Raw genomic sequence first — 56,929 nt, 5'->3', positions numbered from 1 at the left:
TCTCCGATGCCGACGATGCCGTTGCCTGGGCAAACGACAGCGATTACGGCCTCGCCTCCTCCATCTGGACGAGGGATATCGGCCGCGGCATGAAGACCGCCGCCCGCCTGCAATATGGCTGCACCTGGATCAACACCCATTTCATGCTGGTCAACGAGATGCCGCATGGCGGCCTCAAACAGTCGGGCTACGGCAAGGACATGTCGGTCTACGCGCTGGAGGACTACACCGCCGTGCGCCACGTGATGATCAATCACGGCTGATCGGGAGAAGGCAAGGATACGAAATTCGACGTTACACCCATCAGCAGCACCGGGAGGGGCAGGCCGAAGATCAGAGCCATTCCATTCCGACGATCTGGAACATTTTCCCGGTTGCTGCGTCTTCCCAGGCAAAACGCAAAGGATGACGCCATGCTGAAATGGGCTCTGATATTTTTCGTGATTTCGATCGTCGCCGGCTTCTTCGGTTTCTCCGGCGTATCGGCAGCAACCGCGACGATCGCCCGCGTTCTTTTCGGCATCGCGCTGGTGATCTTCCTGATTTTCCTCGTCCTTGCGCTGATGGCCGGCCAGGCGATCTTGTGAGCGGAAACGCAGCGGCAATGAGCGTGGACGTAGAACATGTCCACGCTCATTGACCCATCCGGCTATTTCAACTCCGCAAGGAGCGCGTCGGCGCCTTTCCGGACGCCGACCATCGAGGCATCCATCGCCGTGAAGCTTGCACCGATATTCATCGCATTCGGATATTGCTTGGTGACATAGGAAGACAGGAGACGATTGCTCGCAGCATCATAGATCTCCACGGCATAGTTCACCGAACCGGTCATCGAGCCTTCTCGGCCGCGCGCCGCCTGGACGGTGTTGTACAATCCGCCGGCGACGTCGATGCGCGTGACCGTTCCGAGCACCGCAGTTGTTGCCTTCGCGCCCGTCAGCGTCAGATGCAATCTGAGCGTTGCCGGAGCAGGGGTGCTGACGACGGCAAAGCGTGTCTTCAATTTTTCCGTGAATTGCTGCTGCATGTAACTGGCGAGGAAAATCCTGTCCTTTTCAGAAACCTTGCCGAACTGATTGTCAGGGCCGTTATAGACCGTAACGGGATCTACGATGATCCTGTTGTACTGGCTCCAGATGACATTCGTCTGATAGCGATATGGCACGCGGCCGGTCTTATCCTCAATGTTCGGTCGAAGCTGTGATGCCGAAGCAAGTCCGGAATACACCGTCGGGTCAGGGGTCGTGCATGCGGCAACGCTCAAGCAGGCGAGCATCAGTGCGGCGCCGATTTTCAAATTTTTTATCAATGGCTTGGCTCCAGCTTTGGAAATGCCGAACGGCATCTGCTGGCACCGGTTTTATGGAATTCGGATGTTGCTGTGTTTGTTATGATATGCGGAAATGTTCGCAAACCCTCTTTGCGACCAAGCAGCGCGACGCGACGCATGACCACGCCGTCGGTCGGCCGGCAGTCAGTGTGATGAAGGGATCGACGGCGAGCCTTCGGGCTGGATCACCTGACGAGCGGGCAGATCGATCACGACGACCAGGCCGCGTGGTTTCCCGTCCAACAACGTCAATTGTCCGTTATGCGCTTTGGTGACGATCCCTTGGGCGATCGGAAGACCAAGCCCAAGCCCGGAACCGCCTGCGGCGGCGATCTGCCGCGATTTGTCCCCCTTGAAGAATGGCTCCAGAACCTTCGCCTTGAGCTCGTCCGTCAGACCGGGACCATTGTCCCTCACCTCTATCCGGATCCCGCCATCGTCACGGCCTTGCAACTCGATGTCGACCTGCGTTGCATAACGGGACGCGTTTTCGACCAGATTGGTCATCGCGCGGGTCAGCGCCTGAGGTTTGCAGACAAACGCCAATCGCCGCGGACCGATGAACCGCACATCGACGCCGGTGTCGGAGAAATCGGTCGCAATCGTCTGCAGCAGGCTTGAGATATCGACCTTTCGATCGACCGCCCTCACCGAGGGATCTTTGAAATAGGCCAGACACTCGTCGATCATGAAATTCAAAGTGGCGATATCGGCGAGCATCAGGCTGCGAAGTTCCGGCTCTGCGGAACGCTCGGCACGCATCCGCAATCGCGTCAGCGGTGTCCTGAGATCATGGCCCACGCCGCTCAGCACTCTTGTTCGATCCTCCGCCATGCTCTGGATCCGGTCGCTCATGACGTTGAGCGATTCCGCCAGGCTTCGGATCTCGGCTGCACCATCCGGTTCGAAAGGCTTTTCCAGGCTGCCTTCCATGCTCGCGCGTTTGGCAGCGGCGGCAAAGCGCCTCAGAGGTTCGGTAATGAGCCGGCTGCTGAAATATGCGAGCAGCACCAACGGAATGACGATTTTCAAAAATCCGCTTGCAGCTGCCGGAACGAACCACAGATAGCTGGGAAAAACCGGCAGTTGAAAGATGAGAGCACGCCTGTCGTCAATTCCGACAGTCAGCACGTCTGGATGCGATGGACCCATGACGAAACGATGAAATGCCGCGAAAATATTGTCGGCGAGCAGCGCGTCGATGCGCGCCACGATCTCGCTTGCAGCTATCATCGGCTGTTTGCCGGCAAGCGGCTGATCCAGGGACAATTTTTCGACCTCAACGCCGAGTGCCGCTGCTCTCTTGAGAACCGCGGCTTCGTCCTCGACTGACCTTGCCTGTGCAAATTGCTCGGCGACCATCGCCGCCCTGCCGGCAAACAGGCCGTTTTGAAAGCCGCGATCATGACGGCCGTAGATATAGGGCTCCATCGCGGTCGCCACGACGGAAACCAGCACGACAAGAAAGGTCGCCAATATGAGGATCTGGCTCTGGATCGAAGCGCGCCGGAAATTTCTCACGAGAGACGCTCTACCTTGGATGCGAAAAGATAGCCCCCCAAGCGCACAGTCTTGATGAACGTCGGGTCTTTCAGATTTGGCTCTATTTTTTGCCTGACCCGGCTGATGTGGGCGTCGATGCTGCGTTCCACCGGCCCTGCCGACCCTGCATGTGTCATCGACAAAAGCTGTTCGCGCGTCAGAACCTTATTGGGATTGCAGCAGAAGGCCAGGAGGATATCGAACTCCGCGGTTGTCAGGGAAACCTGCGCGCCGTCCGCGTCGAGAAGTTGACGGCTTTTCGGATCGATGCGCCATCCCGAAAACGTCATAGGCCCAAGCGTTTCCTCGTGATGGTGCGCATATGATGATCTGCGGAGAATGCTCTTGATCCGGGCCAGCAGCTCGCGTGAGTTGAATGGTTTCGTGACATAGTCGTCAGCACCGAGCTCCAGGCCGAGAATGCGGTCGATATCCTCCTGGAGCGCCGTCAGCATCAGGATCGGCACCGAGCGCGAAGCGCGAAGCCGCCTGCAGATGCTGAAGCCGTCCTCCCCCGGCAACATCGCATCGAGGACGATGAGATCGAATTGCTGTCGCGCCATCATTCGGTCCATGGCCGCGCCGCTCTCCACCGACAAGGCTTCGAAGCCGCTGGTCCGGACGAGGTCCACCAGCATATCGGCGATCGCGGAATCGTCTTCGACGATGAGGATATGAGCCTGATTGGGAACTGCCATTTCATATGCCATCGTCATTTGCTCTCTTGCCAGGAGTCCTGTCGGCGCGAAATTATCACGTTTCCGCCTTTATCAATCAGGCGGCCTCATCCGCCATCGATCACGGTGGTTAAAATCTCCAATGTCGTGTCGCCAGGCATTTTTCTCCGTACGATATCAGCTGCCACACCGATACGGCTCCGCCTTATCAGGTCTCGTGCAATGCTATGTTCGATAATGTTGCGAAATGTTGCGAACAGGGATGCCAACGTCGCCGACACGGCGCCCGGTATCAAAACTGCCTTTCGGGATCGCCACTGACTTTCACATGGTCATCTCGGATTGTGCTGTCGATGATAACCGTGGCGACGAAACAGACGCGGATGACCAGCAGACAAAAGAATAACAGCGAGAGGCTCGCCGTCGCATAGTGCTTCAACGCGGAACGCTTGGGGAGCCGGGCGGTGAGTTTGTGAAGGGCGTTTCTGGCGAGACGACCGATCGCCACGAGCAGAAACAGTGCCGTAATGATGTACCCGCTTGCCGAGGCCGCCCCCAATAGCTGGAACATCAAAAGACACCCGCACCAAGTGAAGACTTCGCGTTTTGGAATGACGCCTTCAAACCGACGAAACCCGATGGAACGACGCCGATGAGATCCGTCCGCAAGGCGCGTGATCGGTCGGCAAGGCGGGGCCGGATGGTCCGGATCCAGGCCCAGCGAAGTCCGGTTCTGCGACGGGAATTCGGCCACCGCTAGTCGGCTCGCTCTGCGCGGGGCGAGGCGCGGCGACTTAGAAGCAGAGATGTGGCGGCACGCCACCGGGATGCCTTCGCCGCGGCTGCAATCACCGTCTCATTGAGAGTTGGCGTTCTTTGGACCGCAGCAATCCTGGCTGTCTTTGACTCCGTGAGCGCCGCGATCCTTCTCAGAAAGGCATCGCTGTCGAATTCTTTCGAGGAAGGAACCGACTTTGCTGTCGGCTTGATGGCATGGAAAAACACCTCCAGATTGATGACTGGTATCGGCTTGATGTTTCGCACCAGGTCGATATCCGCCCGCATCGTTACCGCCAGACAATATCGGTCCGAGCGCAAAGCGTCGAAGAGCTCCGGTATGGAAGACACAGCCGTCGCGGCATATCCGTTCTCATTCAGCTTCGAGACGATACCGCAGGCAGCGCCTTTGCCGAGAAAGACGAGAATTGGCTTTTGCTGGTTGCTTTGCACTGATGACATCACTGGCATACTCCTGACCTGTCGCCAGAAGTTTAGCCCGCATCGGCGCTGCTGTTTGTTCGGTTTTATTCGGTTTTATTGCGCCGCGAAGCGCCCGCGAAGTTCAGGCAAGCGCGGCGGACCTCGCTATTTACGACAACGCTGCCCTGAGCCAGGGATGCATCGAGGCCCTCTTTCTGAGCAGCCTGTCGATCGATATCGATCCCGCGCCGGAAGCCGAAAGCACAAACATGCCGCCGGCAATCGCCAGGTCCTTCTCGAAATGCAGCAACTCGTTCTGGCTTGCGAAATTCGTATGGAAGAGCAAGGCGGTCGCCAGGCAGAAGAGCGCCAGCGCCAGTGCGCCAAGCCGGGTGAGGAAACCTGCCGCGACGGAAAGGCCGGCGCCGATCTGAAGGGCGATGGTAGCAAGTGCCATCGGCGTCGACAGCCCCAGTTTTGCGAAAGTGTCGATGGTCGCAGTGAGATCTGCCGCAAGGGACCAGCCCTCATGCAGAAAGATCAGCGCCAGCAGAAACCTGCCGAGGAGCAGAACGAAATCGGCCGGTCGGGACCGGCTTGAGGCGCTTTCCATCATACCCTCCGGTTTGAAGAGCAGGCGGCGCGGCCCGCTCATGCCTTCGGCTCCTCAGATCCTCGCAGCCGCTCTGGCAAGATGCATTATAGCAGGCTTGCCCCGACATTGATCGCCAGCGCCAGGATCGTCGTATTGAAGAGGAACGACAGCACGGCATGCAACAGCGTCAGCTTGCGCATGCTGGTCGAACTGACCGCGACATCCGCCGTCTGTGCGGCAACGCCGATGGTGAAGGAGAAATAGAGGAAATCCCAGTAGCCGGGCTCTTCGATCCCATCGGGAAATTTGAGCCCGCCCTCCTCGTCCGCCCCGCCGTAGAAATAATGGGCATAGTGGATGGTGAAGAGCGTATGCAGGAAGAACCAGGAGATCAGGATCGTCAAAATCGCCGCACTTGCCCGTGCCAGCGCGACGTCAGGTGCCGCCTCCTTGATCGAATGAAGCTCGATGCCGATGCCGGCGATGCTGGCAAGTGCGGCACCGATCGAAAGCGCCAAGAGCACGGTATCGGAGAAATCAAGATCCGCGGAGCGTTTTCGGATGCTGTCAACCGTCGCCCGCAGCATCTTGCGCCAGCTCAGCGCGACAAAAACGCCGGCGCTGACATTCCAGCCGAACAGGATATTGCCGGCGCTGACCTCGCGCGAGGTCACAGCCAGGAAGACCGCCAGTCCAGCAAGAGTGGCGATGATGAAGCTCGCATGCTTGTAGACAAATGCCGCAAGCGAATTCGTCCTTTCCTCATCCGCCATATCGGTCTCCGACAGCATATGCCCTTGATAACAGCACGAAAAAGGCGCGCCTGCCAGCCGGCAGCCGCGCCTCCGATTGCATGCCGTGCCGATCAGGCGGCGGCGAGCTGCAGTTCCTTCTGCACCATGGTCCGCAACGTCCCCAGATCCTTGGCGAAGGCGCGAATGCCTTCGGCGAGTTTTTCCGTCGCCATCGCATCTTCGTTCATCAGCCAGCGGAAGGTCTTCTCGTCGACGGTGATCTTCGCAGCCGGCTTGATGATCTCGGGCGAAAGCTTGCGCTCGAGCTTGCCTTCGTCCTTGGAGAGTTCGTCGAGCAGGTTCGGAGCGATCGTCAGGCGGTCGCAACCGGCCAGCGCTTCGATTTCGCCAGCGCTGCGGAACGAAGCACCCATGACGATCGTCTTGATGTCGTTGGCCTTGTAATAATTGTAAATGTCGCGAACCGAAATGACGCCCGGGTCTTCCTCAGGCGTGTAATCCTTGCCCGTCGACTTCTTGTACCAGTCGAGGATACGGCCGACGAAGGGCGAGATCAGGAATACCTTGGCGTCGGCGCAGGCAACGGCCTGTGCCTTCGAGAAGAGAAGCGTCAGATTGCAATCGATGCCTTCCTTCTGCAGCACTTCGGCAGCGCGTATGCCTTCCCAGGTGGAGGCGAGCTTGATCAGGATGCGATCCTTCTCGATGCCGCGTTCCTTGTACCCGGCGATGATGCTGTGAGCCTTGTCGATCGAAGCTTGTGTATCGAAAGAAAGGTCGGCATCGACTTCGGTCGATACGCGTCCCGGAACAAGCTTGGAAAGCGCAGCGCCGACGGAGATGGCGAGGCGATCAGCGACGGCGGATGAAACGGCTTCGGGATTGCCGCCTTGCTTCTTGCCCCAGGCGACGGCTTCCTTGATGGCGTCGGCGAACATGGGCGTGCCGAGTGCCTTCAGCACGATGCTCGGGTTCGTCGTGCAATCAACCGGCTTCAGGCGGGCGACGGCCTCGATGTCGCCGGTATCGGCGACGACGGTGGTAATCTCGCGAAGTTGGTCAAGCTTGGATGTCATGGTCAATAATCCTTGTTGAACTTGGGCTGCGACCGGCGCGAGTTCCGCCCGGCAAAGGTGATCTACCGGCAGGTTGTTTGCATGCTGCAGGCGAAAATGCGCGCATCCGTCACGGATGATTTATAAACGTGAAGGACAGTCGCCGTGTTCCAGCCGCCAACGAACGACGGCTCGAACGCAAGCGATGCCGCCTGCGGCTGGAAGGCCGGTCGTGACTTTCGGCATGCCCGCACTATGTCCTCCTCGACGGACAAGAACGACTTGTGTCACCCGGACTATCGCCACTCACCCAAGGAAAAGTCAAGGACATTTGTGCATTTCAATTGACATAAGTGTCACACCCGTCATTATCCCCCAACAAAAGCGTCGTTACGGCCCTTCATCCCATGGGGGATTGAGGGCGGGCATCCTGCGGAGGAGATGTGGTCAAGCTCAAACGCGGCACGCACACGGCCTATTCCGAAGCATCCTCGCTGCGGCTGAGGGCGGCATGGCTCTATTATAACGAGGGCCTCACCCAGAAAGACGTGGCCGAACAGCTCGGCATCAGCCGCACCACCGTGATCCGCCTGCTCGACGAGGCGATGAAACGCAGCGAAGTCCAGATCTGGATCAACGATTCGATCGGCGATTGCGTTGAACTTTCGGTGAAGCTGGAGCGCGCCTACGGCCTCGACGAGGCGATCGTCGTACCCGCACCGATCAGCTGTGATGTGAATTCGCTGGCGAAAAATGTCGGCCTGGCGCTTGGCCAGTTCCTCTCCGAAGCCATTCCCGACGACTATACGATCGGCGTCGGCTGGGGCCGCACCATGACCGCCTCGCTGTCAAGCTTCCGGCCGCCGCGCCGCACCAATTGCAAGGTCGTGTCGCTGCTTGGCGGCATCGTCGCCGTGCACCAGACCAACCCGATCGACTACACATGGCGGCTGGCAAATCAGCTCGGCGCCGAATGCTACATGTTCCTGGCGCCGCTTCTCGTCGATTCCATCGAGACCAAGCGCAATCTGATCGAAAAATGCGGGCTGGACACGATCTATCGTCTCGCCGAGAACCTCGATCTGGCGATCGTCAGCTGCGGCGATATCGGCCCGCATTCGACCTCACTGTCGGAGGGCTGGATCTCCAAGGCCGAGTTGCAGGAACTGATCGATGCTGGCTGCGTCTGCGACACCATGTTCAACTTCCTCGACAAGGACGGCAATTCGGTCGACCACTCGATCAATCGGCGCGTCATGTCCGTCGATCTCGACACGCTGAAGGAGGCCAAACATATCGTGCTCTCTTCCGGCGGCGCTCATCGGGCCGTGGCGATCCGCGCCACGATCAAGCGCATTGGCTGCAATACGCTGATCACCGACGAAAGGGCTGCACGGGCATTGCTGGAACTGGCGGAGACATCGCCGTCCGCGCCTTCTCCCCAGTGGGGAGAAGCGCAGGAGCGATAGCGAGCGGAGCAAGACGAACGGGTCGGGGGTTGAACGGCCCGCCGCTCCGCCCGGGAAGCCATCAGGCGTGCGCCGATTCCCAGCCGAGCATCGCCCGTTTGCGGGTGAGGCCCCAATGGTAGCCCGTCAATGCGCCGTTCTTGCCGAGCGCCCGATGGCATGGCACCACGAAGGAGATCGGGTTAGCCCCCACCGCCGCACCGACGGCGCGCTGCGCCGTCGGCCGGCCGATATCGTTGGCGATATCGGAATAGGTCACGGCCTTGCCGAACGGGATCTTCAGCAGGCTCTGCCAGACGCGCACCTGGAAGTCCGTGCCGATCAGCACGACGCGCAGCGGCTGCTCCGAGGACCATTTGCCGGGTTCGAAGATGCGGGCCGCATAGGGAACCGTCGCCTGCAGGTCTTCGACATAAGAGGCGTTCGGCCAGCGGCAGGTCATATCCTCGAGGCAGGCCTTCTCGTCGCCGGAATCGCTGAAGGCAAGGCCGGCAAGGCCGCGGTCGGTCACCATGATCAGCGCGACACCGAAGGGGCAGATGTGGAAGCCGTAGCGGATGGTGAGGCCGCCACCCTTGGCCTTCCATTCGCCGGGCGACATCGCCTCATGGGTGACGAAAAGGTCGTGCAGGCGGCTCGGCCCGGAGAGGCCGACCTCGATCGACGTCTCGAGCAACGGCATGTCTTCGCTACGCAGCAGCCGCTTGGCATGGTCGAGCGTCACCGCCTGCAGGAAGCCCTTGGGCGACAGGCCGGCCCAGCGGGTGAAGGTCTTTTGCAGCTGGGTCGGCGACTGGTTGAGCCGCGCCGCGATCGCCTCCAGCGAAGGCTGATCGCGGTAATCCTCGGTGATGAGTTCGATTACCCGACGGACAATGTCATAATCAGGGCCGTCAGGCGTGATGTCTGTCTGAAGGTTGGCAATCATATTCATCGTCTTTCTCCTTGTCACAAGGAGATAGTCAATAGGGGGTGAGCAAACCACCCGATTCTTGCGCATCCGCCGGATAGTCTCAGATCCGCTGCTTGACCGTCGCGAGTGCGCCCTTGAAGGCCTTGGCGAAGCTTTCCCGATCGTCGGGATTGAGGAAGGATCCGATATCCGTGCGCCGCCCCTCGCCGAAGATATGCATGGAGAGGATGCCGATCTCCTGGTGCCGGCGAACGAGGAAACGCGCCCAGAACGGATTGAAATGATGCTCCACCATCCGTCCCGATGGTGCAAACTTGCGCACCGACACGTCCATGCGCGACACCGTCACCTGTTCGCGCGCTTTCCCGGAGCGGTAATTCAGCCAGAAGGCGCCGTACAAAAGCACGAAATCCAGTCCGAAGAAGAAGCCGATCGGCCAGGCGCCTGTCACGACGAAGAACATGCCGTAGAGGAAGCAGACGGCGCCGGACAAAGCAAGCAGCACCTTGAAGCCCCGACGGCCAAGTGACCGGTGGGGAAAGAGCTCGGCGGCGAAAACAGGCTGCTCGTTGGAGCTGTCGGCGTTGCTTTCCATCATGGCTGCTGAGTATAGAGTTTCCATGGCAAATCCGAAACTCAAATCCGTTACCAAGATGCCTCAGGGTGCGAATGTGATCGCCCGCCGCAAACCGGCGGCAGCGGTGCGCACGGTCTATTCACTGGCCGAGCGCGAGGAGATCTTCCGCCGCTTCTCCGTTCAGCGGCCGGAACCGAGAGGCGAGCTCGAACACACCAACGCCTTCACACTCGTCGTCGCCGTGGCACTTTCGGCGCAGGCGACCGATGTCGGCGTCAACAAGGCGACACGCGCGCTCTTCAGGATTGCCGATACGCCGGAAAAGATGCTCGATCTCGGCGAGGAACGGCTGCGCGACTATATCAGGACGATCGGCCTCTATCGCAACAAGGCGAAAAACGTCATCGCGCTCTCACAGATGCTGGTTGAGCAATTCGGCGGCAAGGTGCCTGAGACGCGCGAGGAGTTGGTCAGATTGCCGGGCGTCGGCCGCAAGACCGCCAATGTCGTGCTTTCCATGGCCTTCGGCCAGGCGACGATGGCCGTCGATACGCACATCTTCCGCATCGCCAACCGCATCAGGCTCGCCCCCGGCAAGACGCCCGATGAGGTCGAGGCACGGCTGATGAAGGTGATCCCGAAACATTACCTCTATCACGCCCATCACTGGCTGATCTTGCATGGCCGCTACACCTGCAAGGCGCGCCGCCCCGAATGCGAACGCTGTATCATCGCCGATCTCTGTAAGTCGCCGGAGAAGAGTTCGGATATACCGGCGGCGCTGGTCACGCTACCGCCGCAGGTGATCGGCGAGGCCGTCGAGTAGAACAGCGATCGCCTGCTCGTATTCCCGCCTTTCCCCGCCCGCCTCGATCGCGATCGCCGCGCGGTCAAAGGCTGCCGATAGCAGCAAGGTCAGCGGTGCGAGCATAGCACCGGCTTGCGGAAGCATGGCTGCAAGCCCTGCCCGCAGCGTCGCTTCCGCATTTTCTGCGTCGATCGTCGCGGTCGCCGGCAGGCCGAGAACGGCAGGCGCCTCGATCAGCAGCAGCCGTGTGCGCCCTTCTGCCATCATCGCGTCGAAATAGGCCGAGGCACCGGCGATCAGCGCGGCACGCGGCGCGTCGTGCGACGCCGAATGCGCCTCGATCGTCCCGGCCACTGCGCGCGCCTCGCATTCGATCACCGCGCGAAAAAGCGCCTTCTTGTCTTCAAAATGATGATAGAGCGCGCCTCGCGTCACACCCGCCGCCGCCACGATCTCCGGCGTCGCGGTCTCGGCATAACCCTTCTCGACGAAAAGACGCCGACCGGCATCGATCAGCGCCTGCCTCGTCTGTTCCGTTCTCTCGCGATTGCTGCGGCTCATGCGTTTTCTTTACATACAAACAGAATGTATGCTAATGGAAAAACATACAGAATGCATGTAAATGGAAAGATGGAGGAAAAAGATGAAATCGACGAGCTATTATCCTGTCATCATGACTGGCGATGTCGCCGGCACTGCCAGCTTCTATTGCAGGCATTTCGGCTTCAAGGCGCTGTTCGAAAGCGACTGGTACGTTCACTTGCAATCGATAGCGAAAGAGCATATCGCGCTTGCCATCCTTGACGGCAGCCACGAAACCATCCCGGCCATGGCCCGCGGCAGGGTGTCCGGCCTGCTCCTCAATTTCGAGGTCGCCGACGTCGATCCGATCTATGCCGCCTGCCGGAGCGCCGGCCTGCCTATACTGAGAGAGATCCGTGACGAGGATTTCGGCCAGCGGCATTTCATCACCGCAGATCCGAACGGCGTCCTGATCGACATCATCAAGCCGATCCCGCCGAGCGCCGAATTCGCGGCGATGTACGACACCGCCGCCCTGCCCGGCTGAGCCTCAGGGGTGGTGCAACGCGACATCCCTGGCGGAAACCAGCTTGTGCAGATGCACCATCATGCCGGCGGCAAAGAGCGGCGTCAGAAGATTAACGAAGGGGATCGCCAGGAAAAGGGCGATCACCAGCCCGCCGAGAAAGACGGTGGAAGCATGCTTGGCGCGGAAGAGCCGTGCCTCCTCAGGCGAACGGAATCGCATGGCGGCGAATTCGAAGAATTCCCGTCCGAGCAGATAGCCGTTCACCAGAAAGAACGCGACCAGATTGACCCCGGGGATGAACAGCAGCAGCAAGGCGACGATATTGCCGAGGATCACCACGCCGAGGAACTTGATCGAGCTTGCCATCGCCGGACCGAGCGGCATGGCGGTGCCCGGCGCATCCCCGGGATAGTCGCGTTTTTCGATGACGTCGGCGACATCGTCGAGAAACAGGCCGGCGATCAGCGCCGTGACCGGCGAAAGCAACAGCGCCAGCATCAGGGCGAGGCCGATACCGGCAAGGATCGCGAAGACGAAAGCGAACCACCCCGCCCAATCCGGCACATCGGGAAAGAAGCTCGTGAGCCATGGAAAGAGAAAGGCCATGAAGGCCCCGCGCAGAGCAAACCAGAGGCCGACGAGCACGAGAATCGTCAGGCCGAGCACCTTCCAGAAGACCGAGCGCGTTTCCGCCGCGAAGAGATTGGTGAGCGATAGTCGAGCGGCGTCAAGAATCATGTCTCAGGCGTCTCCGGTTGCGCGCAAGATGTAGGAAAGGTGGGGGTCGCCGACAAGAGAATAAAATTACATGCAGTAATAGAAAACTTGTCGAAAACTAAATACTAATATAATATTGTGACGTATATGAAATACGCACGGGCCTGAGAAGCAGCTTCCGAAATAGTTGCAAAGACAAGGGGTCGCAACAGCGCATCCACGGAACGCCTCTGAGGGAAGACGGGGAGGCCGATGTGGAAGACTTTGTGCAAAAACTCAGGCAATACGCAAAAAACGGCACACCAGCCGAACGCCGTATCGCGAAATATTTCACCGAACACCTGAATGACCTGCCGTTCGAGACAGCTGCATCCGTCGCTGACAGGCTGGATCTCTCGCCGATGACCGTCGGCCGGTTCCTGCGCGCGCTCGGCTATCAAGGGTTGGACAGCGTCAAGGTCGAGATTCGCGAGACCGTGACCACATCGCCGGCGCAATTGCAGAGCGCCATGAGCGAGCTGCATCAGGACGCCGCGGAGGGCAAACCGCTCGCCGTGCTGGTTGCCGAACAGATCCAGGCGCTCCATCATATCTATCATCTGACGGCGCAGCCGCATTGGTCAGAAGCCGTCGGCTTGATCAGCACGGCCCGAGAAGTATCAATCGCCACGCATGCGCGGCTCGCGAGCCTCGCCAATCATTTCTGCCAGCGGCTGACACAGGCCCGCGACGGCGTGCGCACGCTCGACGCCGCCGACAACCGTTTTGCCGAGCTCTTCGCCCGGCTGGCGGTCGATGACGCGCTGCTTGTCATTATCGACTGTCGCCGCTTCGCCAAGGCGCGACTGCTGGCCAGGACGGCGCGGCGCTACGGCTATAAGGTCGTGCTCATTTCGCCGCAACAGGCGGACTGGATGGCGGACCAGTCGAACGTCATGCTGCCCTTGCCGCCAGCGCGCGCGCCCGATCTCGACAACCTTCCGCCGCTGATCGCGCTGCTCGATTGCCTGTCGGAATCCGTTATCCTCGAAGTCGGAGAAGAAGCGGCCCTTCGCCGTCGCCGCATGATGGAATTCGCGACCGTGCTCGGCGAGGCCGCAAACCACTGAGGTCCTTAGCGCGTCTCAAAAGACGAGCGGCGCGCTATAGCATCGTTTCCAGTTCGGCGCGGTGGCGGTGCATGGCGAGAAGACGGCGGTAGTCGCGGTCGTAGAGCGCCTGTTTCGCCTTGTCGGGAAGCCGTTCGTCGCCACCTGGATACATCGCCTCGCCGGCCGCCGCCAGATCCTTGTACAAACCGCAGGCGACGGATGCGGCGACCGCCGTGCCGAGCAGCACCGCCTCGTTCATTTTCGGCACCACGACCTTGCAGCCGGTCGCATCGCTGTAAAGCTCCATCAGCACCGGGTTCTTCACATGCCCGCCGGCAATATGCAGCGTATCGGGCATGTAGCCATATTCCTTCATCATTTCCAGGATATGGCGGATGCCGAGGGCAATCCCCACCGCAGACCGCCAATAGAGCGCGCAGAGCCCGTCGAAGGACGTATCGAGCGTCAGCCCGCTGACGACGCCGACGGCATGCGGATCGGCGAGCGGCGAGCGGTTGCCATGGAAATCCGGCAGCACGAAAATCCGCGCACCGAAGGCATCGCCCTCCTCGGCCCTCAATTCGGCGATGCGCGCGACGATCCTCTGATGCAGCGCCGCCGTCGGCTCGCCGCCGGCCGCATGCATACGCACGATGTGGTCGAGCAGCGCGCCGGTCGCCGATTGCCCGGCCTCCACCAGCCAGGATTGCGGGAAGACCGCCTCGTAATAGGGTCCCCACATGCCATGGCTCGGCTTGCGTTCCCGGGAGAAGGTAACGATGCAGCTCGACGTTCCGGCAATCAGCGCCAGCTGGTGCTCGCGTTTTACAGGATCGGCGGCATAGCCGCCGAGCGCGCCCAGTGCACCCGCATAAGCGTCGATCATCCCGGCAGCGACATGGCAATCCGTCGTCAGCCCCAGCGCTTCCGCCGCTTCCGGTGTCAACTGCCCGACACTGTCTCCTACAGGCGTGGTCTCGTCCGGCAGATGGCCGCGCTCATGAAGGTCCTCGAGGCCGATCCGCTCCAGGAAATCCTGCTGCCAGCCCTTTTCGAGATGGGCGAGATAATTCCATTTCGCCGTCAGCGTGCAGCGTGAACGGGCAGGCGAACCGGTCGATTTCCACGTCATGAAATCGGCGAGATCGAAGAAGTAGCCGGACTTTTCCCAGGTGGCCGGCAGCTTCTTCTTCAACCACATCAGCTTCGGCATTTCCATCTCGGGCGACATCACATGCCCGGAATGTTCGAGCACCCTGTGCTCCGTCGCCGTGCAGAAATCGGCTTCCTTCAGCGCCCGGTGATCGAGCCAGACGATCGTGTCGAAACGCCGCTCGCCGCCGGTGGAAACGCTGAGCTGACGTCCCTCGACGTCGCGGACGACCAGCGAACAGGTGGCGTCGAAGCCGATCGCTCCAACCGAGGCGGCGGCGATGCCGGATTGCTCCATCGCCCTGCGCACTGCCGTGCAGGCGGCCGACCAGATATCTTCGGAATCGTGCTCGGCATGGTTTTCACGCGGCCGGTTCATCACGATCGGATGTTCGGATTTGGCGAGCAGGCGGCCGCGTGCGTCGAAGACGCCGGCGCGCGCGCTGCCCGTGCCGATATCCACCGCAACCACATGATCACGCATCAAATCTTGGTCCCGTCCAGCTTATGGTTGCGGACAAGGTGTATCAAATCCGGCATGGCGTCAAACACCACCTCAGGCGAAAGACGATCGAGTTCGGCGCGGTATCCGGCGAAATTGGCGTGGGACCCACCGGTGAAGGCGAAGACCGTCATGCCCGCCGCCTTGGCGGCAGCAATACCGGCCGGGCTGTCCTCGACGACAAGGCAATGTGCCGGCTCGACCCGCATTTCACGCGCCGCATGCAGGAAAAGATCGGGCGCCGGTTTGCCGCGCTTGACCATCGTCGCGCTGAAGATGTCGGGCAGCTTGCCCAGAAGTCCGGTCACCGACAGCGACAGGCGGATTCGCTCCATCTGGCTGGACGAGGCAACGCAACAGGGCACGCCAAGTCCGTCGATCGTCGCGGCGACACCCTCTATCGGCTTCAACTCGGTGCGGAAACGGGCATAGAGATCGGTGCGGATGCGCTCGAGGAATTCCTCGCCGGCATGGACGTTGAATTCGGTTTCGAGCGTATCGATGAGGGTCGACAGGCTACGGCCGAGAAACCGCTCATAGGCCTGGTCCTCGGTAATCGAGACGCCGAGATCGTTCATGGCGCCGACGAGCACGCTGATCGAAATCGGCTCGCTGTCGACAAGCACGCCATCGCAATCGAAGATGACCAGCCGTGTTTCAGCATCAGCCATGGAAGACCCAACCTGAGTTCAATTCGGACGCATGACCGTCCCGCTTTGCTCGCAAGGCCGGATGGATGGTGACAACAGCGTGCCGCCATCCCATTCCCTTACACTGCGAGCTTGCCGTCGAGATAGAGTTGCAGCGTCTCCCGCGTGCCCTTTTCCCACAGGGTTTTGAGTGCGTGGGCGAAACGCTTGCGGAAAAGTTCGGATTTTGCCACTTCGCCAAAAATATCGTCGAAGGCGAGGAAGGCTGACGGATCGTCCTTGGCTTTCAGCGCCGCCGCATGCAGGCGATCGGCACTGGCGTCGTTGAAGACGATATCCTTGCCACTGTCGGTCTTGCCGGCGAAATAACGGCACCAGAGTGCTGAAACCAGCGCCAGGCCGACGACGTCCCTGCCCTGATGCAGATTGTCGAGCGTCGACGGCAGGATGAATTTCGGCTGGCGGTTCGAGCCGTCCTGCGCCAGTCGCGGAATGGTGTCGGCAATCTTCGGATTGAGCAGGCGGTGCTCGATCAGGGCGAAATAATCCGTCAGCGACGTGTTCGGCACCGGCGGGACGATCGGGATGATCTCATCTTTTTCGAGCTTGGCGAGGAAGGCGCGGATCAGCGGCTCTTCCATGGAATCGTGAACGAAATGAATATCCATCAGCGCCGCCGGATAAGCGATCGCGGCATGCCCGCCGTTGAGGATGCGGATCTTCATATGCTCGTAGGGCGTGACATCGAGAACGAAGGTCACCCCGACCTTTTCCAGCGCCGGCCGGCCGGCAGTGAACTTATCCTCCAGCACCCATTGCTTGAATTCCTCGCAATAAACCGGCCAATTGTCCTCGATCCCAAAATTGTCGCGGAGGAAATCGACCTCACGCTGGCTGGTCGCCGGCGTGATGCGATCGACCATGGCGTTCGGGAAGGCGACATTCGCCCTGATCCAGTCGGCAAGGGCAGGGTCTGAAAGTGCGGCCGTGCCGACGACGGCATTGGCGGTGACAACGCCGTTGTGGGGAATGTTGTCGCAGGACATGACGGTGAACGGTCCGATGCCCCTGGCCTTGCGCGCCTTCAGGCCGGCGACGATCAGGCCGAACACCGTCTTCGGCGCATCGGGATTCTGTCCGTCGGCAGCGATCGCCGGATGAGCCGGATTGAACCTGCCCGATGCGTCGATGAAATAGCCGCCCTCGGTGATCGTCAGCGAGACGATCCGGATCTCGGGATCGGCGAGCCTGGCGATGATGGCGCTCGCATCGCCGACCGGCAGGATGTCGATCATCGGCGCAGTAACGCGCGCCGCCGTCTTGTTGTTGTCCTGCTCGACCACCGTCGTCAGGAAATCCTGCGCCGCAAGTTTTTCGCGCATGGCGGCATCCGACGGCAGCACGCCGGCGCCGACGATCGCCCAATCGTGATCCGTGCCTGCATTGAAGAGATCGTCGAGATAGATCGCCTGGTGGGCGCGGTGGAAATTACCGACGCCGAAGTGCACGATGCCGGCTTTCAGCGATGCCCTGTCATATCCAGGGATAGCCGCCGTGCGGGCCACATCCGAAAGCGTTGCCAGCGATAATTTGCACGTCATGTTTCAGTCCTCTTGAAGGTCTTGCCGAGACGGCCGGGCGTCATCGTCCGGCTCGCATGCCTGCCCCCCGGCCGCCTGCTCAGATGGCAAGGCCGCCCTCGTTGAATTTATGGATGCGTGAACGGTCCGGCGTCAGATAGACCGTATCGCCCGCCTTGGCCGCGAAATCGCCGCTGCCGCGCGCCGTCACCATGCCGATGCCCTCGGCATCGATATGCAGGAAAGTGTCGGAGCCGAGATGTTCGGCGACCACGACCCTGCCCTTCCAGTCGCCGCTCTCCATCGACAGCAGCACATGCTCGGGACGGATACCGATCGTATGGGCTCCGAGCTGGGCCGCATTCTGGCCCTTGATGAAATTCATCTTCGGCGAGCCGATGAAGCCGGCGACGAACAGGTTGCGCGGGCGGCTATAGAGCTCGAGCGGCGAGCCGACCTGCTCGATATTGCCCCTGTTCAACACGACGATCTTGTCGGCCATGGTCATCGCCTCGACCTGGTCGTGGGTGACGTAGACCATCGTCGTCTTCAGCTGCTGGTGCAACTCGCTGATTTCGAGGCGCATGTTGACGCGCAGTGCCGCATCGAGGTTCGACAGCGGTTCGTCGAACAGGAAGGCCGAAGGCTGGCGCACGATGGCGCGGCCGATCGCCACGCGCTGGCGCTGGCCGCCGGACAGCTGGCGCGGCTTGCGTTCGAGATAGTCGGTCAGGTTCAGCACCCGGGCGGCATCCGTCACCTTGCGGTCGATCTCCGCCTTGTCGACGCCCGCCATCTTCAGTGGGAAGGCGATGTTGTTGCGCACGCTCATATGCGGATAGAGCGCATAGGATTGGAACACCATGGCCAGGCCGCGCTCCGAGGGCGCCTTTTCGGTGGCGTCCCTGCCGTCGATGACGATCTTGCCGCCGGAGACGTCCTCGAGCCCGGCAATCAGCCTAAGCAAGGTGGACTTGCCGCAGCCCGACGGGCCGACGAAGACGACGAACTCGCCGTCCTTGATGTCGAGATCGATCGACGGGATGACCTTGGCTTCGCCGAAGACCTTCGAAACCTTCTGAAGGGTAATGCTGCCCATGTTTCTCTCCCTTTATCTTATTTCACAGCGCCGAAGGTCAGGCCGCGGACGAGTTGTTTCTGGCTGAACCAGCCAAGGATCAGGATCGGCGCGATCGCCATCGTCGATGCCGCCGACAGCTTGGCATAGAACAAGCCCTCGGGGCTGGAATAGGAGGCGATGAAGGCCGTCAGCGGCGCCGCCTTCGAAGCGGTGAGGTTGAGCGTCCAGAACGCCTCGTTCCAGGCCAGGATGATGTTCAAAAGCAGCGTCGAGGCAATGCCGGGCACCGCCATCGGCGTCAGCACGTAGACGATCTCCTTCATCAGCGATGCCCCGTCCATGCGCGCCGCTTCGAGGATCTCGCCGGGGATTTCCTTGAAATAGGTGTAGAGCATCCAGACAATGATCGGCAGGTTGATCAGCGTCAGCACGATCACCAGGCCGGTGCGCGTGTCAAGCAGACCTGAATTGCGGAACATCAGATAGATCGGGATCAGTGCGCCGACCGGCGGCATCATCTTGGTCGACAGCATCCACATCAGCACGTCCTTGGTCCGCTTGGTCGGCGAAAACGCCATGGCCCAGGCGGCCGGAATGGCGATGATCAGGCCGATCAGAGTCGAGCCGAAGGAGATGATCACCGAGTTCATGAAGTGGCTGAGATAGTTCGACCGGCTCTGCACCTCGGCATAGTTTTCCGTCGTCCAATGGAAAAACAGGAACTGCGGCGGCGAGGCGATGGCGTCGGCTTCCGACTTGAAGCTGGTGAGAAAGGTCCACAGAATCGGGAAGAAGATCAGGATGCCGAGCGTCCAGGCGATTGCGGTGACGATGAGCTTGCGCTTCGTTGTGACTTTTCTGGCCATCTCAAGCCTCCAGATTCTTGCCGACGAGGCGCACGAGGAAGATCGCAACGATATTGGCGAGGATAACCGCCACGATGCCGCCGGCCGATGCGCCACCGATATCGAACTGCAGCAGCGCCTGGGCATAGACGAGATAGGTGAGGTTGGTGCTGTCGGTGCCCGGCCCGCCATTGGTGGTGACGAGGATTTCGGCGAAGACCGAAAGCAGGAAGATCGTCTGGATCAGGATCACCACGGTGATGGCGCGCGCCATGTGCGGCAGGATGATGTAGATGAATTTCGAGATCGGCCCGGCGCCGTCCATCTCTGCCGCCTCCTTCTGCTCCTCGTCGAGCGACTGCAGCGCCGTCAGCATGATGAGGGTGGCAAAGGGCAGCCATTGCCAGGCGACGATGAGAATGACGGAAAACAGCGGCACATTGGCCAGCCAGTCGATCGGCTGCAGGCCGAGCGCCTTGGCGAGATGGGCAAACAACCCGTTGACCGGGTTCATGAACATGTTCTTCCAGACCAGGGCTGCCACCGTCGGCATGACGAAGAACGGCGCGATCACCAGGATGCGCACGATGCCCTGGCCGTACATCGGCTGGTCGAGCAGCAGTGCAAAGGCGATGCCGCCAATGACGGTGATCAACAGCACGCCGGCGACGAGCAGCAGCGTGTTGATCAGCGCCGCAATAAAGGCCGGGTCGGACAGGAAATATTCGTAGTTCAGAAAACCGACGAAGCTTTCCATGCCGGGGCTGAGCAGATTGTAGTTCAGCAGCGAGAAATAGATCGTCATCGCCAGCGGGACGATCATCCACGCAAAGAGCAGCAGCACGGAGGGCGCAATCATCAGGCGCGCAGCGGAGCGGGTATGTAAGGTCGCCATGGCAATCACCGATCTGGACTGAAGCGGGGAGCGGCCGCAAGGCAGCTTTGTCTGAAAAAAGAGGCCGCCGATGCAGTTCGGGCAATCGGCGGCCCAGAGAGGCGGATTGTCAAGGATCCGCCTCTTGCTCGGGAGGCTTTTATTTAATGTAGCCGGCCTTGGTCATTTCGCGGGTGGCGAGCTGCTGTGCGCTCTGCAGGGCCTGGTCGACCGAAATCTGGCCGGCAAGGGCTGCCGAGAACTGCTGACCGATCGCCGTGCCGATGCCCTGGAATTCCGGGATCGCCACGAACTGGACGCCGACATAGGGGACCGGCTTGACAGTCGGCTTGCTTGGGTCGGCCGAGTTGATCGAGTCGAGCGTCGTCTTGGCGAAGGGGGCCGCCTTCTGATACTCCGCATTCGCATAGAGCGAGCTGCGGGTGCCAGGAGGTGCATTCAGCCAGCCTTCCTTTTCGGCAACGAGGTTGGTGTAATCCTTGCTCGTGGCCCAGGCGACGAACTTCTCGGCCGCTTCGGCCTTCTGCGAACCTGCCGGGATGGCGAGGCTCCAGGCCCACAGCCAGTTGCCGCGCTTGCCGAGGCCCTTATCCGGAGCGAGCGCGAAGCCGACCTTGTCGGCGACGGTCGATTCCTTCGGGTTGCTGACGAAGGATGCAGCAACGGTCGCATCGATCCACATGCCGCACTTGCCGGTCTGGAACAGCGCCAGGTTCTCGTTGAAGCCGTTGGAGGAGGCGCCCGGAGGGCCGGCATCCTTCATCAGCTTGACATAGAAGTCGAGCGTGTCCTTCCACTCGGGCTGATCGAACTGCGGCTTCCAGCTTTCATCGAACCAACGAGCGCCGAAGGAGTTGGACATGGCCGTCAGGAAGGCCATGTTCTCGCCCCAGCCGGCCTTGCCGCGAAGGCAGATGCCGTAGACTTCCTTGTCCTTGTTGGTGATCTTGCGGGCAGCGTCGGCAATGAAGTCCCAGGTCGGGGCGTCGGGCATCTTCAGGCCGGCGGCGTCGAACAGGTCCTTGCGGTACATGACCATCGAGCTTTCGCCGTAGAACGGCGCCGCATAGAGCTTGCCGTCCAGGGTCAAGCCGCTGCGGATGGCCGGCAGCAGGTCGTCGACGTCATAGTTGGCGCCGAGATTGTCGAGCGGCACCAGCCAGCCCTGCTTTGCCCAGATCGGAACTTCATAGGTGCCGATCGTCAAGACGTCGTACTGGCCGCCCTTGGTCGCGATGTCGGTCGTGACCTTCTGGCGCAGCACGTTTTCTTCGAGGGTTACCCATTCAAGGTCGATGCCGGGATTCTTCGCCTTGAAATCATCCGTCAGCTTCTGCATCCGGATCATGTCGCCGTTGTTCACGGTCGCGATTGTCAGCGTCTCGGCCGAAGCCATGCCGGCAAACGCCAGTGCTGAGCAGGCGCCCAGCAGAAAAGTTCTCAATGTCATATCTTCCTCCCAGAAGATGGAGTGTGAGCATTCGCTTTGCTCATGGGCAATTACTCAACAATCAACAAAGAATGTCAATCGGCAATCGTTGCTGCGATGCCGAAGGCGATAGTCATCTCATTGATTTAACTAGAATATTTTTTGCTCAATTCCTGAGCAAAAACTCAGCAGTTTCTTCATCGGTGATCAGAGCATTGATTTGATGGCCGACAATGGCAGCCCTGATCGCCTTGAATTTGCGCTTGCCCTTGGCCAGTCCAATGACGATCGACGCGTCGCGGGACGGGATCGGCGCCGACGCGACGCGCTCGTTGATCGGGTTGTCGAGCAACCTGCCGTCGACATCGAAGATCCAGCCGCAGATCTCGCCGACCGCGCCGCCGCGCATCAGCTCCATCATCTCGTCCTTCTCGAGAAAACCGTCGACGCAGAGCGGCCCGTCGATGCCGAGTTCGCCGATGCCGACGAAGGTAACATCGGCTTGCGCACTCATGTCGAGCGTCGAACGCACCAGTTGCTGGCCGTGCAGCAGCTCCCGTTCCTCCGCCGAGGTGACGAGCACCGGCAACGGCATCGGATAGTGCCGCGCCTTCACCGCATCGGCCATGCTGAAGATGACGTTGTAATAGGCCGCCGACCCGTCCGGGGCGATATTGCCGGTCAGCGAAACGATGCGGTGATTCGGACATTCGATCGCCGGCAGTTGGTCGACGGCCGCTTTCAGCGTGCGGCCGGTGCCGATGGCGAGGACGATTGGCTCCGGCCGTTTCAGCCACCGCTCGATCTCGGCGGCCGCCGCCTCGGCGATACCGACCGTCGTCGATGACGACGCGGGATCACTCGGCACCACCTCAACATGTTTCAGCCCGAATTTCCGGCGCAACTGACTGCCGAGTTCCAGGCAGGCGGCGATCGGATGATCGAGCCGCACCTTGATCAGGCGCTCGGCGACCGCCAGCGACACCAGCCGCTGCGCCGATTGCCGCGAGATGCCCATCGCAGCGGCGATTTCATCCTGCGTGCGCCCGGCGACGTAATAGAGCCAGCCAGCCCGAGCCGCATCGTCGAGCCGTGCAGGGGTCTCTGATCTTTTTGCCATTTAATGCCTACCGCGCAAAGTGAGCCGGCGTGCCGCCGCCGAACATGATTTGAATTTGTATCGCGCCAGATCAAAACAAAATTCCGGCAAATGTCGAGCCTGTTGCAAAGAGCCCCGCCAAATAACCGCTATCCCCGATGCAAACTCCGCTCATGCAACCCCGCTTAGGCAACCCGCACTTAGCCAAACCTCACTCAGGCGAACCATTGCACGACGAGATAGATCGCCGCCTTCACCAGCCCGTAGATCACCCCGCCGGCGATGACGAGCGACACGGCCGTCATCACGAAGCCGATGAGCGCGAAGAGACCGTCACGGCCCAATATGCCGAAAGCGAAGACCGAGATCGTGATCGCCGGCAGGATGTTGCCGAGCGGGACCGGCAGCAGCAGCACGATCGACAGCAGCAGGCATGCGGCCCCGGCGAGATATTCCGCCGGCGGCTCGGCAAAGATCGCAAGCCTCGGCTTCAGCATGCGCTCGGCCCAGGCGAGCCAGCGGTGAATGCGGCCGACGATATTCTCGAAATCCTCCCGCCGCATCGAACGGTCGGCAATCACCCTCGGCAGCCAGGGTTTCAGCCCGAAGGTCAATTGCGCGGCCAGGAAGACCAATGGCGCGCCGAGCACGGCCGAAGTGCCGGGCGGCGTGGGAAAGGCGTTCGGCAGCGCGAAGATCAGCATCAACGCGCTGATCGCCCTGTCGCCCATCGTGTCGAATAGATCACCGATCGAGATCCGCTCACGGCTCTGGTCGGCGGCCATCTGCCGTAAAATGGATGAGAGGCGGCGGCCTTTGGGACGTGGTCTTCGGATGGTACTGTTTTCTCTCGTATCGATGATCGTGGATCCGGCGGTTGATGAAAGTGTAGGGCCGGATTCTGGCGATGCAATATGCCAATTGAATGACTTGCGGGTTAGAAATTGTAGCTGCGATCGGAGCCGATCCCGGCTATCCAATCGCCCCACCCGTGGGCGAGATATCCGACAGAACAGCGGGGTGCCACACGGCACGCCCCTGAAGCAGCCAACACCGCCGCCGAATGAGCGCTTGAAATTCCCCGCCAACAATGCAAGCAGACGCGGAGACCAGAGAAACGGCAGAGTGCAATGATCATTTCATTCGACATCGGCGGCACCGCCATCAAAGGGGGCATCGCCCGCTCCGAGACAGACATCGTTCCCCTCGGCCGCCGCCCGACGCCGAAGGATGATTTCGCCGCTTTCGTCGAGACCCTGCGCGACATTATCGCTGAAACCGGCGAACGGCCGAGCCGCATCGCGCTTTCCATCGCCGGCGTCGTCGATCCCGATACCCAGCGCCTGATCTGCGCCAACATTCCCTGCATTCACGGCCGCACGCTCGCGGCCGACCTCGAAACCGAGCTCGGCCTGCCGGTGCTGATTGCCAACGACGCCGACTGTTTCGCCATGGCCGAAGCCGGCCTCGGCGCCGGCCGCGGCCACCGCATCGTCTTCGGCGCCATCCTCGGCACCGGCGTCGGCGGCGGCCTGGTTGCCGACGGACGCCTCGTCAATGAGGCCGGCGGTTTTGCCGGCGAATGGGGTCACGGGCCGATCATCGCATCCGCAGCCGGCAATCCACCCGTCGCCATTCCCGCCTATGCCTGCGGCTGCGGCCAGAAGGGCTGCGTCGACACCGTCGGCGGCGCTCGCGGCCTGGAGCGGCTGCATCAGACGCTGCACAATCTCGACCTTTCCAGTGAGGAGATCATCGCCCAGTGGCAGCATGGCGAGGAGAAGGCGACACGCACGATCGACGTCTATGTCGATCTCGTCGCCTCGCCCTTGGCGCTGACGATCAACATCACCGGCGCGACCATCGTCCCGGTCGGCGGCGGGCTTTCCAATGTCGAGCCGCTGCTGGCTGAACTCGACCACGCCGTGCGCGCCCGCATCCTGCGCAAGTTCGAGCGCCCGCTGGTGGTGCGCAGCGAATGCCGCATCGAGCCCGGCCTGATCGGCGCAGCCCTGCTGGGGTTGAAGGCCGAGGCGGCCTAAATCCAGAGGACTCCCTAAAGCACCGGCCACATCCGCACGATCGCTGCGAACCGATCCCAGTCCTTGCGCGCCAAAGGCGTCCAGGCAGCCTCGGCAACGGCCGGAAGGCGCGGAAAAGCCAGCCGGTTGAAATAGGCGCGGGACAGGAAGTTCTCGGTCCAGATGCAGGCCTGGATGCCGCGCATCTTCTGCTGCAGCGCCTCCGGCAGCTCGCCCTCGGCCTCATAAGCATAGGTGTGTTCCGGCGGGCTGAACCCCGCCCAGCCCGCGCCGGGTTCGGCCCAGGCTTCGGCCTGCGCCATGTCGAGATAATAGGCCTGGCCCGGCGTCATCACCACGTCGTAGCCTTCCTGTGCCAGCTCGATGCCGACGGCAGGCTTTTCCCAGGCCATCAGCAGCGTGCCGTCGCGCTCGACGCCGCCGCCATGCGAGACCTCGTTCCAGCCGGCGAGCTTCCTGCCACGCTCCGACAGCATGGCTTTGATACGTTTCAGGAAATAGGATTGCAGCTCGGCGGTGCCGGCAAGTTTCTCCCGCTCCATCAATGCCTTGCAGAGCGGCGAGGAAAGCCAGGAACCCTGCGCCACTTCGTCGCCGCCGATATGAAGATATTCGCTGGGAAACAGCGCCACCATCTCGTCGAACACCTTGCCGAGGAATTCATAAGTGAATTCGACAGCCGGATTGAGGGCATTGTTGGGATAACCCTGCACCGAGCGGTAGCTGTCCGGCGCCTCCTGCCCGTCGACAAGCGCAGGTAGCGACAGCAGCGTCGCGCTGCTGTGGCCGGGAATATCGATTTCCGGCACCACCTCGATGTGCAGAGAGGCCGCATGCGCAACGATCCGCCTGACATCGTCCTGGGTGTAATGGCCGGAGCGCGGTTCCGCCCCGTCGCCGAGCTGGGGCATGAGCACTTCATCCGGCCCGCGCCGCGCGCCGATCTCCGTCAGTGTGGGATAGGCCTTGATCTCCAGCCGCCAGGCTTCGTCGTCGGTCAGATGCCAGTGGAAGATGTTGAGCTTGTTCCAGGCGAGAATATCGATCAGCCTCATGATATCGGCCACCGGATAAAACTGCCTGGACACGTCGAGATGACAACCGCGCCAGTCATAACGCGGCTGGTCGGCGATCGTGCCGAAATTGGGGAATTTGAAGCTCTCACGATCGGCGCGGCCGCCATGCAGCAGCTGCGCCAGGCTGATCAGCCCGTATTGCCGCCCAGCGGCATCGGCACTCGACAGAACGATCTCATGCGCGGTGAAACGCAATTCATAGGCAAAGGCGGCGATCGAGGATTCGGTGACGAAACGAATGGCCCGTCCGCCTTTGACGGCACTGAGGGAGAACGGCACGCTGTCGGCCGGATAGAGCCGCTGGTAGAGTTCCAGAACCAGGGAGAGCGCCTTGACCGCATCGGGCCGCGTCCGCTCGGCCGGATAAAGGACGACGGGCAGCTCTCCCGCCTTCAGCCCGAGAGCCAGCGGCCAGGGCAGCAGCGCATAGGGCTCCTCGGCCCGACCCGGCGGCAGAAGCGGCGGCGCCACGCCGCCTTCCCGGCCTTCGAGCATGAGATCGCCGAAACCGACGGGAACATGGCGCCCGTCGCCAAGTGTCAGATAGGCCGATTTGATACCTGATGTCGCATGTTTCGGCTCTCTGGTCAGGCCCTCGACGGTGAACCGCCAGCGCCCCCCGGGCGCCACGCTCAGGCCGTCGCTCGGTAGGAATTCGTGGAAATGCGCGAGCTGCTGTTTGAGGCTGCCGCCATCGCAGACATGTTTGTCGGCAACGCGCGTTTCCGAGGTGTAGGCCAGCGAGAAGCCGGAGAGCGGCTCGGCCGAAAGATTGAACAGCGTGAAGGTCAAGCGCCCAAAGCTGCCCTCGATCGGGCTCCAGCTTGCTTCCAGATGGTAATCGGCCATGGTCGTGCCCTGCCCCGTCGATGAGTGACCGGGATCGCGACTGGACTCCCGGCGTGCTTTCGCAGCTTAGCTTTTTCGAGGCGGCAATGGAATCGGCGCGCAGGTTCAGGGCGGGCTGCAGCATGAAAACCGTTCAAAGCCTTCCAACCAGGCCCTACGGGTTCAACAGCGGTGCATCTTGGTCGGGATCTGCGGGCCTGCAAGGAAAACGGCGCGGCTTTCGCCGCGCCGTCCTCACTCTGCTGCCAACGCCGGCGGATGTCTGTCATCCGCCTCTTCCTGGATGGCGTCGGCATGCTGGCCTGGCTCGTCCTTCGCCTTCGGCTCCCGGCCGAAGAAAAGGGCGTAACCGGCGGGCAGAACCAGAATGGTGAGCACTGTGGCAACCAGGATGCCGCCCATCATCGCGTAGGCGAGCGGACCCCAGAAGACGCCGCGCGAGATCGGGATCAGCGCCAGCACGGCGGTCAGCGCCGTCAGCATGATCGGCCGGAAACGCCGCACGGCCGCGCCGACGATCGCCTCCTGCCGGTGCATGCCGGCCTTGATATCCTGGTCGATCTGGTCGACCAGGATGATCGAGTTGCGCATGATGATGCCGAGCAGCGCGATGACCCCGAGGATCGCCACGAAGCCGAAGGGCGCGCCGCTGATCAGCAGTGCCGCCGCCGCACCGATAATGCCGAGCGGCCCGGTGGCGAGCACCAGCATCGCCTTGCCGAAATGCTGCAGCTGTATCATCAGCAGCACGATGATGACGGCGAGCATGATCGGCGCCTTGGCGGCGATCGACATCTGGCTTTCCGCCGCATCCTCGGCGCCGCCCTGGATCTCGACTTTATAGCCGGCCGGCAGGCTGTCGCGCAGGTCCTTCATGTCGGCATACATCTTCATCACCACATCGTTCGGCTGCACATCGTCGGGCAGCGTCGCACGCACGGTGATCGTCGGCAGGCGGTCGCGCCGCCATTCGATGCCCTGCTCCATGACCGGCACGACCTTGGCGACCTGCGAGACCGGCACGAAGCCGCCGAAGTCCGTCGGCACATAGACAGAGTTGACCGCCGACAGCAGCGAACGGCTGGCATCCGGCTCGCGGGCGACGATCGAGACCGTCTCCTCGCCGTCGCGGAAATCATCGAGCGCCGCACCCGACATGGCAGTCTGCAACATCTGGCGAACGCGCTGCGAAGTGACGCCGAGTGCCCGGGCGCGATCCTGGTCGATCACCAACTTCATCGCCGGCACCTGCTCCAGCCAATCGTCATGGATGGCGCCGAGCATCGGATTGGCCTGGAAACGCGCCTTCACCTGATCGGCGATCGCCCTGACTTCCCCGCGGTCCGGCCCCATGACGCGCATTTGCACGGGCCAGCCAGTCGGTGGGCCGAGGAAGAGGCGGTCGACCTTGCCGCGAATGTCGGGGAAGTCTTCCGCCAGGATCGTCCGCAGCTTGGTGATCAGCCGCTCGCGCGCCGGTTCGTCATTGGCCATGACGAGCAACTGGGCGAAGTTCGGATTGCGCAGCTGCTGGTCGAGCGGCAGGAAGAAACGCGGCGCGCCTTCGCCGATATAGGTGGCGATGAACTTCTTGTCGGGGTCGTCCATCATCTTGGCTTCGAGCGCCTTTGCCTGCACCTCGACTTCCTTGATGCTGGTGCCCTCGGGCAGCCAGAGATCGACGAGGATTTCCGGCCGCGAGGACTGCGGGAAGAAATTCTGCGGGATGAACTGGAAGGCCCAGAGGCTGGTGACGAAGGTGCCGAGCGTCAGAAGCAGCACGATGACCCGGTGGCGCACCGCCCAGCCGACCGTGCCGCGCAGCCGGCGATAGAAGCCGGTGTCGAAGGCATCGTGATGCTCGCCGGCGTGATGGCGCTGCTTGAGGATCATATAGCCGAGCCACGGCGTGAAGTAGACCGCGACGAACCACGAGGTCACCAGCGCGATACCGACCACATAGAACAGCGACCGCACATATTCGCCGGCCGTCGATGCGGCAAAGCCGACGGGGATGAAGCCGGCCGTGGTGATCAGCGTACCCGTCAGCATCGGGAAGGCGGTCGAGGAATAGGCGAAGCTCGCCGCTTCGATCTTGACGAGCCCCTCCTCCAGCTTTCGCTCCATCATCTCGACGACGATCATCGCATCGTCGACGAGCAGGCCGAGCGCGATGATCAGCGCGCCGAGCGAGATGCGCTGCAGGTCGATGCCGAGTTCGTACATCAGCGCGAAGGTGGCTGCGAGCACCAGAGGAATGGCGATGGCGATGACGAGGCCCGAACGCCAGCCGATCGACAGGAACGAGACAACCAGCACGATGACGAGGGCTTCGCCGAGCGCATGCATGAATTCGCTGATCGCGTCCGTCACCACGTCGGGCTGGTTGGCGATCTGATCGACCGAGACGCCATAAGGCAGCGCCTCCTCGAAGCGCTGATAGGTCGCCTCCACATCCTTGCCGACATCGGTGACGTTGAAGCCCTTGGCCATGACGACGCCGACCTGAACGCTCTCGTGGCCGTTGAAACGGTACTTGCGCTGATAGGGATCTTCGAGCCCGGAACTGACGGTGGCGATATCGCCAAGCCGCGTCACCTGGCCGCCGGCGCGAAGGCGCAACTCGCGAATATCGGTCGCCTTCTTCACGTCGCCTTCGACGGATATGCGCACCGAGCGCAAGCCGGTATCGACGGAGCCGGCCGGATCGACATTGTTCTGGCCCTTGATGGCATTCTGCAGATCGAGGATCGTCAGGCCGCGCTCGGCGAGCGCCTTGGACGAGACGTCGATATAGATCTTCTCAGGCTGGTCGCCGATGATCACGGCCTTCTCGACGCCCGGCGTCGTCAGCAGCATGTCGCGCGCCTGGATCGCGAATTTCTTCAGTTCCGGATAGGAATAGCCGTCGCCGCTGATCGAATGCAGTGTGATGAACGTGTCGCCGAACTCGTCGTTGAAATAGGGGCCGAGCAGGCCCTGCGGCAGCTCGCTGGAGATGTCGCCGACCTTCTTGCGCACCTGGTAGAAAGCGTCCGCCACATCCTTCGAATTCGTATCGCCCTTGACCTGCAGGGTGATGATCGCACTGCCCGCCCGCGTATAGGACTTGACCCAGTCGATATGCGGAGTTTCCTGCAGCTTGCGCTCGATCTTGTTGACGACCTGATCTTCCATCTCCTGTATGGAAGCGCCCGGCCAGATCGCCTGAACGACCATGACGCGGAAGGTGAATTCGGGATCCTCGCGCTGGCCCATGCGCATCAGCCCGAGCACGCCGGTGATGATGATCAGCCCGAAGAGGAAGCGGGCGATGCTCGGATGTCCGATTGCCCAGCGCGACAGGTTGAAGGGCCGCTTCTCGGTGGTGGTGGCGTCCATGGTCTTATTCCCTATCCTATGGCCCGATCAGCGGACGGTCTGGTCCGTGGCGGCCAGGGCCGACTGCTGGTCCGGCACCTTCACCTTCAGGTTTTCGCTCATGAACTGCGTGCCGGCCGCAACGACGAGATCGCCGCTGTCGAGGCCCTCGATCACATGCACGCCGTCGCCGGTGAAATCGGCGACCTTGATGTCGCGGCCATGCACAGTCGACGTATCGCGATCGACGGTCCAGACCATCTTCTTGCCGTCCTTCTCGGCGAGCGCGCTGAGCGGGATCGAGACATAGCTGTTGCCATTGCTGACATTGGCCTCGATCGTCGCCGTCATGCCGAGTAGCACCTGCGGATCGTTCGGCAAGCTCACGCGAACCGCAAAGGTGCGCGATTGCTGGTCGGCGCTACCGGAAACCTCCCGCACCTTGCCGTCGAGCACCAGCCTGTCGTCGGCCCAGAAACTGGCCTTGACTGTCTTGCCCGGCTTGAATTCGGCAATGTCGTTTTCCGGAACCGCGATCTGCACTTCCTTCTCGCCGTCGACGGCAACGGTGACGACGGCGGTGCCGGAGCCGACGACCTGGCCGGTATCGGCATTGATCGCGGTGACGATGCCGTTCTGACCGGCCTTGAGCTCGGTGTAGCTCACCTGGTTTTTCGCCTGGTCGAGCGCCGAAAGGGCGGCATCGCGCTGCGAGATCGCCTGGTCATGGCTGAGTGAGGCCTGTTCAACCTGCGACTTCGGGGCGACACTCTTGTCGAAAAGCTGCTCGGCGCGTTTGTTGACGAGATCGGTGGTTTCGACACCCCTTTCGGCCGCGGCGAGATTGGCTTCGGCCGTCCTGACCGCCAGCTGGTAATCCGTGGCGTCGACGCGGGCAAGAACATCGCCCGGTGTCACCCGGTCGCCGATATCGACGAGGCGTTCGGTGATCTTGCCGGCGACGCGGAAACCGAGGTTCATCTCCGTGCGCGCCTTGACCGAGCCGGAATAATCGAGCTTGCGCGTGTCGCCGGCCTTGGCGATCTCGACGACCTTCACCGGCCGGACGACTTGCTTGACCTCAGCCTTCTCTTCCGAGCACGCGGAAACGCCGATGCCGATCGCGCCGACGAGCGCGAGACTGGTGACGGACGGCATGCGGTAGCTGAGGGTCTTGAGCGAAAACATCTTCCGCACTCCTGGATCGTTTCGGGGGTCTCGACGGCGGCTGCCGTCCATTATTTCTTCAGCGCCCTGATCACGTAGTCGATCAGTTCGTCGACGCTTGCGCGGTTGGTTTTGGCAAGGCATTGGGCCACCATTTGCGGATGGCAGAGATTGATCGTCGCCGCGCCGAAGCAGCGCGAGGCAACGACCGGGTCCTGCTCGACGAACTCGCCGGCGGCAATGCCTTCGGCAATGATTTCGGCAATGAGATCATGGACGCGGTCGATATGTTTTTCGATGACGTGCCAGTCGCGCTCAATCGCGACGATGATCATCTCATGCACCTTCATCTCATCGAGCATCAGATCCAGCGTCAATTGATGCTGGGTCTCGACATAGCGGCGCAACCGCTCACTGGCGCTGATCGGCTGATGGCGGATGTCGTAGGCGATCTGATACGCGGTGGCGAGCATGCGCCCGCAGAGCGCCTGGTGGATTTCCACCTTGGAGGCGAAGAAACGATAGATATTGGCGGGCGACATGCCAAGATCGCGGGCAATGTCGGCCACCGTCGTCTTGCTGTAGCCATAATGCCGAAACAGCCGCTCGGCCGCATCAAGAATGCGGGTGACATTCTCCTGCCGAGTGATGTCGAGCGTGTTTTCCGCAATCTCGTCCATGATTTTCGATGCCTCGAATTACGACTGACGAATTTTGAATTTCGTCAGTCGTAAAATATCAGGCGTCACTTGTCAACATCCCTGAGCGCAGTACAGCTCTCGGCAGGACGGCCATTTGGTCGTGTGAGGGATTTTCTGAAGCAGATGGACGATGGCGATCGGGCGCAATTGAAAAGTGCCGCGACGCGAAACGCGCGCGGCACCTCATCGGCGGCCGGAAATCAGGCGAGCTTGACGTCGAGCGTGATCGGAACGGAGGCGAGCGCCTTGGACACAGGGCAACCGGCCTTGGCCTTGTCGGCAAGCTCGGTGAAGGTCGCCTCATCGGCACCGGGAATACGGCCAGAGAGCGAAAGATGGATGGCGGTGATGGCAAAGCCGCCCTCGACGCTTTCCAGCGTTACCTTGGCGGAGGTTTCCATATGCTCGGCGGTAAAGCCGGCTTCGCCGAGGATCAACGACAGCGCCATGGTGAAGCAACCGGCATGGGCTGCGCCGATCAGTTCTTCCGGGTTGGTGCCGGCAATGCCTTCGAAGCGACTTGCGAAGCCGTAGGGATAGTCCTTCAGGGCGCCGCTCTGCGTCGAGATCAGGCCTTTGCCGTCCTTGAGGCCACCGGTCCAATGGGCCGAAGCCGTACGATTGATCTGCATGCCGTCCTCCTGTTTCGATTGTGCTTTCGAGCAAGCGGCAGGGCGCCGCTCCATGCCCGCGGGAGATCAAATAGCCTTCCCGAAGGGCAATATAATGCTCTATCCGGAGAAGACGACAGGCCTGTAAAAATCAGCGAAAATCGAAGCCCTTTCAGCCGGGATGCTGCAAGACGCTGAGACCACCGTCGATCGTCAGGCAAGTGCCATTCATGAACGGGCATTCGTCCGAAATCATGAACACGGCCGCCATGGCGATCTGCTCCGGTGTCGCGATGCGCCCGCCGGGATGCAGCCTCATCGTTTCGGCCTTTGCCGCTTCCGGATCGGGGAAGCTGTTCCAGTAATCGATCACCTTCTGTGTCGAGACATAGCCCGGCGCCAGTGCGTTGACGCGGATATTGCGGGCCGCATATTCGAGACCCAGGGATTTCGTCATCCCGAGCAGGGCGTGTTTTGCCAGCGGATAGGGAAATGTGTGCGGGATGATGGTGAAAGCGTGCGTCGAGGCAATGTTGAGAATGACGCCGCCGCCCTGTTCGATCAGGCCGGGCAGCACCGCCTTGCAGCAGTTCCAGGCGCCCTTGAGATTGATGTCGAAGCAGCGGTTCCATTCCTCGTCCGTCGTCTCGAGTGGTTCGGCAAAGACATTCACCCCGGCATTGTTGACGAGCGCGTTCAGCTCTCCGATCTCTTCCTTCGCCTGGGCCACCAACGTCGTGATCGTTCCGGCATCGGTAATGTCGGCCGGCAGATAACCAAGCCGGCCGCCACTGCTCTGAAGCGCTTTCGCTGCCTTCGCCAGCCGCGCCGCATCGCGATCGACGAGAAAAACGGCGGCATCCTCCCGCATGAAAGCCTTTGCCATCGCAAGACCGATACCCTGCGCGGCACCCGTGATCAGGATGTTCTTGCCATGCAGGCGGCTGCCCATCTATCTCACCTCCGATTGAACCGGCAGTTCCGACATCAGGATCGTCACCGTGCCGGCAAGAGCCTCCCCCGGCGCAAGCCGCCTGAGCCCACCGAAATCGGGCAGGTGGTGGCCGTTCGGCAAGTGGCTCATCGGCTCGAGGCAGAAGAAGTCGCCGCGGGTGACGGGCATATAGAGCATGAAGCGATCGAGCGCACCATCGGCTTCGAGCGCCGCCTGAATTCCAAGTTCCGGCCAGGTGATAGCAGCCCGTCCGTTCCAACCCTCGAAGGCATTGTTCATCCATTTCTGCGGCAACAGCCTGCCGGACCTGAAATCGAAATCATCGGGCACGGAGCCGGGCATATCGGGAAGATGGTCGGGTCGCTCGTTCCAGTAACGATCGGCCGCAATCATCAGCCTCGTCTTTGGCGTCCGCGCGAAGAAGGGATGCTGACCGAGCCCGAAGGGAAGAGCGGTTTCGCCCCGGTTTTCCACGAAAAGTGTCAGCACCAGCGCATTGCCGGCGAGACGGATCTCCTGCCGGGTGAGATAGGCATAAGGTGAAACACTGTCGGCGCCCCGGGAAAAGCAGAACTGCGCGTGCTCCGGGCTCGAGTCTTCAAGCTGCCAGAGGCTGAGCCAGCCATCGCCATGCCGATAGAGCGAATCGGCAGTATTCGGCTGGAAGGTATAGTCGCGACCGGCAAAGGACATGACATTGCCTTCCACGCGGTTGCCGAACGGCACCATCGCGAAATTCGCCATCGTTTCTTCAGGCCCGCCGGCCGCAACGAGAAAGGGCACGTCCCGATATGTTGCGGCGGTGACGGCGGCACCCCGATGGCTGACCCGGACGACGAGGTCGCCGTGCCGCAATTCGATTTCGTCGCCGGCTCTTCCGTGGTTCATCCGCGTCGCCCCGCAGCTGAAGACCTCAAATTGTCGAGCAGCACCGCGATCAGCAGGATCAGCCCACGTACGACATATTGATAGAATGCCTGGATATTCAAGAGGTTCATGACATTTTCGGCAATGCCCATGATCAGCACGCCGACGATCACACCGCTCATCGCCGCCCTGCCGCCGGCCAGCGAAACACCGCCGAGAACGCAGGCCGAAATCACCGAGAGTTCGAGTCCCGTCGCTGCATTCGGCTGGCCGGAGGTGATGCGCGAGGCAAGCAGGATGCCGGCAACGCCGCAGACGAGACCCTGCAGCGCAAAGATCCAGATGCGCATGTTGACGACGTTGACGCCCGCAAGCCGCGAGGCCTCGGGATTGCCGCCGATCGCCAGGGTGTTCTTGCCGAAGACGGTGCGGTTGAGAACGAAACCGAAGAGGATGAAAAGGATCAGCATGATCCAGATCGGCGTCGGCACGGTCAGGAAACGCGACAGGGCAAGCTGGTAGAAGGCAGGATCGTTGATGCCGACGGCGCGACCATCCGAGGCGATCAGCGCCAGCCCGCGCACGATCTGCATGGTCGCCAGCGTGGTGATCAGCGCATTGATGCGAAAGCGGGCGATGACGATGCCGTTGACGAAGCCGACGAGGGCGCCGCACAGCAAGGCGGCGAGCAGCCCGAGGGGAATGGAGCCCGTCGCATTCGAGACCATCACCGCGATCATGCCGGAGAAGGCGACGATCGATCCGACTGAAAGGTCGAAATCGCGAGACGCCAGGCAGAACATCATCGTACAGGCGACGATGCCGATCGTGACGACCGACTGAAGCAGCCCCAGCATGTTTCGCTCGGTCAGAAAGTTCGGCACGAAGAGCGAGACGATCACGAAGGCAGCAGTGAAGATCACCACCAGTCCCTGTTCGCCGAGAAGGATTTTTTTCACCGAATGCATCGTCCGTGTTCCCAGTCTTAAATGGTGCCTGCGGCATTCTTGTCGGGGAGCGCCGCCGTCAGGATGCTGCGCTCGTCGAAATCTTGGCGGGCGACATTGGCCGCCACCCTGCCCTGGCACATCACCATGATGCGATCGGAGATGCCCATGACTTCGGGCAACTCGCTTGAAATCACCACGATCGCCATACCGCCGGCGGCAAGCTCGTAGAGGATTTCGTAGATTTCCGATTTCGCCCCGACGTCGATGCCGCGCGTCGGCTCGTCGATGACGAGAACCTGGATGCCCTGCTCGGACAGCCAGCGGCCGAGAATGACTTTCTGCTGGTTGCCGCCGGAGAGATTGATGATGTCCTGCTTGCGCGACGGCGTTCGCACCCGAAGCTTGGCGATGAACTGGTCGGCGAGCGCCGCCTCTTGTCTCAGGCTCAGAATGCCGAAGGGCGAAAAATGCCGGCGCGACGAGATCGCGATATTCTCTTCGATCGATCGGCCCTGGACGATGCCGTCGAACTTGCGGTCCTCGGGGCACAGCACCATGCCGGCATTGATCGCCGCTTTCGGATTGTTCGGCGAAACGGCGACGCCGTCGATCGTCACTTGGCCCTGATGCCGGGCATCGGCGCCGTAAAGCAGCCGCGCCATCTCGCTGCGGCCGGCGCCGATCAGACCGAAGAAGCCGAGAATCTCGCCCTGGCGGACCGAAAAGCTGATCGGGTGGCGCAGCCTCGGCCCCGACAGGCCCTTGACCTCTAGCCGAACGGCGCCGAGCGGACGTTCGCGCCATCCCCAGACATTGCTGATCTCGCGTCCGACCATTTCCGAGATGATCTGTTCGCGCGTCGTTTCGCCGATTTGAGGATGGTGGGCGGCAAGCTTGCCGTCGCGCAGCACCGTCAGGCTGTCGCAAAGCCTGAAAATTTCGTCGAGACGATGCGAGACATAGAGGATGACAGTTCCCTTCGCCTTCAGTGTCTCGATGAGAGAAAACAGGATCTCGCTTTCGCGCGAGGAAAGCGAGGAGGTCGGCTCGTCGAGCGCGATTACCCGTGCATCGAGCATGACGGCCTTGGCGATCTCGACCATCTGCCGCGCGCCGATCGAAAGTGAGGCAACCTTGGCCGCGGGATCAACTTCGATGCCGATCTCTTCCAGCTTCGTGCGCACCGTCTCGATCAACGTCTTCGAATGGATGACGCCGCCCTTGGCCGGAAAGCGCCCAAGCCAGAGATTTTCGGCGACCGTCAACTCCGGAACGAGCTGTAGTTCCTGATGGATGACGATGACGCCGGCATGGAAGGCGTCGCGGACGGAGCCGTATTTCTGCTCCTCGCCGTCGATGAGGATGGTGCCGCTATCGGCGGCCTGGTCGCCTGACAGCACCCGGATCAGCGTCGATTTACCGGCGCCGTTTTCGCCCATCAGGCCGTGGACGGCGCCCTTCTCGACAGGGAAGGAAACATCCGCCAGCGCCTGCACGCCGGGATAACCCTTGGAAATATTGTTGAATTCGAGGAAAGCCATCGTCGCTCCGTCGAGAAAGACCCGGCGGCGCTGAGCGGCCGCCGGGCATACATCATCCTCAAAGGACGATCACTCGATGCCAAGATCCTTGCGAACCTTGTCGTAATCGCCGCGCAGCGCCAGGGAACCGGCGGTCAGCGTCAGTTTTGCCGGCTCCTTGCCGTTGGCGATCCAGTCATACATGTTGAGCGCCGTCTCATAGCCGTGACGCTTCGGTGAGATGATGACGGTGCCGAAGAAGCCCGTCGCAGCCGGCTTCTTGAATTCGTTGATCGCCGATTCCGCGCCGCCGATGCCGACACCGATGACGTTGGCCGCCGGAATGCCGACCGACTCGGAGGCACGGACGGCGCCGAGAACGGCTTCGTCGTTGAGGCCGAAGGCGACCCAATATTTCACATCAGCATGTTTGTTGAGAACGGTGGTTGCCGCATTGAGCGCCGCTTCCGTGTCGGTCTTTGCCTGCGGCGCGTCATAGATGTTCTCGGCCGGGAAGCCGGCGGACTTCAGCACCGAGATCGCCCCTTCGACGCGGTCGACGGCAGTCGGTAGCTGGTCGTAGGAGACCCGCACCGCACCGACATTTTTCATATCCCAGCCGCGCTTCTTGATTTCGTCGACGATGGCCTGGCCGACGGTCTCGCCGATCTTGGTGGCAGAAATGCCCATATGCGGTACGTCTTCCAACGGCTTGCCATCGGCGCTGACGAGGCGGTCGTCGACCGTCATCAGCTTCAGTTGGTTGGCTTCAGCCTTGGCGACAATGCCGGGGCCGAGTTTGACGTCGGGCGTGCAGATGATGAAGCCCTGCGCACCCTGGGCGCCGAGATTGTCGATTGCCGACTGCACCTTCTCGCCGTCTTCGGCGCCGATCTTGACGACGGTGAAGCCTTTTTCCTTGGCGGCCTGGTCGGCGAATTTCCATTCGTCCTGGAACCACGGCTCCTCGGGCTGCTTGACGATGAACCCAATCTTGACGTCTGCGGAAAATGCCGAGCCGGCCGCCAGAATGGCGAAGGTGCCAGCCAGGATGGCTGCTTTGAACAAGCGCATGTCTCTCTCCCTGAACTCTAAAAACCGAGCAGCTGCCTCCCCGGCAGCGCCCTATGAATTATGATAAATCATCATACCAGTCAATTGCCAATGTATGATGATTGGAATAATAGGATTATTGACGAGAGGCCGGGAGGAAGCGTCGCAAAGCGGATCGAATTCGGATAATGAGGTTCGATTGCTTCGCGCCGGAGATAGAGCGGAGAGGTGAGTTGGAAACAATCGAGCGACAGGACGCGGCCGAAAAGCGCCGACCGCGCGTAGGCCGCAACGTCACGGCGGCGATCGCTCAGGATATCTGCGCGGACCGCTATCCCTCAGGCACGCCGCTGCCGCGCGAGAACGACCTGTGCGAGCTCTACGGCGTCAGCCGCACCGTCATTCGCGAATCGCTGAAGGTGCTGGAATCAAAGGGCCTCGTCCGCGGCAAACCGCGGGTCGGAACCACCGTCTGCGACCGGGACGACTGGAATATACTCGATGCCGACGTGCTCGAGTGGATCGGCCCTTACATCAAGGATTTCGACCTGCTCGGCTGCATTCTCGAAGCCCGCCGCACCATCGAGCCGGCAGCTGCGGAATATGCCGCCGAGCGGGCCAGCGCCCAGGAGATCGCCGATCTCGACAAGGCCTGGCGGCAGATGCGCGACAGTGCCCGCGACCCGGAAAGCTTCACCGAGGCCGATGTCATGTTCCATACGGTGCTGCTCACCGCCAGCCACAACCAGGTCTTCCGCCGCCTGTCGAGCGCCATCCATGCGGCGCTGAAATATGCGCTGCATGCCTCCAACATCGCCGTCGAGAATCGCGAGGATGCGGTGCTCGTTCACGGCCAGTTGGTCGAGGCCCTGCGCATGCGCGACAAGGCGGGCGCCCGCGAATGCGCCAACCGCATGCTCGATCTTGCGGTGCGCGACCTTGCCGCCGCCGAAAAGGCGATCGGCAGAACGAAATGATGGATCACCACCTGCGGACATGCCGATCGCAAACCCGGGAAGAGACTGAAAGACAGCGATGAAGATCACCAAACTCACCACTTATATCGTGCCGCCGCGCTGGCTGTTTTTGAAGGTCGAGACCGACGAGGGCATCGTCGGCTGGGGCGAACCGGTCGTCGAGGGCCGGGCGCTGACTGTTCAGGCGGCCGTCCACGAACTGGAAGACTATCTGATCGGCAAGGATCCCTTCCTGATCGAGGACCACTGGACCGTGATGTATCGCGGCGGCTTCTATCGCGGCGGCGCCGTTCATATGAGCGCGATGTCGGGCATCGACCAGGCGCTCTGGGACATCAAGGGCAAGGCGCTCGGCCAGCCGATCCATTCGCTCCTCGGCGGCCAGCTCCGTGATCGTATCAAGGTCTATTCCTGGATCGGCGGCGACCGTCCCTCGGATGTCGCCAACAATGCCAGGGAGGTGGTTGCCCGCGGTTTCAAGGCGATCAAACTCAATGGCTGCGAGGAGATGCAGATCGTCGACACCAACGAGAAGGTGGAGAAGGCAGTCGAAACCATCGCCGCCATCCGCGAAGCGATCGGCCCGCATATCGGCATCGGCGTCGATTTCCACGGCCGTGTGCACAAACCGATGGCGAAGGTTCTCGCTAAGGAGCTCGATCCCTACAAGCTGATGTTTATCGAGGAGCCGGTGCTTTCGGAAAACAAGGAAGCGCTGCGCGATATCGTCAACCATACCTCGACGCCGATCGCGCTCGGCGAACGGCTGTTTTCGCGCTGGGACTTCAAGCAGGTTCTGTCCGACGGCTATGTCGACATCATCCAGCCGGATCTCTCCCATGCCGGCGGCATTACCGAATGCCGCAAGATCGCGGCGATGGCCGAAGCCTATGACGTGGCGCTGGCGCCGCATTGCCCGCTCGGCCCGATCGCGCTCGCCGCCTGCCTGCAGGTCGATGCCGTCAGCTACAACGCCTTCATCCAGGAACAGAGCCTCGGCATCCACTACAACAAGGGCAACGACATCCTCGACTACATCTCCAACAAGGAGGTGTTCCACTATGCCGATGGTTTCGTTTCGATCCCGCAGGGTCCCGGCCTCGGCATCGAGGTCGACGAGGCTTATGTCATCGAACGCGCCAAGGAGGGCCATCGCTGGCGCAACCCGATCTGGCGGCACGCCGACGGCAGCTTCGCCGAGTGGTAAGAGATAAGGGTCGCGCAAGCGGCCCTTTTTCATTCATGGTGTCGGACATCGAGCCTCTCATCCGTCATAGTAGAAGCTCAAGAGGAGGTTTCCATATGGCCAGAGCGATCGCAATCATCGTCGCCCGCATCATCTTCAGTTTTATCTTCTTCATGGCGGCCGGCTTCAAGTTCGCCGATATCGGTGCGACGGCGGACTACGTCGCCGCCGCCGGTTTTCCGATCGCGACATTCCTGGCCTGGATCGCCGCCTTCTTCGAGATCGCGCTGGCGCTCGCCTTCATAACAGGTGCCTTCTTCACGGAGGCCAGCCTGCTCGCCGGCATCTATGTGATCTTCCTCGCCTTCGCCTTCCACGGCCCATCGCATTGGCAGCAGAACCAGGCCGAGTTCGGCTTCTTCGTCGATCACTTCACCTTCCTCGCCGGCCTGCTCTTTGCCGCCGTCCACGGGCCGGAGAAGTGGGCATTGAGGCAGAGCCTCCTCGGAAAGCTCTGACGACCCGCTCTACCTCCTTGCCGATGCTGCTGCGATCAGCCGTTCAGCCGGGCGCTATCGAGCGTATAGAGCTCCTGCGCACGCTGTACGCCGCGCAATGCGTAGCGGCCGATGCAGGCGAGTGTCGCGCGCTCCTCCTCCGGGATCGCCGAGGCGAAATCGGAGGACATCAAGAGGTTGAGATCGACCGAGCGGCAGATCGAGGCGATGCGGCTGACCTCGTTGACGGCAGGCCCGATGACGGTAAAGTCCAGCCGGTCCTGGCTGCCGATATTGCCGTAGAAGACGTCGCCGATATGCAGGCCGATATAGACGTCGGTCGCGGCCCGGCCGGCCCTTCGGCGTTCATCATTCAACGTGCCGAGCTTTTCGCGCAGAAGGGATTCGGCGCGTAGGGCCGCGGAACAAGCCTCCGCCGGAACCTCGCCCTTGAAGATCGCCAGCACGCCGTCGCCGATCAGCTTCAGCACGTTGCCGCCGGATGCGTGGATCGCCGTGATCACAGCCTCGCTGTAGTCGTTGAGCAGCGGGATGATCTCCTCCGGCGGTACGCTGTCGGAGATCTTGGTGTAGTTCAGCAGATCGGAAAACCAGAGTGCTGCGGAAATCCGCTCCGATTTGCCGCGGCTGATCTTGCCTTCCATGACCTGGCGCGCGGCGTCCTCGCCGAGATAGACCTCCGCGATGGTGCGGGCGATGCGCCCAAGCGCGATGCATTTGATCGCCAGCCCCAACACCGGCACCAGCTTGCGCAGGATGGCAAGGTCGTGATCGGAAAAGCCCTCAGGATGTTTCGTCGCGAAATGCGAGAAGAAGCAATCCATCTCGCCGATCGTGCCAGCCTCGGAAAAACGATGCATCATCGCCACGAAATCCGTGTGGCCGGCTTCAGCGATCGTATCGAGCAGGCTGAAATCGATCGGATCGCCGAAACCGAGACGCCGGCGGATCTCCCGCTCGTTGCGAGACCAAAGATGATAGAAAGCCGAACGCTGCCAGTTCGACGCCGCTTCCCCCGAGCTCGTCGGACCATATTCGAACTCTGTCTGGATCTCCTCGACGCTGTCCCAGCGGAAAGCACGGCCCTCATGCACCGGATGCAACGTATCCATCAGCGCCAGACCGCGGTCGAGCGGCAGGCCGGCATTACGACAGGCCGCGCAGAAACCGGTCATGAGCTCGGCTTCGGAAACACCCTTCAGTCCCTGCTCGGTCACCCAGGCTGCAATCGTGCTGACGTCGCTGTAATCCATGGCGCTCACCTTCACTCGTGCTTGGTCTGAGCTGTAGCCCGAATTCGGCACGGAAGGAAAGTCAATTGGCTCAATCGCCCGCAGGCATATTGTAGGGCGTGATGATTTCGACCGTTGAAAGCGAGGGCGAAACCGCCCGCCCCGACGCTTGTGCCCGGCTCATGATCGCCCTAAAGGCCGAGCGCGCATCGGTTCTGAGATCGTGATGCAGCACGAAGCCGATCCGACGCGCGGCAAGCAGGGCGCGATTATCGGCATCGAGATCATGGGCGACGAAGACGCGGACGGGACGTTGGGCCGCATCGAAGGCCGAAAGCACCGCCCGGTTGCCACCGCCGATCGAATAGACGGCGTTGATGGCGGGATCGGCGGCAAGCGCTGCCGCCGCAAGCGTTCCCGTGGCGGCATCGGTGCCGTGCCCCTCGCTGATTTCGGTAATGCCGATGTCGGGATAATGGGCGCGGATGCTGCGGCGAAAGCCGATTTCGCGCTCCTCCTCGCCGCGGAACCGCCCGCTCGACAGAGTCACCAGCACCTTGCCGCCATGGTCTCCAAGGAATTCGCCGATCAGATAGGCGGCGGTCTCTCCCGCCGCCCGGTTGTCGGCGCCGGCATAGGCGATGCGGGCCGAATTCGGCAGGTCGGTCACCAGCGTCACCACGGGAATGCCGGCCACATCCGCCCGGGCAACCGCGGCAGCCACCTCGGCAACGTCAGGCGCCTTGAGCACGATCCCGTGCGTGCCACGCAGCCGGATGCGATCGAGAAGCTGCACCAGTTCGGCCGGCTTCATCACCTCGGCGAAATGGAACCGGCAGCGGAAGACGCCCGGCAGGAAGGCCGCCATCTCCGCTTCGAAGGCAGTGCGCACCGCATCGCTGAAACGCTGGGGCGTCTCCATGACGATATCGATCGCCAGCACACGCCCGCTGCCCATCGCCCCCGCCTGCTGCTTCTCCAGCTCGGCGATCGCCGCCTTCACCCGCATCTCCGTCTGCCGGCGCACGCCCGGCCTGCCGTTCAGCACCCGGTCGACAGTTGCGGTGCTGAGCCCCGCCTGGAAGGCGATGTCCTTGACGAGAAAGAGATGCGCCATCGGTCCGGCCTGATGGTTTTTTGATGGATTTCTGATCTATATCACCTGGCATCGCGGCGTATAGTGCCTCCATCGGAAAGAGGGAGGAGCCCGCCATGAAAACCGACAACCCGCAGACACTGCGCGCCGACCGCGTTTGGCTGAGCGAAGAAGCCTGCGATCTCGACGATTTCCGCAGCCTTGCGGAAAAAACGACGGTGCTTGCCGATTATCCCTTGGCGTCCGCGGTCGAAAAAAACGTGCTGATCTATGACAGCCGAAAGGTGATGGCCGAAGTCGCAGCGCCGGGAGGCCGGCGCGCCGTGTTGGCCGAAATCTGCGAAGCCTTCGGCGAAGGCCCTGGGGTCGTCGTGTTCAAGCGCGCTTACGAAGACACCGGCATCATCGACCGCGCCAGCACGATCTTCGACGCGATCATCGAGGAACAGCACCGCACTGCGACCGGCGGCGGCGATCATTTCGCCAAGCCCGGCGCCAACGACCGCATCTGGAATTCGCTGGAAAAACATTGCCTCGCCGATCCGGCAAATTTCGCCGAATATTACGGCAATCCCATCATCGCGCTGGCAAGCGAAGCCTGGCTCGGCCCGAGCTACCAGATGACGGCGCAGGTCAATCGCGTCAATCCGGGCGGCGCGGCGCAGTCGGCGCATCGCGATTACCATCTCGGGTTTCAGTCGTCTGCGGTGATCGAGCAGTTTCCGGCGCATGTGCACCGGCTCTCGCCGGTACTGACACTGCAGGGCGCGGTCGCCCATTGCGACATGCCGCTCGAAAGCGGCCCGACGCTCTTTCTGCCGCACAGCCAAACCTATGTGCCCGGTTATCTCGCGCTGAAACGGCAGGAGTTCCGCGATTATTTCGAAACCCATCATGTCCAGATGCCGCTCGAAAAAGGCGACGTCGTCTTCTTCAATCCCGCCCTTTTCCATGCCGCCGGCACCAACCGCTCGGCCGACATCAAGCGTGTCGCCAACCTCCTGCAAGTCTCCTCCGCCTTCGGCCGGGCGATGGAAACCGTCAACCGCGAGAAGATGAGCGCCAGGCTGTTTCCCGCCTTGAAGAGCTTGCAGGAAAAGCTCTCGCCTGATGAAATCGCCAACGCCGTCGCCGCCTGCGCCGAAGGTTATTCCTTCCCGACCAATCTCGACCGCGACCCGCCGCTCGGCGGACTGGCGCCGAAGACACAGGCGCAACTGATGCACGAGGCGCTGAAGGAAGGCTGGAGCGACGAGGCCTTTACCGCAGCACTTGCGGCGCAGGCGCAGAAGAAGCTGAGCTGATTGGAAGCGTAAGTCTCTTGTATCCGTACTGACACAAGCCTCCCGCATCCGCGGGAGGCCATTCGCACATCATCACAACGGAGGAACCACATGAGCACAGACCACGGCCGTCTCGACGGCAAGATCGCCATCATTACGGGCGGCACGCAAGGCTTGGGCGCCACCATCGCCCGCCTCTTCGCCGAGCGCGGCGCAAAGGGCATCGTCATCTGCGGCCGCAACGAAGCCAAAGGTAATGCGAAGGCCGCGGAGATTTCGGACGTGACCGGCGCCAGGGTCGTTTATATGAAGGCCGACCTCGGCAAGGTCGAGGAGGCGCAGAATGTCGTGCGCGCCTGCGATGAGGCCTTCGGCCGTGTCGACGCGCTGGTCAATGCCGCCGCCATTACCGATCGCGGCACCATTCTCGATACCAGCCCGGAGCTCTTCGACGCCATGTTCGCCGTCAATGTGCGCGCGCCGTTTTTCCTGATGCAGGAAGCGATAAAGGTCATGCGCCGCGAAAAGATCGAAGGCACCATCGTCAACATCGGCTCGATGTCGGCCAAAGCCGGCCAGCCCTTCATCGCCGCCTATTGCGCCTCCAAGGGCGCGCTGGAAACGCTGACGAAGAACACCGCCTACGCGCTGCTGCGCAACCGCATCCGCGTCAATGGTCTGAACATCGGTTGGATGGCCTCCGAAGGCGAGGACCGGATCCAGCGCGAATATCACGAGGCACCGGCCGACTGGTTGGAGAAGGCGGAGGCAAGCCAGCCCTTCGGCCGTCTCGTCGATCCGCACGAGGTGGCGCGCGCCTGCGCTTACCTGTCGTCTTCCGAATCCGGCCTGATGACCGGCTCGGTCATCTGCTTCGATCAGTCGATCTGGGGCGCCTACGACGGCTCGCCGCATCCGGTCGCAGCCCTCTGAGAAAGGCAGAGCCCGGCAATTCCGTCGCCGGGCTCTGGCACCTCCAGGTTTTTGCCGCTAGGAAAAGAACGGCAGCATTCAGGGAGGAAACCGGCATGGGCGACAATCCGATTTATGAGATCCGCGACGAACGCTTCGGTGCAATGATCATCGGCAGCGCCACCCTCGAGGAGCTTTATTCCGGCTGCCGCTGGACGGAAGGCCCGGTCTGGTTTTCCGACCTGAACTGCCTTCTCTGGAGCGATATCCCGAATGAACGGATGATGCGATGGACACCGGATGGAACGGTCTCCGTCTTCCGTTCACCATCCAACTACGTCAACGGCAATACCCGCGACCGGCAGGGCCGGCTCATCTCCTGTGAACATGGCGGCCGCCGCGTCACCCGTACCGAGACGGACGGCACCATCACCGTTCTCGCCGACAGCTATGAGGGCAAGCGGCTGAATTCGCCGAACGACGTCGTCGTGCACTCCGACGGCGGGGTCTGGTTCACCGATCCGACTTACGGCATCCTGTCCGATTACGAGGGCCACAAGGCCGAGCCCGAGCAGCCGACCCGCAACGTCTACCGGATCGACCCCGTAAGCGGCGAGATCGATGCCGTCGTCGAGGATTTCATCCAACCGAACGGCCTTGCCTTCTCGCCCGATGAGACGAAGCTTTATATTGCCGATTCCGGCTCGGCAAAACATGACGTGCCGCGCCATATCCGCGTTTTCGACGTCATCGACGGCAGGAGGCTTGCGAATAGCCGTTACTTCTGCAGCCTCGACGTCGGCAATCCCGACGGCTTCCGCTTCGATGTCCAAGGCAATCTCTGGACGAGCGCCTCCGACGGCGTCCACTGCTTTTCGCCCGAGGGAACGCTGCTCGGCAAGATCAGGGTGCCGCAGACGGTGTCCAACCTCACCTTCGGCGGCCCCAAGAAAAACCGGCTCTTCATCACCGCGACGCGTTCGGTCTATTCGATTTATATCAAGACGACCGGCGCACAATATCCATAGATCAGGCCTTCAGCTGTCGGGACGCCCATGCAGCGGCTCGGCCCGATGCCAGTTTTCCAGGATGCGGCCATCTGTGTGTTTCTGCTGCGCCCAGCGGATGCCGTTCGAGATCACCTTATGCACGATCTTGTCGTGATAGATCGGGTAGGTCTCGTGGCCGGGGCTGAAGAAGAAAATGCGCCCGCGCCCGCGCTGGAAGGTGCAGCCGCTGCGGAACACCTCGCCACCGGAATACCAGGAGATGAACACAAGCTCGTCCGGCTGCGGAATATCGAAGGGCTCGCCGTACATTTCCGAGGCATTGACCTCGAAATAGGGCGGCAGTCCCTCGGCGATCGGATGCGAGGGATTGACCACCCAGACGCGTTCGAGGTCGCCATCCGGCGTCTCGCGCCAGGAAAGGTTGGCGTTGGTGCCCATCAGCCGGCGGAAGAGCTTGGAATGATGGCCGGAATGCAGGACCAGCAGGCCCATGCCCTTCAGCACACGCTGCTGCACGCGGTCGATCAGCCCGTCGCTGACCTCGTCATGCGCCATATGCCCCCACCAGAGCAGCACGTCGGTATCATCGAGCACGCTGTCCGGCAGGCCTTCATCGGGATCATCCAACGTGCCGCGGCGGATTTCGAAATCCGGATGGGCAATACCGGCGGCGATCGCGCCGTCGATACGGTCGGGGTAGATCTCCTGGACCTCCCTGTGGAGCTGTTCGTGGCGTCCTTCGTTCCAGATGGTGATCTTGATTGTCATGGCATTCCTCGATGTTTGGGCGATGGTTCAGGTGTCAGGCAGTTGCCGGACGGATCACTCGGCCGGCGGAATCGAACAGATGGCAGGCAGCCGGATCGGCCATCAGCGGCACGCGGTCGCCCGGCCGCACCGCGATATCGCCTTCGGCGCGCACCACGATCGGTTGCTGCGGCGAGCCGACGGTCATGTAGGTCTCGACGCCGAGGCGCTCGACGATGACCACCTCGGCGGTGAAATTTCCCCGCCCCTCCGGCGCGATCTTCAAATGCTCCGGCCGGATGCCGAGCTTGGCCTCGCCCTGCGGCACGACCCCGTTCGCATCGGCAAGATCGAGCGAAAGCCCGATCGGGCTGTCGAGATGCAGCCTGCCCGCTGAGGCCTGCGTCGCGGTGACCGGGATGACATTCATCTTCGGCGAGCCGATGAAGGTCGCGACAAATTCATTCTCCGGCTGATGGTAGAGCGCCATCGGCGCCCCCGCCTGTGCCACCAGGCCCTTGTTCAGCACGACGATGCGGTCGGCCATCGTCATCGCCTCCACCTGGTCGTGGGTGACGTAGACGACAGTTGCCTTCAGCTCGCGGTGCAGACGCTGCAGCTCGGCGCGCATCTGCACGCGTAGCGCCGAATCGAGGTTCGACAGCGGCTCGTCGAACAGGATCAGCGCCGGTTTCTTGATGATGGCCCGGCCGATCGCCACACGCTGGCGCTGGCCGCCGGAAAGGGCGGCAGGGCGGCGGTCGAGATAGTCGGTCAGCTGCAGGATCTCGGCGACGGCTTCGACCTGCCGGCGGATTTCCGCCTCCGGCACCTTCTTCAGGCTGAGGGAGAAGCCGATATTTTCGGCAACACTCATATGCGGATAGAGCGCATAGGACTGGAACACCATGGCGATGCCGCGCTTGTCGGGCGGCACGTCGTTGATACGCTTGCCGTTGAGGATGAGGTCTCCGTCGTCGATGCCTTCGAGGCCGGCGATCATCCGCAGCAGCGTCGACTTGCCGCAGCCGGACGGGCCGACGAAGACGGCGAATTCGCCGTCTTCCACTGTGATGTCGACGCCTTTGATGACCTCGAGCGCGCCGTAGAATTTGCGAACGTTTCTGAGATTGATCATCTGTTTCTCTTTCTTGATCTCAGCCCTTCACGCCGCCCGAGAATGTCTGGACGAGGAAGCGCCGCGCAAAACCGAAGGCGACGACGGCAGGCAGCAGGTAGATGAAGGCCAAAGCCGTCAGAAGGCCGTAATCGATCTCGTTGATGCGCAGGAAGGCCCGGAAGAGACCGAGCGGCAGCGTCTGCAGTTCCGGTGACGACAGGAAGATCAGCGGCAGAAGGAAGTCACCCCAGGCCGACATGAAGGCGAACAGCCCGGCGGCCGTAAGCCCCGGCAGCGCCAGCGGGATCAGCACCCGGCGGATGCGCTGGATCAGTGTCGCTCCATCCATCAGCGCCGCCTCTTCGTAATCCCTCGGCAGCCCGTCGAAGAAGGTCTTCATGATCCAGAGCGCCAGCGGCAATTGCATGGTCGCCAGCACCAGGATCAGCCCGAGATAACCGTCGATAAAGCCGGTCCAGCGCATGATGTCGCGGGCATAGCTGCCGAAGATCGGCCTGAGCACTGCCGCTTCCGCATTGTTCAGCGTCAGCAGGAACTTGTAGAGCGGCACGACCAGCGCCGTCGGCGGCAGCACCCGGATGAGCAGGATCGCGTAGAGGAAGGGCAGCTTCCACCAGGCCCTGGTGCGTGACAGCGCATAACCGCCGAGCCCGGCAAGCACCATGACCAGCAGCGTCGCACCGCCGACCACGAAGAGCGAGTTGAACAGCCACTTCGCCCCGTCCTCCTTGGTGAAGACCTTGATATAGTTGGCGAAGGTCCACTGCTCCGGCCAGTGCAGGAAAAGCTGCGCATTGCCGTCGAGAGAGGCGAGCAGCACCCAGAAGAAGGGAACCGCGCAGAAGATCGAGATCAGCGACAGCGTCGCATAGGCGATGAGGTCGGAGCGGCCTTTGTTTGCGGTCTCGCTCGGGGAAACGACGGCCATGTCAGACCTCCACCTTCATGGCCCGGACATAGGCGATGCCCAATATCAGCGAGATGACGAGCGCGACGACCGCGACCGCCGCCCCATATCCCAGCTGGAAGGCCGTGAAGGACTGGTTATAGATATAGATGCTGACGACCTCGGTCGCCCCGCCCGGCCCGCCGCGCGTCAGCGCATAGACGAGGCCGAAGACGGCAATGGTGGAGACGGCCGAGATCAGCATGTAGAGCAGGATCGTCGGCATCATCAGCGGCAGGGTGATGCGGCGAAACATCTGCGACGGTGTGGCGCCATCCATGCGGGCCGCCTCGTAAATCTCCCCCGGTATGGTGCTGAGGCCCGCGGTCAGGAGGATCATCGCCGTGGCGATGCCGCGCCAAGTGTTGACGACGATAATCATCGACAGCGGGAAGACCTGCAGCCAGTCGGCCGGCGCGACACCGAAAAAGCTGACGATGCGGCTGAGCGTGGCATTGTCGCCGCCGGCCAGCATCGAGATCCACATGAAGCCGGCGACGACCTCAGGGGCGGCATTCGGCAACAGGATGATCGACGAGAACAGCCGCCGGAAGCGGATCGGCCGGCGCAGCGCCATTGCCGAGATCAGCCCAAGCACGAACTGGCCGATCACTGCCGAACCGATGACGAAGACGAAGGTGACGAACAGCGCGTTCCAGAACTTCGCGTCGTTGAGGAGCCGCGTATAATTCCTGAGACCGACGAAGCGGGGCCGCAGCGCCGCCGCCCCGGTCAGCGCCTCATTGGTAAAACTCAGATAGATGGAATAGAGGGCCGGATAGATGACGAAGGCCAGAAGCAGCACCAGCGAGGGCAGCAGGATCAGCAGCCACTGCCGCTCGGCGCGCTTTTCATGAGAGTTTCGGGCCATGGAAGCTCACAACCTTGTCGAATGAAGCCGGCTTATCGAATGAAAAGGGGAAGACGCGGGCGATGTCGCCGCGTCCCCGTTCGCTGGGAAAGAAAGCGGAGGCTTACTTGACCATGTCGTCGCCGAGCGTTTCCTTGACGTAGTCGACAAGGATCTTCTGGGCGCCGGCGGCGTCGGTTTCCTTGCGCAGCAGCGCTTCGGTGGCCCGCGCCACACCTTCGGAGACCGTGCCGAAGCCGGAGGCCTGCTTCAGGAACACGCCGTTCCCGGCCGCCGCATGGATCGGAACCAGTTCCGTCAGCTTCTGGAACTCGGCATTGTCGGCCGCGTCCTTGCTGGCGGGAATATTGCCGATGCGGGCGGCGTAGGAAACCTGTGTCTCGATCGAGCCGATCTCCATCAGCGCCTTGATCGCCAATTCGGTGTTGGCCGACTTGGAATTGACCGCCCACGGCGCGGCGAGATTGGCAAGCACATACTGGCCGCTGCTCTGGCCCGGTACTGTCCAGGTGCCGACCACCTTCGTCACGTCGGGAATCGGATTTTTGCTCTCGCGGCCCCAGTCGAAAATATAGCACCAGGAGCCGCAGGTGGTGGCGGCAAGCTTGCCTTCCGGGAACATCTGGTACTTCGGCACGACCCAGGGCTCGGGTCCGAGCAGCGGCTGCGTCGGCATCAGATCCTTGTCGATCAGTTCCTTGTAGACGTTGAAGACATCCTTGATGCCTTCGCCATTCAGATCGAGCTTGCCGTCGGCATCGACGAGCTGCGGCGTCTTCGAACCGACGAGCAGGTGCTGGAAGCCTTCGTCGAAGGCACCGCTTCCCCAGGAAACGCCGGCCGGGAACAGCAGGCCATAGGCGCCGGTCTTCTGCTTGATTTCGGCGGCACGATCGAGAAGCTCCTGCCAGGTCTTCGGCTGTTCGGTCGAGATGCCGGCCTTTTCGAGAACGTCCTTGCGATAATAGATTTCCTGGATGCCGAGCATGAACGGCATCACATAAGTCTCTCCGTCCGGGCTGACGGCGAGGTCCTTGGCGACATCATAGAGGTTGGCGTAGCCATCCCAGGCCTTGAACTCCTTGGTCACAGGCGCGAGGTAGCCGGCTTCCACCATGTCGGCGACGGCTGCCGTCGTCGGGATGGAGAACAGGTCGGGGGCGTTGCCGGCGCCGAGCTCCGTCAGGAGTTTCGTCAGGTAATCCTTGTCCGGCGCCGGATATTCGATGACCTCGACGGTGACGCCGTATTTCTTTTCGATCCGCTCGACCGTCGACTTCATCGCGTCGATGCCGGCCTGACCGTGATTTGCAATTCGGATTGTTTCAGCCTGCGCCAGCGTCGAAACCGCGCTCAGCAGAACGGCGCACAGGCCGCCAAGAACCATCTTCTTCAACGGAAGTCCTCCCTTTTTTAGAGACACGGCGCCCTCCAGCACCGACCGCGAAAATGTACACGCATTCCCAATGCTGACAAGACGGTTTTTAAAAAGATTCGTTATCGGGTTTTAATACACTGATATTACTTATTTAATTAGATATTGCCATCACCGTAACGTTTGTGTAATCGTGTGCACAAATGCAATCAGGGAGGAAATTTCATGCCTGGGAAATTGCGCCTCGGCGTCATCGGTGCCGGCCTGAAGGCGGCGGAATATGCCGCGAGCTGGGTCAAGATGCCGGAGATCGAATTTGCTGCACTCGCCGACACCACGGCGGCTTCGCGCCAGCGCCTGCTCGACGTCTGCCTCGCCGCCGGCGCCCCCGAACCGAAGAGTTTCGAGGACTATCGTCAGATGCTCAGCCAGTGCCGGGACGAACTCGACATCGTCTACATCTCCACCCCGCATGCCTTCCATGCCGAGCAGGCAACTGCCGTTGCCGAGGCCGGCCTCGACCTCTTCCTCGAAAAGCCGATGGTGACGACAGTCACCGAGGCCGAGAGGCTGATCGCCGCGCAGAAGAAGAGCGGCGTCACCATCGTCACTGCCTTCCAGGGCGGCCTCTCGCCGCTGGTGCTCGACACGCGCCGACGGGCGCTCGCCGGTGAATTCGGCGAACTGATCGCCATATCGGGGATGATCTGGGAAAGCTGGTCGTCGAATTATCATGGTCACTGGAAACAGCAGCCCGAGATTTCAGGCGGTGGCTTCATGTTCGATACCGGCGCCCACATGATGAACACCGTCTGCCTGCTCGCCAATTCCGATTTTGACAGCGTGTCGGCCTACATGAACAATCACGGCAGGCAGGTCGACATCGCCACCGCCGTCTCCGCCCGGCTGAAAAACGGTGCGCTGGCGACATTGACGGCCGCCGGCGAAGGCCCTCCGGGCTGCGCTTCCCACATCACCTTCTTCTATTCGAAGGCGATCGTGCGCATCGACGCCTGGGGCGGCTGGCGCGAAATCAGCGTCGGGCGGAGCCCCGAGCCGCGCGAGGAGGCCGAGATTCTCGGCAATCCGATGAAAAATTTCCTCGCCATTCGCGCGGGAAAGATGGAAAACTCCGGCTCCGTTGAAATGGGCCTCAGATTCGCTAGGCTATGGGATGCAATCAAGGAATCGGCAGCGGCCGACGGCGCTTCCGTCAGGATCGTCGCCCGATAGGCGCTGAAGATGGGCGGAATGAACAGACGGCGGATCACTTCGAAGGAACTGGCGAAACTCGCCGGCGTCTCCTCCGCCACCATTTCCCGCGCCTTCTCCCCGGATTCACGCATCGGCAGCGCCACCCGCGATCGCATCCTCGCCGTCGCCCGTGAACATGGCTACCAGCCGAATGCGATCGCCCGCTCGCTGAACAACCAGCGCTCGCGCCTCGTCGCCCTGGTCGTCAATGCGATCGGCAACCCCTGCGAGGCCGAGGAACAGCAGCTACTCGTCCACCGCCTGCAGGCAAGACAATTGCTGCCGATAATCCTCTGCTGCGCCGATCATTCCGACCGGCTGCAGCTGATGCGCCTTGCCTCCACCTATCAGGTCGATCACGTCGTCGTCTTCTCCGACATGGTGTCGATGCAGGATGCCGTCGACATCTTCCACACGACGAAGCCTATCATCGTCTCCTTCGAGCCGCTCGACAACGAAAACGTCTCCAGCATCCGCATCGACGGCTCTGGGGCCGCCGACGAGATCATCGACAAGATCGTCCGCGACGGCAAGAAGCGTTTCGCCTACCTCTCCGGCACCAATTCAAGCTGGATCGACAAGCTCAGGCGCAAATGGTTCGCCGATGCGCTCGCCAAGCGCGGCCTCTCTTTCGAGGCGCAGGCCTTCGGCGACTATTCCTATGATTCCGGCTTCAAGGAAGCCGTGCTGCTGCTGCACCGGAACAAAGTCGATGCCATCATCTGCGGCAACGACGTCATGGCGATCGGCGCACGCGATGCCGCCCGCCGGGTGATCGGCAAGAACACGCCTGACGATATCGCCATCGTCGGCCAGGACGGCATCGCCATGGCCGCCTGGGATTGCAACGACCTCACCACGCTGAGCCTCGACCACGTCGCCTTCATCGATGCCGTCGTCGAACTGATCGAACGCCATGACGCCGAGATCGAAGGCCCGCACAGCATCACACTCACCTGCACCGCCCGCTGGGGCTCGACCGCATAGCGGCACACATCCATTGCATCGAGGAGGAATACCGATGACCAGATTTTCACGCGCCGAAGGGCGCCGCAATGTCCCTGATGCCGCAAGCTGGAGAGCCTGAAATGCGTTCCGTCGTCTCCTTCAATGAAGGCTGGAGTTTCCATGAGGGCTTCGGTCAGCGTTTGCTCGAATCTTTCGATGCCGCCAAATCAGTCAGCCTGCCGCATACCGCCGTCGAACTGCCCTTCAACTATTTCGACGAGACCAGCTATCAGCGCGCCTTCACCTATCAGAAGGTGCTGCGCTGGCTGCCGGAATTCGAAGGGCGCGAGGTTTCGCTCGTCTTCGACGCCGCCATGGCCGACAGCGTCGTCTATCTGAACGGCGAAGAGATCATCGCCCACAAGGACGGCTACACACCCTTCGAGGCCCGCTTCACCGGCAGGCTCGTCAAGGGCGAGAACCTCGTCACCGTCAAGATCGACGGCAGCGAGAACCCCGCCATTCCGCCTTTCGGCGGCCGCATCGATTATCTCACCTATGCCGGCATCTACCGCGACGTCTGGCTGAAGGTCACCGATCCGGTGTCGATCCGCAATCTCAAGATCGAAACCACAGACGTTCTTCGCCCGGAGAAATCGGCAACCGTGCGTGTCGATATCGCCAATCCCGAGAGCCGCAGCTTCTCGGCGACCGTCACCGCCACGCTGAAGCAGGCCGACGGCACCGTGGTCGCCACCGCCGCCACTGAAACGATCGGCAGCCGCACCACGCTCTCCTTCGGCGGCCTCACCGGCATCACCCTCTGGGACGTCACCGATCCCACACTCTATGACGTCACCGTCGAACTCAGGTCCGAGCACGGCTCGGACCGTCTCTCGACCCGGTTCGGCTTCCGCACCGCCGAATTCACGCCGGAAGGTTTCCTCCTGAACGGCAAGCCGCTGAAGCTGCACGGCCTCAACCGTCACCAGTCCTTCCCCTATGTCGGTTATGCCGCCGGCCGCTCCGCCCAGGAGCGCGACGCCGACATCATGAAGACGGTGCTGAAGTGCAATATCGTCCGCACTTCGCATTATCCGCAGTCGAAATGGTTCCTCAATCGCTGCGATGCGATCGGCCTGCTGGTTTTCGAGGAAATCCCCGGCTGGCAGCATATCGGCGATGCCGATTGGCAGCAGGAATCGATCGAGAACGTCCGCCGCATGATCGAGCGCGACTGGAACCACCCCTCGATCATCATCTGGGGCGTGCGCATCAATGAATCGCAGGACAATCACGATTTCTACGCCGAGACCAACCGCCTCGCCCGCGAGCTCGACAGCACCCGCCAGACCGGCGGCGTGCGTTATATCACCGAGAGCGAACTGCTCGAGGACGTCTACACGATGAACGACTTCATCCTCGGCAACGAGGAACTGCCGGGCGCCAACCGCCCTCGCACGACGCTGCGCGGCCAGCAGGAAAATACCGGACTGTCCCACAAGGTGCCGTACCTCATCACCGAGTTCAACGGCCACATGCACCCGACGAAGATTTACGATCAGGAGCAGCGCCAGGCCGAGCATGTACGCCGGCACCTGGACGTGCTGAACGCCGCCTACGGCGATGCCGATATATCCGGCGCCATCGGCTGGTGCATGTTCGACTACAACACGCACAAGGATTTCGGCTCCGGCGACCGCATCTGCTATCACGGCGTCATGGACATGTTCCGCGAGCCGAAATTCGCGGCCTATGCCTATATCAGCCAGTGCGATCCATCAGACGAGATCGTCATGAAGCCGGTGACCTTCTGGGCGCGCGGCGAACGCAATATCGGTGGCGTGCTGCCGCTGATCATCCTGACCAACTGCGACGAGGTGGAGCTGCAATATGGCGCGCTTTCCAAACGCATCGGCCCGGACCGCGAAAACTACCCGCATCTGCCGCATCCGCCCGTCGTGCTCGACCATCGCCACTTCACCGCCGATGAGCTCGGCACCTGGGGCCTCGAATGGATCGACGGCACCTTCACCGGCTATATCGACGGCCAACCGGTGGCCAGCCTGACGCTGGCGGCCGATCCGTTGCCGACGACGCTTGAGGTCGTTGCCGACAGGTCGACGCTCAGAGCCCGCGAACGCGACAGCACACGCGTCATCATCCGCGCCCTCGACCAGAGCGGCCAGCGCCTGCCCTTCATGAATGACAGCATTTCGCTGAAGGTGCACGGCCCGGCAAGGATCGTCGGCCCGACCACTGTGCCATTGCAGGGCGGCACATCAGGCTTCTGGCTGGAGGCGACGGGCTTCACCGGCGAGATCACCGTCGAAGTCGTTTCTACACGTTTCGCACCGGTGACAACAAGCGTGACGGCCGCCTGACGGCCATCACCCGATCCTGGCCTGGCTTTCTGGATCGAAGAAGACGGCCTTATCGAGATTGAAGGCCAGTCGGGTTGTCTGGCCAGGTGCGATACCGGCATCGGCGCGCAGGCGGGCGACGACGGACTTGCCGCCGAGCTTGGTGACGGCGAAGGTGTCGGAGCCGGCCGGTTCGACCACCTCGATCAGGCAGTCGCCCTCGCTCAGCATGCGCGCCTTGCGGTCGGCGCCGTCGGGATCGGTCAGCGCCTCGGGCCGGATGCCGAAGATCACCTGTCTGCCGGTATAGGTGGTCAGGCCATTGTTGCCAGCCATGACGGGCAGCTTGAGCGGGGCGGCATTCGGCCGCTCCAGCGAGACTTCCAGCCCACCGGCGCCGTTTTCGACGGTGGCGGTCAAGAGGTTCATCGCCGGCGATCCCATGAAGTCGGCGACGAAGATGTTGGAGGGGCTGTTATAGATCTCGGCCGGCGTGCCGAACTGCTGCAGCACCCCGTCCTTCAGCACGGCGATCTTGGTCGCCAGCGTCATCGCCTCGATCTGATCATGGGTGACATAGACGAAGGTGGTGCCCATGCGCTGATGCAGCCGCTTGATCTCGGTGCGCATGTCGACGCGCAGCTTGGCATCGAGATTGGAGAGCGGTTCATCGAACAGGAAGACCTGCGGGTTGCGCACCAAGGCTCTCCCCATGGCGACGCGCTGGCGCTGGCCGCCCGACAGCTGGCTCGGCTTGCGGTCGAGCAGATGGCCGATCTGCAGCATGTCGGAGACCTGTTTGATCGCCTTGGCACGTTCGTCCTTCGGCACGCCGCGGATCTCCATGCCGAAGGCGATGTTGCCCGCCACCGTCATGTTCGGATAGAGCGCATAGGACTGGAACAC

Annotated in this window: 55 protein-coding genes (1 of these 55 cut by a window edge); 16 read left to right on the top strand and 39 right to left on the bottom strand. The window is 61.7% G+C overall.

Annotated elements, in window-relative coordinates:
- Together EEQ99_RS15570 and EEQ99_RS15565 are read left to right on the top strand one after the other, a co-directional pair.
- Positions 1 to 263 carry the final stretch of a gamma-aminobutyraldehyde dehydrogenase gene (locus EEQ99_RS15570; RefSeq protein WP_047616249.1) on the top strand. The gene continues 1,165 nt to the left of window position 1, outside the view, so only the last 263 of its 1,428 coding nucleotides appear in the window; its start codon lies beyond the left edge, outside the window; the stop codon is at positions 261 to 263.
- Positions 264 to 413: 150 nt separating this feature from the next.
- Entirely contained in the window at positions 414 to 587 is a 174-nt protein-coding gene (locus EEQ99_RS15565) for a DUF1328 domain-containing protein (protein WP_003566688.1), read from the top strand.
- Positions 588 to 649: 62 nt separating this feature from the next.
- On the opposite strand, the gene EEQ99_RS15560 is transcribed toward EEQ99_RS15565, so the two are convergent.
- The 8 genes from EEQ99_RS15560 to tal all read right to left on the bottom strand — a co-directional run bounded on the left by EEQ99_RS15560 (position 650) and on the right by tal (position 7,175).
- Positions 650 to 1,309 (bottom strand): DUF3313 domain-containing protein, encoded by a 660-nt coding sequence (locus EEQ99_RS15560; RefSeq protein WP_174824462.1) that lies wholly within the window; start codon positions 1,307 to 1,309, stop codon positions 650 to 652.
- 165 nt (positions 1,310 to 1,474) lie between these two features.
- Positions 1,475 to 2,851, bottom strand: coding sequence for an ATP-binding protein (locus EEQ99_RS15555; protein ID WP_047616247.1), 1,377 nt, complete (start codon positions 2,849 to 2,851; stop codon positions 1,475 to 1,477).
- On the bottom strand, positions 2,848 to 3,588 hold the full coding sequence (locus tag EEQ99_RS15550) for a response regulator (RefSeq protein WP_047616246.1): 741 nt from the start codon (positions 3,586 to 3,588) through the stop codon (positions 2,848 to 2,850). The genes EEQ99_RS15555 and EEQ99_RS15550 overlap by 4 nt, the downstream gene beginning before the upstream one ends.
- A 253-nt stretch (positions 3,589 to 3,841) precedes the next feature.
- A complete protein-coding gene (locus EEQ99_RS35145) occupies positions 3,842 to 4,303 on the bottom strand; it encodes a hypothetical protein (RefSeq protein ID WP_244604805.1) in 462 nt (153 codons plus the stop codon).
- 2 nt (positions 4,304 to 4,305) lie between these two features.
- Positions 4,306 to 4,797, bottom strand: coding sequence for a hypothetical protein (locus tag EEQ99_RS15540; protein ID WP_047616244.1), 492 nt, complete (start codon positions 4,795 to 4,797; stop codon positions 4,306 to 4,308).
- Between the two features lie 121 nt (positions 4,798 to 4,918).
- Positions 4,919 to 5,365 carry a DoxX family protein gene (locus EEQ99_RS15535; RefSeq protein ID WP_047616603.1) on the bottom strand — a complete coding sequence of 149 codons (447 nt, stop codon included), beginning with the start codon at positions 5,363 to 5,365 and terminating at the stop codon, positions 4,919 to 4,921.
- An 83-nt stretch (positions 5,366 to 5,448) separates the two neighbouring features.
- Positions 5,449 to 6,117, bottom strand: coding sequence for a DUF1345 domain-containing protein (locus tag EEQ99_RS15530; RefSeq protein ID WP_047616601.1), 669 nt, complete (start codon positions 6,115 to 6,117; stop codon positions 5,449 to 5,451).
- 92 nt (positions 6,118 to 6,209) lie between these two features.
- Positions 6,210 to 7,175 (bottom strand): transaldolase, encoded by a 966-nt coding sequence (gene tal / locus EEQ99_RS15525; RefSeq protein ID WP_047616243.1) that lies wholly within the window; start codon positions 7,173 to 7,175, stop codon positions 6,210 to 6,212.
- A gap of 422 nt (positions 7,176 to 7,597) precedes the next feature.
- On the opposite strand from tal, the gene EEQ99_RS15520 reads away from it, so the two are divergent.
- Positions 7,598 to 8,623: a sugar-binding transcriptional regulator gene (locus EEQ99_RS15520; RefSeq protein ID WP_063475277.1), complete on the top strand. Its 1,026-nt coding sequence runs from the start codon at positions 7,598 to 7,600 to the stop codon at positions 8,621 to 8,623.
- Positions 8,624 to 8,684: 61 nt separating this feature from the next.
- Here EEQ99_RS15520 and EEQ99_RS15515 read toward each other — a convergent pair whose 3' ends face one another.
- Together EEQ99_RS15515 and EEQ99_RS15510 are read right to left on the bottom strand one after the other, a co-directional pair.
- Entirely contained in the window at positions 8,685 to 9,557 is an 873-nt protein-coding gene (locus EEQ99_RS15515) for a methylated-DNA--[protein]-cysteine S-methyltransferase (protein ID WP_047616239.1), read from the bottom strand.
- 79 nt (positions 9,558 to 9,636) lie between these two features.
- The gene (locus EEQ99_RS15510; protein ID WP_047616676.1) at positions 9,637 to 10,134 is read right to left on the bottom strand and encodes a DUF2244 domain-containing protein; all 498 of its coding nucleotides are present in this window, start codon (positions 10,132 to 10,134) and stop codon (positions 9,637 to 9,639) included.
- Between EEQ99_RS15510 and nth the strand changes: the two genes are divergently transcribed.
- A complete protein-coding gene (gene nth / locus EEQ99_RS15505; RefSeq protein WP_174824461.1) occupies positions 10,133 to 10,939 on the top strand; it encodes an endonuclease III in 807 nt (268 codons plus the stop codon). The genes EEQ99_RS15510 and nth overlap by 2 nt on opposite strands.
- Here nth and EEQ99_RS15500 read toward each other — a convergent pair.
- A complete protein-coding gene (locus tag EEQ99_RS15500; RefSeq protein WP_047616671.1) occupies positions 10,904 to 11,482 on the bottom strand; it encodes a TetR family transcriptional regulator in 579 nt (192 codons plus the stop codon). The two genes, nth and EEQ99_RS15500, sit on opposite strands and share 36 nt — an antisense overlap.
- A gap of 82 nt (positions 11,483 to 11,564) precedes the next feature.
- On the opposite strand from EEQ99_RS15500, the gene EEQ99_RS15495 reads away from it, so the two are divergent.
- Positions 11,565 to 11,990 (top strand): VOC family protein, encoded by a 426-nt coding sequence (locus EEQ99_RS15495; protein ID WP_127430713.1) that lies wholly within the window; start codon positions 11,565 to 11,567, stop codon positions 11,988 to 11,990.
- A 3-nt stretch (positions 11,991 to 11,993) separates the two neighbouring features.
- Here EEQ99_RS15495 and EEQ99_RS15490 read toward each other — a convergent pair whose 3' ends face one another.
- Entirely contained in the window at positions 11,994 to 12,710 is a 717-nt protein-coding gene (locus EEQ99_RS15490) for a sulfate transporter family protein (RefSeq protein WP_047616669.1), read from the bottom strand.
- 233 nt (positions 12,711 to 12,943) lie between these two features.
- Between EEQ99_RS15490 and EEQ99_RS15485 the strand changes: the two genes are divergently transcribed.
- The gene (locus tag EEQ99_RS15485) at positions 12,944 to 13,798 is read left to right on the top strand and encodes a MurR/RpiR family transcriptional regulator (RefSeq protein WP_047616230.1); all 855 of its coding nucleotides are present in this window, start codon (positions 12,944 to 12,946) and stop codon (positions 13,796 to 13,798) included.
- A gap of 34 nt (positions 13,799 to 13,832) precedes the next feature.
- On the opposite strand, the gene EEQ99_RS15480 is transcribed toward EEQ99_RS15485, so the two are convergent.
- The 9 genes from EEQ99_RS15480 to EEQ99_RS15440 form a co-directional block, all read right to left on the bottom strand.
- The gene (locus EEQ99_RS15480) at positions 13,833 to 15,416 is read right to left on the bottom strand and encodes an FGGY-family carbohydrate kinase (protein WP_047616229.1); all 1,584 of its coding nucleotides are present in this window, start codon (positions 15,414 to 15,416) and stop codon (positions 13,833 to 13,835) included.
- A complete protein-coding gene (locus tag EEQ99_RS15475) occupies positions 15,416 to 16,105 on the bottom strand; it encodes an HAD family hydrolase (RefSeq protein WP_047616227.1) in 690 nt (229 codons plus the stop codon). The genes EEQ99_RS15480 and EEQ99_RS15475 overlap by 1 nt, the downstream gene beginning before the upstream one ends.
- A 98-nt stretch (positions 16,106 to 16,203) precedes the next feature.
- Positions 16,204 to 17,685 (bottom strand): mannitol dehydrogenase family protein, encoded by a 1,482-nt coding sequence (locus EEQ99_RS15470; RefSeq protein WP_047616225.1) that lies wholly within the window; start codon positions 17,683 to 17,685, stop codon positions 16,204 to 16,206.
- Positions 17,686 to 17,764: 79 nt separating this feature from the next.
- Entirely contained in the window at positions 17,765 to 18,763 is a 999-nt protein-coding gene (locus EEQ99_RS15465) for an ABC transporter ATP-binding protein (protein WP_047616223.1), read from the bottom strand.
- A 17-nt stretch (positions 18,764 to 18,780) separates the two neighbouring features.
- Entirely contained in the window at positions 18,781 to 19,611 is an 831-nt protein-coding gene (locus tag EEQ99_RS15460; RefSeq protein ID WP_018483649.1) for a carbohydrate ABC transporter permease, read from the bottom strand.
- A 1-nt stretch (position 19,612) separates the two neighbouring features.
- Positions 19,613 to 20,485 (bottom strand): carbohydrate ABC transporter permease, encoded by an 873-nt coding sequence (locus tag EEQ99_RS15455; RefSeq protein ID WP_047616221.1) that lies wholly within the window; start codon positions 20,483 to 20,485, stop codon positions 19,613 to 19,615.
- Positions 20,486 to 20,624: 139 nt separating this feature from the next.
- Positions 20,625 to 21,935: an ABC transporter substrate-binding protein gene (locus EEQ99_RS15450; protein WP_047616219.1), complete on the bottom strand. Its 1,311-nt coding sequence runs from the start codon at positions 21,933 to 21,935 to the stop codon at positions 20,625 to 20,627.
- A gap of 145 nt (positions 21,936 to 22,080) precedes the next feature.
- Positions 22,081 to 23,034, bottom strand: coding sequence for a sugar-binding transcriptional regulator (locus EEQ99_RS15445; RefSeq protein ID WP_047616217.1), 954 nt, complete (start codon positions 23,032 to 23,034; stop codon positions 22,081 to 22,083).
- Positions 23,035 to 23,228: 194 nt separating this feature from the next.
- A complete protein-coding gene (locus tag EEQ99_RS15440) occupies positions 23,229 to 23,798 on the bottom strand; it encodes an exopolysaccharide biosynthesis protein (RefSeq protein WP_244604804.1) in 570 nt (189 codons plus the stop codon).
- 345 nt (positions 23,799 to 24,143) lie between these two features.
- On the opposite strand from EEQ99_RS15440, the gene EEQ99_RS15435 reads away from it, so the two are divergent.
- Positions 24,144 to 25,055: an ROK family protein gene (locus tag EEQ99_RS15435; protein WP_097543065.1), complete on the top strand. Its 912-nt coding sequence runs from the start codon at positions 24,144 to 24,146 to the stop codon at positions 25,053 to 25,055.
- Between the two features lie 14 nt (positions 25,056 to 25,069).
- Here EEQ99_RS15435 and EEQ99_RS15430 read toward each other — a convergent pair whose 3' ends face one another.
- The 10 genes from EEQ99_RS15430 to EEQ99_RS15385 all read right to left on the bottom strand — a co-directional run bounded on the left by EEQ99_RS15430 (position 25,070) and on the right by EEQ99_RS15385 (position 38,185).
- Complete coding sequence (locus EEQ99_RS15430; RefSeq protein WP_127430712.1) at positions 25,070 to 26,980, bottom strand: beta-N-acetylhexosaminidase; 1,911 nt, start codon at positions 26,978 to 26,980, stop codon at positions 25,070 to 25,072.
- A 234-nt stretch (positions 26,981 to 27,214) separates the two neighbouring features.
- Positions 27,215 to 30,361: an efflux RND transporter permease subunit gene (locus EEQ99_RS15425; RefSeq protein ID WP_047616212.1), complete on the bottom strand. Its 3,147-nt coding sequence runs from the start codon at positions 30,359 to 30,361 to the stop codon at positions 27,215 to 27,217.
- Between the two features lie 27 nt (positions 30,362 to 30,388).
- Complete coding sequence (locus EEQ99_RS15420; protein WP_097543062.1) at positions 30,389 to 31,528, bottom strand: efflux RND transporter periplasmic adaptor subunit; 1,140 nt, start codon at positions 31,526 to 31,528, stop codon at positions 30,389 to 30,391.
- Between the two features lie 50 nt (positions 31,529 to 31,578).
- The gene (locus tag EEQ99_RS15415) at positions 31,579 to 32,187 is read right to left on the bottom strand and encodes a TetR/AcrR family transcriptional regulator (protein WP_047616208.1); all 609 of its coding nucleotides are present in this window, start codon (positions 32,185 to 32,187) and stop codon (positions 31,579 to 31,581) included.
- 221 nt (positions 32,188 to 32,408) lie between these two features.
- Positions 32,409 to 32,840 (bottom strand): OsmC family protein, encoded by a 432-nt coding sequence (locus EEQ99_RS15410; RefSeq protein ID WP_127430711.1) that lies wholly within the window; start codon positions 32,838 to 32,840, stop codon positions 32,409 to 32,411.
- A gap of 151 nt (positions 32,841 to 32,991) precedes the next feature.
- Positions 32,992 to 33,771, bottom strand: a complete 780-nt coding sequence (locus EEQ99_RS15405; RefSeq protein ID WP_127430710.1) for an SDR family oxidoreductase — start codon at positions 33,769 to 33,771, stop codon at positions 32,992 to 32,994.
- Positions 33,772 to 34,662: an aldose 1-epimerase gene (locus EEQ99_RS15400; RefSeq protein ID WP_127430709.1), complete on the bottom strand. Its 891-nt coding sequence runs from the start codon at positions 34,660 to 34,662 to the stop codon at positions 33,772 to 33,774. It lies immediately after the preceding gene.
- Positions 34,659 to 35,609, bottom strand: coding sequence for an L-arabinose ABC transporter permease AraH (gene araH / locus EEQ99_RS15395; RefSeq protein ID WP_047616201.1), 951 nt, complete (start codon positions 35,607 to 35,609; stop codon positions 34,659 to 34,661). Before araH ends, EEQ99_RS15400 begins: the two co-directional genes overlap by 4 nt.
- A gap of 17 nt (positions 35,610 to 35,626) precedes the next feature.
- Positions 35,627 to 37,132, bottom strand: a complete 1,506-nt coding sequence (araG, locus tag EEQ99_RS15390; protein WP_063475267.1) for an L-arabinose ABC transporter ATP-binding protein AraG — start codon at positions 37,130 to 37,132, stop codon at positions 35,627 to 35,629.
- A 69-nt stretch (positions 37,133 to 37,201) separates the two neighbouring features.
- Positions 37,202 to 38,185, bottom strand: coding sequence for an arabinose ABC transporter substrate-binding protein (locus tag EEQ99_RS15385; protein WP_063475266.1), 984 nt, complete (start codon positions 38,183 to 38,185; stop codon positions 37,202 to 37,204).
- 212 nt (positions 38,186 to 38,397) lie between these two features.
- On the opposite strand from EEQ99_RS15385, the gene EEQ99_RS15380 reads away from it, so the two are divergent.
- From EEQ99_RS15380 to EEQ99_RS15370, 3 genes are all read left to right on the top strand, one after another.
- Positions 38,398 to 39,141 (top strand): FadR/GntR family transcriptional regulator, encoded by a 744-nt coding sequence (locus EEQ99_RS15380; RefSeq protein WP_127430708.1) that lies wholly within the window; start codon positions 38,398 to 38,400, stop codon positions 39,139 to 39,141.
- Between the two features lie 58 nt (positions 39,142 to 39,199).
- Positions 39,200 to 40,348, top strand: a complete 1,149-nt coding sequence (gene dgoD, locus EEQ99_RS15375) for a galactonate dehydratase (RefSeq protein WP_127430707.1) — start codon at positions 39,200 to 39,202, stop codon at positions 40,346 to 40,348.
- A gap of 95 nt (positions 40,349 to 40,443) precedes the next feature.
- On the top strand, positions 40,444 to 40,845 hold the full coding sequence (locus tag EEQ99_RS15370) for a DoxX family protein (RefSeq protein WP_127430706.1): 402 nt from the start codon (positions 40,444 to 40,446) through the stop codon (positions 40,843 to 40,845).
- A gap of 35 nt (positions 40,846 to 40,880) precedes the next feature.
- On the opposite strand, the gene EEQ99_RS15365 is transcribed toward EEQ99_RS15370, so the two are convergent.
- Both EEQ99_RS15365 and EEQ99_RS15360 read right to left on the bottom strand, forming a co-directional pair.
- Complete coding sequence (locus tag EEQ99_RS15365) at positions 40,881 to 42,098, bottom strand: adenylate/guanylate cyclase domain-containing protein (RefSeq protein ID WP_127430705.1); 1,218 nt, start codon at positions 42,096 to 42,098, stop codon at positions 40,881 to 40,883.
- Positions 42,099 to 42,168: 70 nt separating this feature from the next.
- Positions 42,169 to 43,194 (bottom strand): LacI family DNA-binding transcriptional regulator, encoded by a 1,026-nt coding sequence (locus tag EEQ99_RS15360; protein WP_127430704.1) that lies wholly within the window; start codon positions 43,192 to 43,194, stop codon positions 42,169 to 42,171.
- Between the two features lie 95 nt (positions 43,195 to 43,289).
- Between EEQ99_RS15360 and EEQ99_RS15355 the strand changes: the two genes are divergently transcribed.
- From EEQ99_RS15355 to EEQ99_RS15345, 3 genes are all read left to right on the top strand, one after another.
- Entirely contained in the window at positions 43,290 to 44,477 is a 1,188-nt protein-coding gene (locus tag EEQ99_RS15355; RefSeq protein ID WP_127430703.1) for a phytanoyl-CoA dioxygenase family protein, read from the top strand.
- Between the two features lie 90 nt (positions 44,478 to 44,567).
- Entirely contained in the window at positions 44,568 to 45,389 is an 822-nt protein-coding gene (locus EEQ99_RS15350; RefSeq protein WP_127430702.1) for an SDR family oxidoreductase, read from the top strand.
- A 95-nt stretch (positions 45,390 to 45,484) separates the two neighbouring features.
- Positions 45,485 to 46,396, top strand: coding sequence for an SMP-30/gluconolactonase/LRE family protein (locus EEQ99_RS15345; RefSeq protein ID WP_127430701.1), 912 nt, complete (start codon positions 45,485 to 45,487; stop codon positions 46,394 to 46,396).
- Positions 46,397 to 46,405: 9 nt separating this feature from the next.
- On the opposite strand, the gene EEQ99_RS15340 is transcribed toward EEQ99_RS15345, so the two are convergent.
- The 5 genes from EEQ99_RS15340 to EEQ99_RS15320 form a co-directional block, all read right to left on the bottom strand.
- A complete protein-coding gene (locus EEQ99_RS15340) occupies positions 46,406 to 47,146 on the bottom strand; it encodes a ThuA domain-containing protein (protein ID WP_127430700.1) in 741 nt (246 codons plus the stop codon).
- Positions 47,147 to 47,180: 34 nt separating this feature from the next.
- Positions 47,181 to 48,263 (bottom strand): ABC transporter ATP-binding protein, encoded by a 1,083-nt coding sequence (locus EEQ99_RS15335; RefSeq protein ID WP_127430699.1) that lies wholly within the window; start codon positions 48,261 to 48,263, stop codon positions 47,181 to 47,183.
- Positions 48,264 to 48,282: 19 nt separating this feature from the next.
- Entirely contained in the window at positions 48,283 to 49,194 is a 912-nt protein-coding gene (locus EEQ99_RS15330; protein ID WP_127430698.1) for a carbohydrate ABC transporter permease, read from the bottom strand.
- A 1-nt stretch (position 49,195) separates the two neighbouring features.
- A complete protein-coding gene (locus tag EEQ99_RS15325) occupies positions 49,196 to 50,083 on the bottom strand; it encodes a carbohydrate ABC transporter permease (protein ID WP_127430697.1) in 888 nt (295 codons plus the stop codon).
- Positions 50,084 to 50,186: 103 nt separating this feature from the next.
- Positions 50,187 to 51,479, bottom strand: a complete 1,293-nt coding sequence (locus EEQ99_RS15320; protein WP_028757114.1) for an ABC transporter substrate-binding protein — start codon at positions 51,477 to 51,479, stop codon at positions 50,187 to 50,189.
- Positions 51,480 to 51,683: 204 nt separating this feature from the next.
- Here EEQ99_RS15320 and EEQ99_RS15315 point away from each other — a divergent pair, with 204 nt between their 5' ends.
- The 3 genes from EEQ99_RS15315 to EEQ99_RS15305 all read left to right on the top strand — a co-directional run bounded on the left by EEQ99_RS15315 (position 51,684) and on the right by EEQ99_RS15305 (position 56,044).
- Positions 51,684 to 52,691, top strand: coding sequence for a Gfo/Idh/MocA family protein (locus EEQ99_RS15315; RefSeq protein WP_127430696.1), 1,008 nt, complete (start codon positions 51,684 to 51,686; stop codon positions 52,689 to 52,691).
- Positions 52,692 to 52,700: 9 nt separating this feature from the next.
- Complete coding sequence (locus tag EEQ99_RS15310) at positions 52,701 to 53,699, top strand: LacI family DNA-binding transcriptional regulator (protein ID WP_028755627.1); 999 nt, start codon at positions 52,701 to 52,703, stop codon at positions 53,697 to 53,699.
- A gap of 101 nt (positions 53,700 to 53,800) precedes the next feature.
- Complete coding sequence (locus EEQ99_RS15305) at positions 53,801 to 56,044, top strand: glycoside hydrolase family 2 protein (protein WP_127430695.1); 2,244 nt, start codon at positions 53,801 to 53,803, stop codon at positions 56,042 to 56,044.
- 6 nt (positions 56,045 to 56,050) lie between these two features.
- Here the strand turns inward: EEQ99_RS15305 and EEQ99_RS15300 are convergent.
- Positions 56,051 to 56,929: ABC transporter ATP-binding protein (locus EEQ99_RS15300; RefSeq protein ID WP_127430694.1), on the bottom strand; the 879-nt coding region annotated here is incomplete at its 5' end.

This window comes from Rhizobium anhuiense (assembly GCF_003985145.1).
GTDB classification, from domain to species: Bacteria; Pseudomonadota; Alphaproteobacteria; order Rhizobiales; family Rhizobiaceae; genus Rhizobium; species Rhizobium anhuiense.
The sequence above is the reverse complement of the archived record's forward strand: the minus strand, read 5'-3'. Positions and strand labels throughout refer to the sequence as shown.

Coding starts and splice junctions, on each gene's coding strand:
- EEQ99_RS15565 (WP_003566688.1), top strand. CDS start 414: ATGCTGAAATGGGCTCTGATATTTTTCGTGATTTCGATCGTCGCCGGC.
- EEQ99_RS15550 (WP_047616246.1), bottom strand. CDS start 3,588: ATGACGATGGCATATGAAATGGCAGTTCCCAATCAGGCTCATATCCTC.
- EEQ99_RS15540 (WP_047616244.1), bottom strand. CDS start 4,797: ATGCCAGTGATGTCATCAGTGCAAAGCAACCAGCAAAAGCCAATTCTC.
- EEQ99_RS15535 (WP_047616603.1), bottom strand. CDS start 5,365: ATGATGGAAAGCGCCTCAAGCCGGTCCCGACCGGCCGATTTCGTTCTG.
- EEQ99_RS15530 (WP_047616601.1), bottom strand. CDS start 6,117: ATGGCGGATGAGGAAAGGACGAATTCGCTTGCGGCATTTGTCTACAAG.
- tal (WP_047616243.1), bottom strand. CDS start 7,175: ATGACATCCAAGCTTGACCAACTTCGCGAGATTACCACCGTCGTCGCC.
- EEQ99_RS15515 (WP_047616239.1), bottom strand. CDS start 9,557: ATGAATATGATTGCCAACCTTCAGACAGACATCACGCCTGACGGCCCT.
- nth (WP_174824461.1), top strand. CDS start 10,133: ATGGCTGCTGAGTATAGAGTTTCCATGGCAAATCCGAAACTCAAATCC.
- EEQ99_RS15510 (WP_047616676.1), bottom strand. CDS start 10,134: ATGATGGAAAGCAACGCCGACAGCTCCAACGAGCAGCCTGTTTTCGCC.
- EEQ99_RS15500 (WP_047616671.1), bottom strand. CDS start 11,482: ATGAGCCGCAGCAATCGCGAGAGAACGGAACAGACGAGGCAGGCGCTG.
- EEQ99_RS15495 (WP_127430713.1), top strand. CDS start 11,565: ATGAAATCGACGAGCTATTATCCTGTCATCATGACTGGCGATGTCGCC.
- EEQ99_RS15490 (WP_047616669.1), bottom strand. CDS start 12,710: ATGATTCTTGACGCCGCTCGACTATCGCTCACCAATCTCTTCGCGGCG.
- EEQ99_RS15480 (WP_047616229.1), bottom strand. CDS start 15,416: ATGCGTGATCATGTGGTTGCGGTGGATATCGGCACGGGCAGCGCGCGC.
- EEQ99_RS15475 (WP_047616227.1), bottom strand. CDS start 16,105: ATGGCTGATGCTGAAACACGGCTGGTCATCTTCGATTGCGATGGCGTG.
- EEQ99_RS15470 (WP_047616225.1), bottom strand. CDS start 17,685: ATGACGTGCAAATTATCGCTGGCAACGCTTTCGGATGTGGCCCGCACG.
- EEQ99_RS15465 (WP_047616223.1), bottom strand. CDS start 18,763: ATGGGCAGCATTACCCTTCAGAAGGTTTCGAAGGTCTTCGGCGAAGCC.
- EEQ99_RS15460 (WP_018483649.1), bottom strand. CDS start 19,611: ATGGCCAGAAAAGTCACAACGAAGCGCAAGCTCATCGTCACCGCAATC.
- EEQ99_RS15455 (WP_047616221.1), bottom strand. CDS start 20,485: ATGGCGACCTTACATACCCGCTCCGCTGCGCGCCTGATGATTGCGCCC.
- EEQ99_RS15450 (WP_047616219.1), bottom strand. CDS start 21,935: ATGACATTGAGAACTTTTCTGCTGGGCGCCTGCTCAGCACTGGCGTTT.
- EEQ99_RS15445 (WP_047616217.1), bottom strand. CDS start 23,034: ATGGCAAAAAGATCAGAGACCCCTGCACGGCTCGACGATGCGGCTCGG.
- EEQ99_RS15440 (WP_244604804.1), bottom strand. CDS start 23,798: ATGGCCGCCGACCAGAGCCGTGAGCGGATCTCGATCGGTGATCTATTC.
- EEQ99_RS15435 (WP_097543065.1), top strand. CDS start 24,144: ATGATCATTTCATTCGACATCGGCGGCACCGCCATCAAAGGGGGCATC.
- EEQ99_RS15430 (WP_127430712.1), bottom strand. CDS start 26,980: ATGGCCGATTACCATCTGGAAGCAAGCTGGAGCCCGATCGAGGGCAGC.
- EEQ99_RS15425 (WP_047616212.1), bottom strand. CDS start 30,361: ATGGACGCCACCACCACCGAGAAGCGGCCCTTCAACCTGTCGCGCTGG.
- EEQ99_RS15420 (WP_097543062.1), bottom strand. CDS start 31,528: ATGTTTTCGCTCAAGACCCTCAGCTACCGCATGCCGTCCGTCACCAGT.
- EEQ99_RS15415 (WP_047616208.1), bottom strand. CDS start 32,187: ATGGACGAGATTGCGGAAAACACGCTCGACATCACTCGGCAGGAGAAT.
- EEQ99_RS15410 (WP_127430711.1), bottom strand. CDS start 32,840: ATGCAGATCAATCGTACGGCTTCGGCCCATTGGACCGGTGGCCTCAAG.
- EEQ99_RS15405 (WP_127430710.1), bottom strand. CDS start 33,771: ATGGGCAGCCGCCTGCATGGCAAGAACATCCTGATCACGGGTGCCGCG.
- EEQ99_RS15400 (WP_127430709.1), bottom strand. CDS start 34,662: ATGAACCACGGAAGAGCCGGCGACGAAATCGAATTGCGGCACGGCGAC.
- araH (WP_047616201.1), bottom strand. CDS start 35,609: ATGCATTCGGTGAAAAAAATCCTTCTCGGCGAACAGGGACTGGTGGTG.
- araG (WP_063475267.1), bottom strand. CDS start 37,132: ATGGCTTTCCTCGAATTCAACAATATTTCCAAGGGTTATCCCGGCGTG.
- EEQ99_RS15385 (WP_063475266.1), bottom strand. CDS start 38,185: ATGCGCTTGTTCAAAGCAGCCATCCTGGCTGGCACCTTCGCCATTCTG.
- dgoD (WP_127430707.1), top strand. CDS start 39,200: ATGAAGATCACCAAACTCACCACTTATATCGTGCCGCCGCGCTGGCTG.
- EEQ99_RS15370 (WP_127430706.1), top strand. CDS start 40,444: ATGGCCAGAGCGATCGCAATCATCGTCGCCCGCATCATCTTCAGTTTT.
- EEQ99_RS15365 (WP_127430705.1), bottom strand. CDS start 42,098: ATGGATTACAGCGACGTCAGCACGATTGCAGCCTGGGTGACCGAGCAG.
- EEQ99_RS15360 (WP_127430704.1), bottom strand. CDS start 43,194: ATGGCGCATCTCTTTCTCGTCAAGGACATCGCCTTCCAGGCGGGGCTC.
- EEQ99_RS15355 (WP_127430703.1), top strand. CDS start 43,290: ATGAAAACCGACAACCCGCAGACACTGCGCGCCGACCGCGTTTGGCTG.
- EEQ99_RS15350 (WP_127430702.1), top strand. CDS start 44,568: ATGAGCACAGACCACGGCCGTCTCGACGGCAAGATCGCCATCATTACG.
- EEQ99_RS15345 (WP_127430701.1), top strand. CDS start 45,485: ATGGGCGACAATCCGATTTATGAGATCCGCGACGAACGCTTCGGTGCA.
- EEQ99_RS15340 (WP_127430700.1), bottom strand. CDS start 47,146: ATGACAATCAAGATCACCATCTGGAACGAAGGACGCCACGAACAGCTC.
- EEQ99_RS15335 (WP_127430699.1), bottom strand. CDS start 48,263: ATGATCAATCTCAGAAACGTTCGCAAATTCTACGGCGCGCTCGAGGTC.
- EEQ99_RS15330 (WP_127430698.1), bottom strand. CDS start 49,194: ATGGCCGTCGTTTCCCCGAGCGAGACCGCAAACAAAGGCCGCTCCGAC.
- EEQ99_RS15325 (WP_127430697.1), bottom strand. CDS start 50,083: ATGGCCCGAAACTCTCATGAAAAGCGCGCCGAGCGGCAGTGGCTGCTG.
- EEQ99_RS15315 (WP_127430696.1), top strand. CDS start 51,684: ATGCCTGGGAAATTGCGCCTCGGCGTCATCGGTGCCGGCCTGAAGGCG.
- EEQ99_RS15310 (WP_028755627.1), top strand. CDS start 52,701: ATGGGCGGAATGAACAGACGGCGGATCACTTCGAAGGAACTGGCGAAA.
- EEQ99_RS15305 (WP_127430695.1), top strand. CDS start 53,801: ATGCGTTCCGTCGTCTCCTTCAATGAAGGCTGGAGTTTCCATGAGGGC.